General features: G+C 56.5%; 55 protein-coding genes and 1 pseudogene (1 of these 56 running past the window's edge). 23 read left to right on the top strand and 33 right to left on the bottom strand.

Features of this window, described 5'->3' with window-relative positions:
• From QVF59_RS10800 to metX, 3 genes are all read right to left on the bottom strand, one after another.
• Positions 1–344: the 5' end (the start) of an AmpG family muropeptide MFS transporter gene (locus QVF59_RS10800; protein WP_287879707.1), read on the bottom strand. The gene continues 937 nt to the left of window position 1, outside the view; only the first 344 of its 1,281 coding nucleotides appear in the window; its start codon is at positions 342–344; its stop codon lies off the left edge, out of view.
• A gap of 68 nt (positions 345–412) precedes the next feature.
• On the bottom strand, positions 413–1,015 hold the full coding sequence (metW, locus tag QVF59_RS10795) for a methionine biosynthesis protein MetW (RefSeq protein ID WP_287879705.1): 603 nt from the start codon (positions 1,013–1,015) through the stop codon (positions 413–415).
• On the bottom strand, positions 1,012–2,154 hold the full coding sequence (gene metX, locus QVF59_RS10790; protein ID WP_287879702.1) for a homoserine O-succinyltransferase MetX: 1,143 nt from the start codon (positions 2,152–2,154) through the stop codon (positions 1,012–1,014). Before metX ends, metW begins: the two co-directional genes overlap by 4 nt.
• Positions 2,155–2,337: 183 nt before the next feature.
• Between metX and QVF59_RS10785 the strand changes: the two genes are divergently transcribed.
• The 4 genes from QVF59_RS10785 (at position 2,338) to msrQ (ending at position 5,212) form a co-directional block, all read left to right on the top strand.
• Complete coding sequence (locus QVF59_RS10785; RefSeq protein WP_089083601.1) at positions 2,338–2,520, top strand: protein MIGRI; 183 nt, start codon at positions 2,338–2,340, stop codon at positions 2,518–2,520.
• Between the two features lie 87 nt (positions 2,521–2,607).
• Positions 2,608–3,534 carry a tRNA modification radical SAM protein MnmL/YtqA gene (gene mnmL, locus QVF59_RS10780; protein ID WP_287879697.1) on the top strand — a complete coding sequence of 309 codons (927 nt, stop codon included), beginning with the start codon at positions 2,608–2,610 and terminating at the stop codon, positions 3,532–3,534.
• Between the two features lie 141 nt (positions 3,535–3,675).
• Positions 3,676–4,584 carry a protein-methionine-sulfoxide reductase catalytic subunit MsrP gene (gene msrP, locus QVF59_RS10775; protein ID WP_287879695.1) on the top strand — a complete coding sequence of 303 codons (909 nt, stop codon included), beginning with the start codon at positions 3,676–3,678 and terminating at the stop codon, positions 4,582–4,584.
• Between the two features lies 1 nt (position 4,585).
• Complete coding sequence (gene msrQ, locus QVF59_RS10770; RefSeq protein WP_287879692.1) at positions 4,586–5,212, top strand: protein-methionine-sulfoxide reductase heme-binding subunit MsrQ; 627 nt, start codon at positions 4,586–4,588, stop codon at positions 5,210–5,212.
• On the opposite strand, the gene pcaF is transcribed toward msrQ, so the two are convergent.
• The 6 genes from pcaF to QVF59_RS10740 form a co-directional block, all read right to left on the bottom strand.
• Positions 5,205–6,413 (bottom strand): 3-oxoadipyl-CoA thiolase, encoded by a 1,209-nt coding sequence (gene pcaF, locus QVF59_RS10765; RefSeq protein ID WP_287879689.1) that lies wholly within the window; start codon positions 6,411–6,413, stop codon positions 5,205–5,207. The two genes, msrQ and pcaF, sit on opposite strands and share 8 nt — an antisense overlap.
• A complete protein-coding gene (locus QVF59_RS10760) occupies positions 6,413–7,945 on the bottom strand; it encodes a 3-hydroxyacyl-CoA dehydrogenase (RefSeq protein ID WP_287879687.1) in 1,533 nt (510 codons plus the stop codon). Before QVF59_RS10760 ends, pcaF begins: the two co-directional genes overlap by 1 nt.
• A gap of 35 nt (positions 7,946–7,980) precedes the next feature.
• On the bottom strand, positions 7,981–8,769 hold the full coding sequence (locus QVF59_RS10755) for an enoyl-CoA hydratase-related protein (protein WP_287879685.1): 789 nt from the start codon (positions 8,767–8,769) through the stop codon (positions 7,981–7,983).
• Positions 8,770–8,796: 27 nt separating this feature from the next.
• Positions 8,797–10,146: an MFS transporter gene (locus QVF59_RS10750; RefSeq protein WP_287879683.1), complete on the bottom strand. Its 1,350-nt coding sequence runs from the start codon at positions 10,144–10,146 to the stop codon at positions 8,797–8,799.
• Between the two features lie 79 nt (positions 10,147–10,225).
• Entirely contained in the window at positions 10,226–11,419 is a 1,194-nt protein-coding gene (locus QVF59_RS10745; RefSeq protein ID WP_287879681.1) for a CaiB/BaiF CoA transferase family protein, read from the bottom strand.
• Positions 11,416–13,158 (bottom strand): acyl-CoA dehydrogenase family protein, encoded by a 1,743-nt coding sequence (locus QVF59_RS10740; RefSeq protein WP_287879747.1) that lies wholly within the window; start codon positions 13,156–13,158, stop codon positions 11,416–11,418. Before QVF59_RS10740 ends, QVF59_RS10745 begins: the two co-directional genes overlap by 4 nt.
• Positions 13,159–13,316: 158 nt before the next feature.
• On the opposite strand from QVF59_RS10740, the gene QVF59_RS10735 reads away from it, so the two are divergent.
• Both QVF59_RS10735 and ybaK read left to right on the top strand, forming a co-directional pair.
• Entirely contained in the window at positions 13,317–14,210 is an 894-nt protein-coding gene (locus tag QVF59_RS10735) for a LysR family transcriptional regulator (protein ID WP_287879680.1), read from the top strand.
• Positions 14,211–14,328: 118 nt separating this feature from the next.
• Positions 14,329–14,811, top strand: coding sequence for a Cys-tRNA(Pro) deacylase (gene ybaK, locus QVF59_RS10730; protein ID WP_287879678.1), 483 nt, complete (start codon positions 14,329–14,331; stop codon positions 14,809–14,811).
• 264 nt (positions 14,812–15,075) lie between these two features.
• On the opposite strand, the gene QVF59_RS10725 is transcribed toward ybaK, so the two are convergent.
• From QVF59_RS10725 to QVF59_RS10705, 5 genes are all read right to left on the bottom strand, one after another.
• Entirely contained in the window at positions 15,076–16,530 is a 1,455-nt protein-coding gene (locus tag QVF59_RS10725) for a 4Fe-4S binding protein (RefSeq protein WP_287879677.1), read from the bottom strand.
• The gene (locus QVF59_RS10720) at positions 16,527–17,345 is read right to left on the bottom strand and encodes an FTR1 family iron permease (protein WP_159874734.1); all 819 of its coding nucleotides are present in this window, start codon (positions 17,343–17,345) and stop codon (positions 16,527–16,529) included. The genes QVF59_RS10725 and QVF59_RS10720 overlap by 4 nt, the downstream gene beginning before the upstream one ends.
• Before the next feature lie 26 nt (positions 17,346–17,371).
• Entirely contained in the window at positions 17,372–17,695 is a 324-nt protein-coding gene (locus QVF59_RS10715; RefSeq protein ID WP_159874733.1) for a cupredoxin domain-containing protein, read from the bottom strand.
• A 121-nt stretch (positions 17,696–17,816) separates the two neighbouring features.
• Complete coding sequence (locus tag QVF59_RS10710; protein ID WP_159874732.1) at positions 17,817–18,362, bottom strand: iron transporter; 546 nt, start codon at positions 18,360–18,362, stop codon at positions 17,817–17,819.
• Between the two features lie 223 nt (positions 18,363–18,585).
• Positions 18,586–19,791 (bottom strand): multidrug effflux MFS transporter, encoded by a 1,206-nt coding sequence (locus QVF59_RS10705; protein ID WP_287879671.1) that lies wholly within the window; start codon positions 19,789–19,791, stop codon positions 18,586–18,588.
• Positions 19,792–20,068: 277 nt separating this feature from the next.
• On the opposite strand from QVF59_RS10705, the gene arsC reads away from it, so the two are divergent.
• The 5 genes from arsC (at position 20,069) to QVF59_RS10680 (ending at position 25,391) form a co-directional block, all read left to right on the top strand.
• Positions 20,069–20,419: an arsenate reductase (glutaredoxin) gene (gene arsC / locus QVF59_RS10700; protein WP_159874730.1), complete on the top strand. Its 351-nt coding sequence runs from the start codon at positions 20,069–20,071 to the stop codon at positions 20,417–20,419.
• 198 nt (positions 20,420–20,617) lie between these two features.
• Positions 20,618–21,112: a MarR family transcriptional regulator gene (locus QVF59_RS10695; RefSeq protein ID WP_159874729.1), complete on the top strand. Its 495-nt coding sequence runs from the start codon at positions 20,618–20,620 to the stop codon at positions 21,110–21,112.
• 97 nt (positions 21,113–21,209) lie between these two features.
• On the top strand, positions 21,210–22,637 hold the full coding sequence (locus QVF59_RS10690) for an efflux transporter outer membrane subunit (RefSeq protein ID WP_287879666.1): 1,428 nt from the start codon (positions 21,210–21,212) through the stop codon (positions 22,635–22,637).
• Between the two features lie 11 nt (positions 22,638–22,648).
• Complete coding sequence (locus QVF59_RS10685) at positions 22,649–23,794, top strand: HlyD family secretion protein (RefSeq protein ID WP_287879664.1); 1,146 nt, start codon at positions 22,649–22,651, stop codon at positions 23,792–23,794.
• A gap of 61 nt (positions 23,795–23,855) precedes the next feature.
• Positions 23,856–25,391 carry a DHA2 family efflux MFS transporter permease subunit gene (locus QVF59_RS10680; protein ID WP_287879662.1) on the top strand — a complete coding sequence of 512 codons (1,536 nt, stop codon included), beginning with the start codon at positions 23,856–23,858 and terminating at the stop codon, positions 25,389–25,391.
• 208 nt (positions 25,392–25,599) lie between these two features.
• Here QVF59_RS10680 and gcvA read toward each other — a convergent pair whose 3' ends face one another.
• Positions 25,600–26,538 (bottom strand): transcriptional regulator GcvA, encoded by a 939-nt coding sequence (gcvA, locus tag QVF59_RS10675; protein ID WP_287879660.1) that lies wholly within the window; start codon positions 26,536–26,538, stop codon positions 25,600–25,602.
• Positions 26,539–26,862: 324 nt separating this feature from the next.
• Between gcvA and QVF59_RS10670 the strand changes: the two genes are divergently transcribed.
• The 8 genes from QVF59_RS10670 to dgoD all read left to right on the top strand — a co-directional run bounded on the left by QVF59_RS10670 (position 26,863) and on the right by dgoD (position 35,127).
• Positions 26,863–27,867, top strand: coding sequence for a 2-dehydro-3-deoxygalactonokinase (locus QVF59_RS10670; protein WP_287879658.1), 1,005 nt, complete (start codon positions 26,863–26,865; stop codon positions 27,865–27,867).
• Positions 27,839–28,921, top strand: coding sequence for an arabinose ABC transporter substrate-binding protein (locus QVF59_RS10665; RefSeq protein ID WP_287879655.1), 1,083 nt, complete (start codon positions 27,839–27,841; stop codon positions 28,919–28,921). Before QVF59_RS10670 ends, QVF59_RS10665 begins: the two co-directional genes overlap by 29 nt.
• A gap of 30 nt (positions 28,922–28,951) precedes the next feature.
• Entirely contained in the window at positions 28,952–30,445 is a 1,494-nt protein-coding gene (araG, locus tag QVF59_RS10660) for an L-arabinose ABC transporter ATP-binding protein AraG (protein ID WP_287879653.1), read from the top strand.
• A 41-nt stretch (positions 30,446–30,486) separates the two neighbouring features.
• Entirely contained in the window at positions 30,487–31,491 is a 1,005-nt protein-coding gene (araH, locus tag QVF59_RS10655; RefSeq protein ID WP_287879651.1) for an L-arabinose ABC transporter permease AraH, read from the top strand.
• A 10-nt stretch (positions 31,492–31,501) separates the two neighbouring features.
• Positions 31,502–32,407: an SMP-30/gluconolactonase/LRE family protein gene (locus tag QVF59_RS10650; RefSeq protein ID WP_287879649.1), complete on the top strand. Its 906-nt coding sequence runs from the start codon at positions 31,502–31,504 to the stop codon at positions 32,405–32,407.
• Between the two features lie 135 nt (positions 32,408–32,542).
• On the top strand, positions 32,543–33,346 hold the full coding sequence (locus QVF59_RS10645; RefSeq protein ID WP_287879647.1) for an SDR family oxidoreductase: 804 nt from the start codon (positions 32,543–32,545) through the stop codon (positions 33,344–33,346).
• 3 nt (positions 33,347–33,349) lie between these two features.
• Positions 33,350–33,982: a 2-dehydro-3-deoxy-6-phosphogalactonate aldolase gene (locus tag QVF59_RS10640; RefSeq protein ID WP_287879644.1), complete on the top strand. Its 633-nt coding sequence runs from the start codon at positions 33,350–33,352 to the stop codon at positions 33,980–33,982.
• On the top strand, positions 33,979–35,127 hold the full coding sequence (gene dgoD, locus QVF59_RS10635) for a galactonate dehydratase (RefSeq protein WP_287879642.1): 1,149 nt from the start codon (positions 33,979–33,981) through the stop codon (positions 35,125–35,127). Before QVF59_RS10640 ends, dgoD begins: the two co-directional genes overlap by 4 nt.
• Before the next feature lie 32 nt (positions 35,128–35,159).
• Here dgoD and QVF59_RS10630 read toward each other — a convergent pair whose 3' ends face one another.
• The 15 genes and pseudogenes from QVF59_RS10630 to polA all read right to left on the bottom strand — a co-directional run bounded on the left by QVF59_RS10630 (position 35,160) and on the right by polA (position 51,326).
• On the bottom strand, positions 35,160–36,050 hold the full coding sequence (locus tag QVF59_RS10630) for an aldose 1-epimerase (RefSeq protein WP_287879640.1): 891 nt from the start codon (positions 36,048–36,050) through the stop codon (positions 35,160–35,162).
• A 3-nt stretch (positions 36,051–36,053) separates the two neighbouring features.
• Positions 36,054–37,118, bottom strand: coding sequence for a zinc-dependent alcohol dehydrogenase family protein (locus QVF59_RS10625; protein ID WP_287879637.1), 1,065 nt, complete (start codon positions 37,116–37,118; stop codon positions 36,054–36,056).
• A gap of 47 nt (positions 37,119–37,165) precedes the next feature.
• A complete protein-coding gene (locus QVF59_RS10620) occupies positions 37,166–38,158 on the bottom strand; it encodes an ABC transporter permease (RefSeq protein ID WP_287879635.1) in 993 nt (330 codons plus the stop codon).
• A 3-nt stretch (positions 38,159–38,161) separates the two neighbouring features.
• Positions 38,162–39,673, bottom strand: a complete 1,512-nt coding sequence (locus tag QVF59_RS10615; protein WP_287879633.1) for a sugar ABC transporter ATP-binding protein — start codon at positions 39,671–39,673, stop codon at positions 38,162–38,164.
• A gap of 39 nt (positions 39,674–39,712) precedes the next feature.
• Complete coding sequence (locus QVF59_RS10610) at positions 39,713–40,693, bottom strand: substrate-binding domain-containing protein (RefSeq protein ID WP_287879630.1); 981 nt, start codon at positions 40,691–40,693, stop codon at positions 39,713–39,715.
• 241 nt (positions 40,694–40,934) lie between these two features.
• Positions 40,935–41,345 carry a type IV pilin protein gene (locus tag QVF59_RS10605; RefSeq protein WP_287879627.1) on the bottom strand — a complete coding sequence of 137 codons (411 nt, stop codon included), beginning with the start codon at positions 41,343–41,345 and terminating at the stop codon, positions 40,935–40,937.
• Between the two features lie 11 nt (positions 41,346–41,356).
• On the bottom strand, positions 41,357–42,046 hold the full coding sequence (locus tag QVF59_RS10600) for a pilus assembly PilX family protein (RefSeq protein ID WP_287879624.1): 690 nt from the start codon (positions 42,044–42,046) through the stop codon (positions 41,357–41,359).
• Positions 42,040–42,819, bottom strand: a complete 780-nt coding sequence (locus QVF59_RS10595) for a PilW family protein (RefSeq protein ID WP_287879622.1) — start codon at positions 42,817–42,819, stop codon at positions 42,040–42,042. The genes QVF59_RS10600 and QVF59_RS10595 overlap by 7 nt, the downstream gene beginning before the upstream one ends.
• 5 nt (positions 42,820–42,824) lie before the next feature.
• On the bottom strand, positions 42,825–43,244 hold the full coding sequence (locus tag QVF59_RS10590) for a type IV pilus modification PilV family protein (protein WP_287879620.1): 420 nt from the start codon (positions 43,242–43,244) through the stop codon (positions 42,825–42,827).
• Positions 43,237–43,800, bottom strand: a complete 564-nt coding sequence (locus QVF59_RS10585; protein WP_159874722.1) for a GspH/FimT family pseudopilin — start codon at positions 43,798–43,800, stop codon at positions 43,237–43,239. Before QVF59_RS10585 ends, QVF59_RS10590 begins: the two co-directional genes overlap by 8 nt.
• Before the next feature lie 185 nt (positions 43,801–43,985).
• A pseudogene (locus QVF59_RS10580) lies at positions 43,986–44,177 on the bottom strand (DNA polymerase); the annotation flags it as partial.
• 271 nt (positions 44,178–44,448) lie between these two features.
• Positions 44,449–45,807 carry a saccharopine dehydrogenase NADP-binding domain-containing protein gene (locus QVF59_RS10575; RefSeq protein WP_287879615.1) on the bottom strand — a complete coding sequence of 453 codons (1,359 nt, stop codon included), beginning with the start codon at positions 45,805–45,807 and terminating at the stop codon, positions 44,449–44,451.
• Between the two features lie 91 nt (positions 45,808–45,898).
• On the bottom strand, positions 45,899–46,819 hold the full coding sequence (locus QVF59_RS10570) for a DMT family transporter (protein WP_287879613.1): 921 nt from the start codon (positions 46,817–46,819) through the stop codon (positions 45,899–45,901).
• A gap of 74 nt (positions 46,820–46,893) precedes the next feature.
• Complete coding sequence (locus tag QVF59_RS10565) at positions 46,894–48,006, bottom strand: aromatic ring-hydroxylating oxygenase subunit alpha (protein ID WP_287879611.1); 1,113 nt, start codon at positions 48,004–48,006, stop codon at positions 46,894–46,896.
• A gap of 524 nt (positions 48,007–48,530) precedes the next feature.
• The gene (gene polA / locus QVF59_RS10560) at positions 48,531–51,326 is read right to left on the bottom strand and encodes a DNA polymerase I (protein WP_287879609.1); all 2,796 of its coding nucleotides are present in this window, start codon (positions 51,324–51,326) and stop codon (positions 48,531–48,533) included.
• Between the two features lie 17 nt (positions 51,327–51,343).
• On the opposite strand from polA, the gene QVF59_RS10555 reads away from it, so the two are divergent.
• The 3 genes from QVF59_RS10555 to thrB are packed head-to-tail and all read left to right on the top strand — an operon-like array spanning position 51,344 to position 53,365.
• The gene (locus QVF59_RS10555) at positions 51,344–52,072 is read left to right on the top strand and encodes an LOG family protein (protein ID WP_089083683.1); all 729 of its coding nucleotides are present in this window, start codon (positions 51,344–51,346) and stop codon (positions 52,070–52,072) included.
• Between the two features lie 21 nt (positions 52,073–52,093).
• Entirely contained in the window at positions 52,094–52,417 is a 324-nt protein-coding gene (locus QVF59_RS10550) for a DUF2782 domain-containing protein (protein ID WP_159874720.1), read from the top strand.
• A 9-nt stretch (positions 52,418–52,426) separates the two neighbouring features.
• Positions 52,427–53,365 carry a homoserine kinase gene (gene thrB / locus QVF59_RS10545; protein ID WP_159874719.1) on the top strand — a complete coding sequence of 313 codons (939 nt, stop codon included), beginning with the start codon at positions 52,427–52,429 and terminating at the stop codon, positions 53,363–53,365.
• Between the two features lie 51 nt (positions 53,366–53,416).
• Here thrB and QVF59_RS10540 read toward each other — a convergent pair whose 3' ends face one another.
• Positions 53,417–54,283: a LysR family transcriptional regulator gene (locus QVF59_RS10540; RefSeq protein WP_287879605.1), complete on the bottom strand. Its 867-nt coding sequence runs from the start codon at positions 54,281–54,283 to the stop codon at positions 53,417–53,419.
• Between the two features lie 161 nt (positions 54,284–54,444).
• Here QVF59_RS10540 and QVF59_RS10535 point away from each other — a divergent pair, with 161 nt between their 5' ends.
• Positions 54,445–55,476: a YeiH family protein gene (locus tag QVF59_RS10535; RefSeq protein ID WP_287879603.1), complete on the top strand. Its 1,032-nt coding sequence runs from the start codon at positions 54,445–54,447 to the stop codon at positions 55,474–55,476.
• A 68-nt stretch (positions 55,477–55,544) separates the two neighbouring features.
• On the opposite strand, the gene QVF59_RS10530 is transcribed toward QVF59_RS10535, so the two are convergent.
• Both QVF59_RS10530 and QVF59_RS10525 read right to left on the bottom strand, forming a co-directional pair.
• On the bottom strand, positions 55,545–55,733 hold the full coding sequence (locus QVF59_RS10530; RefSeq protein ID WP_159874716.1) for a YbdD/YjiX family protein: 189 nt from the start codon (positions 55,731–55,733) through the stop codon (positions 55,545–55,547).
• Positions 55,726–57,671, bottom strand: a 1,946-nt coding sequence (locus tag QVF59_RS10525) for a carbon starvation CstA family protein (RefSeq protein ID WP_287879599.1), incomplete at its 5' end; no start/stop codon positions are given. The genes QVF59_RS10525 and QVF59_RS10530, both read right to left, overlap by 8 nt.

Here is a 57,671-nt window from a genome sequence, read left to right as displayed (position 1 = left end):
GCGGCAATCTGCTGTAATTGCAGCTGTGGATTGAACAGACCGAACAGGGCCATGCTGATGAGCAAGGCCAGCTGGCTGAGCAGCATCCAGCCACGGCGCCGCCCCAACAATGGCGGGACAAAGCGGTCCAGCAGCGGCGACCACAGGAATTTCCAGGTATAGGGCAGGCCGATCAGGGCAAACAGGCCGATGGCCTTGAGATTCACTCCTTCGCTGCGCAGCCAGGCCGGCAGCAGATTGATCAGCATATACAGCGGCAGACCGGAGCTGAAGCCGGTGGCAATGCAGATCAGCATGCGGCGCGACCAGATGGCCTCGCGCCAATGTACGGAAGAATGCGTCATGTATCCTTGCGGCATGGGCCGCCAATGCAAAAAGGCGGCCAGCAGCCGCCTTTGTTAGTCATCAATCATCAGCCCGCTTGCCGGGCAACCCGGTAGAACGCCAGGCTGCCGCGCAGATTGGGCAGGAAGTGAATGCGCTTGGCTTCGTTCATCACCACCCGCTCCAGCACGCGGATGCCGTTTTTGGCGCACAGCGCTTCGAAATCCCCCAGCATGCACCAATGGATGTTCGGCGTGTTGTACCACTGGTAAGGGATGGTCTCCGACACCGGCATATGACCTTGCAGGATCTGCCAGCGGTTTTCCCAGTAGCCGAAATTGGGGAAGGTGACGATGGCCTCGCGGCCCACGCGCAGCATTTCCACCAGAATCTGCTCGGTATTGTGCATGGCCTGAATGGTTTGCGACAACACCACATGGTCAAAACGCTGGTCTTCAAACTCGGCCAGACCGGTTTCCAGGTTGCCCTGGATGGCGTTGACGCCGGCTTGCACGCAGCGCACCACATTGTTGACGTCAAAATCCACGCCATAGCCGCGCACGGCTTTATGGCGGTTCAGCCAGGACAGCAAGGCACCGTCGCCGCAGCCCAGGTCCAGCACGCGGCTGGAAGGGGCTACCCAGTCGGCAATCAGTTGCAGGTCGGCCCGCAAGGTATTGGCAGCGCTCATGCGTTCACCTCCTCGGCCACACGGTTCAGATAGGCACGCATCAGGTTGACATAGGGCGCATCCAGCATCAGGAAGGCATCATGGCCGTGTACCGATTCGATTTCGCCGTACACCACTTCCTTGTCCGCCGCCACCAGCGCCTTGACGATTTCGCGCGAGCGCTCCGGCGAAAAACGCCAGTCCGAGGTAAAGCTGGCCACCATGAAACGGGCGCTGGCTTTGCGCAGCGCCGCCACCAGGTCGTCGTTCAGGTCCTTGGCCGGGTCGAAATAATCCAGTGCCTTGGTCATCAGCAAATAGGTGTTGGCGTCGAAGTAATCAGAGAACTTGTCGCCCTGATAACGCAGGTAGGATTCGATTTCGAATTCCACCTCGTAACCAAACTGGTAATCGCCGCTTTTGAGCATGCGGCCGAATTTCTCGCCCATGCCGTCATCGGACAGATAGGTGATATGGCCCAGCATGCGCGCCAGACGCAGGCCGCGCCGCGGAATGGCATCGTGGGCGTAGAAATCGCCGCCATGGAAATCGGGATCGGTAAGGATGGCCTGACGGGCGACATCATTAAAAGCGATGTTCTGTGCCGACAGCTTGGGTGCAGAGGCAATCACCAGCGCATGCGCCACCCGCTCCGGGTAGTCGATGCTCCATTGCAGGGCCTGCATGCCGCCCAGGCTGCCGCCGATGATGGCGGCCCAGCGGTCTATGCCCAGCCGGTCGGCCAGCCGTGCTTGCGAACGCACCCAGTCCGGCACCGTCACCACCGGGAAAGTCGACCCCCAGGGCTGGCCGGTGGCCGGATTGATGGCAGACGGCCCGGTGCTACCGTGGCAGCCACCCAGATTGTTCAGCCCCACCACGAAAAAGCGGTCGGTATCGATGGGTTTGCCCGGACCCACCATATTGTCCCACCAGCCTGCCGCCTTGTCCTCCGGCGTATAGCGGCCTGCCACATGATGATGGCCGGACAGCGCATGGCAGATCAGGATGGCATTGCTGCGCGCGGCATTGAGCGTGCCATAGGTTTCAAAACACAGCTGGTAGGCAGGCAGTACGGCACCGCTGGCCAGATGCAGCGGCGTGTCGAACTCCGCTGTCTGCGCCTGCACGATGCCGACAGACCTTGTCAGATCGGACATAACAAAAAAGGCCTCTAATGATTATTGCCCCGCCGGCGGCCTTGCCGGCCATTCTCGATGCGGAGCCTCCTGTAGGCTACGGCTGCTATCATCGCCTGTCTGGCCGATTATATCCATAGCCTTGCTTGCTACCATGCGGTATGCACCGCATAATCGGCCCGGTTTTCCTGCCTGATTCACACCATGATCGGTCGTCTGTTCCGCCTGCTACTGCTGTTTGCCGTACTGTATGCCATCGCCCGCTGGCTGCTGGACCGGCGTCAGCGCGCCAGCCTGCGCGAATTCGTCAGCACGCTGGCTACTGCCCTGCTGGCTGCTTCCGCCATCTTCGTGCTGCTGTACTGGCTGGGCTTTCACCAGTTGTAAGGGCAAGCCTTGATATGGCACAGAGCCATACAGCTGCAAACTGCCTAAGCTGTGGGCTTTTCTGCCTGCACTCTGCCGTTTAGCACCATGGACCTTACCGCTCACCTGCATACCTTCGGGCACTACCTCAAACGCCGTCATGGCCAGCCGGTACACAAGCTGTCACTGGCGGGTGACTTCACCTGCCCCAACCGCGACGGCACGCTGGGCCGGGGCGGCTGCACCTTCTGCAATGTCAAAAGCTTTGGCCGCGATGCCGCCGAACTGTCCATTACCGGTCAGATTGCCCGCGAAAAGGGCAAGACCGACCGCGCCCGCCGTTATCTGGCCTATTTTCAGGCCTACACCAGCACCTATGCCGAAGTCAGCCGCCTGCGAGAGCTATATGACGAGGCCACGGCCAGTGCCGATGTGGTGGGCCTGTGCGTGGGCACCCGGCCGGACTGCGTGCCGGACAGCGCACTGGAACTGCTCGCGTCCTACCAGGCCACTGGCAAGGAAGTGTGGCTGGAGCTGGGCTTGCAGACCGCACACGACCACACCCAGCGCCGCATCCTGCGCGGCCACACCCTGGCCGATTACCGCGATGCAGTACGCCGCGCCCAGCAGCATGGGCTCAAGGTCTGCACCCACCTGATTGTCGGCCTGCCCGGTGAAGACGCTGCCGATGTGCATGCCACGCTGGAAACCGTGCTGGAAATCGGTGTACAGGGCCTGAAGCTGCACCCGCTGATGATAGTGCGCGGCAGCCGCATGGCCGCCCAGCATCAGCGCGGCGAGGTATCTGCCATGGCACTGGACGACTACGCCAGCCTGGCCGCTGCGCTGATTCGCCATACTCCGCCAGAGGTGGTGTTCCACCGCATTTCCGCCACCGCGCAGGCCCCTACCCTGATTGCGCCAGACTGGTGCGGCCCGCGCTGGACTGCCCTGCAAGCGATTGGCCAGTTGCTGGCACGCGATGGTGGCCAGGGCAGCGCGCTGGGGCGTAGCTGGTCGGCACAAGCCGCCTGACAGCGGGATCATCCCGTCACCGGGTGGCTGCTTAACACAAATTAGTCATTGGCTATCGAACCAGCCAGAACAATCGCAAAGATTGCATGTCAGATTCTCCCTGTTGCTGCGACAAAGAAGCACAGCACTGGAGAAACCATCATGCTCATCAAACGCCCTGCCGACATCCAGCCTTCGGAAATCACCCCCGAAGGCGTCTATTTCAACCGCCGCCAGTTCATGCTGGGTAGTGCCGGCCTACTGCTGTCCGGTGAAACCCTGGCTGCGCTGGCCGGCAAGAAAAGCCCGCTGTCAGTCAGCGACAAGCCCAACAGCCTGAAAGAAATCAGCACTTACAATAACTACTACGAGTTCGGCACCGACAAAAGCGAACCGGCCATGTACGCCGGCAGCCTGAAAACCCGGCCGTGGAATGTGGTGGTGGATGGTGAAGTGGGCAAGCCGCGCAGCTTTGGCATCGAAGAACTGCTGAAACAGCCGCTGGAAGAACGTATTTACCGCCTGCGCTGCGTGGAAGGCTGGAGCATGGTGATTCCGTGGATAGGCTTTCCGCTCGCCAGCCTGCTCAAACAAGTAGCCCCCAACTCGCGCGCCAAATACGTGGCCTTCGAAACCCTGCAACGCCCGGCAGAAATGCCCGGCCAGCGCAGCCGAGTGCTGGACTGGCCTTACCGCGAGGGGCTACGCATGGACGAAGCCATGCACCCGCTCACCCTTCTGGCCGTTGGCCTGTACAACGATGTGCTGCCCAACCAGAACGGCGCGCCGATCCGGCTGGTGGTGCCGTGGAAATACGGCTTCAAGAGCATCAAGTCCATCGTGCGCATCCATCTGCAAGAGCAAATGCCCGCCACCAGCTGGAATATGGCCAATGCCCACGAGTACGGCTTTTATTCCAATGTGAACCCGGAAGTGGACCACCCGCGCTGGAGCCAGGCCAGCGAGCGGCGCATCGGCGAATTCCTCAAGCGCAAGACGCTGATGTTCAACGGCTATGGCGATCAGGTGGCCGGCCTGTACCGTGGCATGGACCTGCGCAAGAACTTCTGACATGACTACCCTGCGCATGAAAAACCCTGCAGCCACCCGTCAGCCTGCCCGCTTCAACTGGCTGAAGATTGCGGTCTTTGTGCTCTGCCTGCTGCCACTGGCCCGCGCGGCGTGGACTGTGCTGTCCGGCGCTGCCGTCAACCCGGTGGAGTTCATCACCCGCTCCACCGGTACCTGGACGCTGAGCTTCCTGCTGATCACCCTGACCATCAGCCCCTTGCGGCAGATTTCCGGCTGGAGCTGGCCGCTGCGTCTGCGCCGCATGCTGGGCCTGTATGCCTTCTTTTACGGCAGCCTGCACTTAACCACCTATGTGTGGCTGGACCAGTTTTTTGACTGGCCGGGCATGCTGCACGACATCGCCAAACGTCCCTTCATCACTGTGGGCTTTGCCGCCATGCTGCTGATGACGCCGCTGGCCATCACCTCCACCCAGGGCTGGATGAAACGGCTGAAACGCAACTGGGGCAAGCTGCACCAGCTGGTTTACCCGGTGGCGCTGCTGGGCGTGCTGCACTACTGGTGGCTGGTGAAAAAAGACCTCACCCAGCCCATGCTGTACGCCAGCGTACTGGCGGTACTGCTGGGCTGGCGGCTGGTACGGCGACTACGGCAGCGGTCTAGCTGACCCGCTCCAGCACCACGGCAATACCCTGCCCCACGCCGATGCACATGCTGCACAAGGCATAACGGCCCTGACGGCGTTGCAGCTCGTAACTGGCGGTGGCCAACAAGCGTGCGCCGCTCATGCCCAGCGGATGGCCCATGGCAATCGCCCCGCCATTGGGGTTGATGTAATCGGCATCCTCCGGCAGGCCCAGCTCGCGCAGCACCGCCAGTGACTGGGCGGCAAAGGCTTCGTTGATTTCAATCACCTCCATTTGCTCCAGCCGCAGCCCCAGCCGCTGCAACAGCTTGCGGCTGGCTGGTACCGGGCCGATGCCCATCAGCCGTGGTTCCACCCCGGCGCAGGCCATGCCCAGCACGCGGGTCAGGGGGCGCAGGCCGTGCTGCTGCACCGCACGCGCCGAGGCCAGCAGCAGCGCGCAAGCGCCATCATTCACCCCGGAGGCATTGCCTGCCGTCACCGACAGTTCCTTGCCATTGATGCCGGACAGCTTGGCCAGGCCTTCCAGTGTCACCTCCGGGCGCGGGTGCTCGTCGCAATCAAACACCCGCTCTGGCTGGCGCGGACGCGACAGCGTCACCGGGATGATTTCCGCAGCAAAGCGTCCTTGCTGCTGTGCGGCCTGCCAGCGTTGCTGCGACTGCAAGGCAAAGCGGTCCTGATCGGCACGACTGATGCCAAAGGCGGCGGCTACATTGTCGGCGGTTTGCGGCATGGAGTCGGTGCCAAACTGCTGTGCCATCACGGGGTTGATAAAGCGCCAACCGATGGTGGTGTCAAACAGCGCCTGCGTGCGCTCAAACGCCTGAGCCGCCTTGCCCAGCACCATGGGCGCACGCGACATGCTCTCCACCCCGCCGGCCAGCAGCAAATCGGCCTCGCCCAGCGCGATGCAGCGCGCGGCGCTGCCCACGGCATCCATGCCGGAACCGCACAGGCGGTTCAGCGTCACCCCGGCAGCCGTCATCGGCAGACCGGCCAGCAGGCCCGCCATGCGCGCCACATTGCGGTTGTCCTCGCCGGCCTGATTGGCGCAACCCAGCCAGATATCATCCAGCACGCCCCAATCCAGCTCCGGATGGCGCGCGTGCAAGGCGCGCAAGGGCATGGCCGCCAGATCATCACAACGGATGGTGGACAGGCTGCCGCCATAGCGGCCAATCGGAGTACGCACGGCATCACAAATATAAGTATCTTGCATTACAGCACCTCGGCAGGGAATGACAGGGAAGAAAAGGCCTGTTGCTGCAGCCAGCCGGCAACACGGTAGTGGCCATCGCCGTGGTAATCCGCCAGATGGCGCAGCACCTGGGCCAGCCAGCCATAGCCCAGCCGTTGGCCCCAGGCCAACGGGCCTTGTGGATAATTCAGGCCCAGGCACATGGCGCTATCGATATCCTCCGCGCTGGCCAGGCCTTGCTGCAGTACCTCTGCCGCCTCGTTGACCAGCATGGCCACGGTGCGCAGTAGCGGCAGCCCGGCAGCATCCGGCAGATGGCACAGGCGGATGCCCGCCGCGTTCAGCAGTTGTTCCAGCGCCTGCCGCTCCGTCAGCGACAGGCCGGGGCTGGACTGGGCGGCCAGCAGGCTGACGTGCTGAAAATCAAAAGCCTGATCCAGCAGCAGGCAGGGCTGCTGCTCCGCCTGTTCGCGCCGCGCCGCCGGGCGGCCATCGCTCAAGTAGACATGCGCGTTGCCGGTGCGGAACAGCCAGTCCGCCGCCGCGTGTTGCGTCGCCAGTTGCACTCCGGCCTGCTGCAGCCGCTGCGCCAGCACGACAGCCACCGGCTGCGCCGGATTGAAGGTGATCTGGCTGCAGTCCGGCTGGACGACGGGCAAGCTGTCCGGCTCTGCTGTCTGATCCAGCGGGTAGGTGTAATAACCGCGACCGCTTTTGCGGCCCAGCCAGCCGGCCGCCACCATTTCCTGCTGAATCCACAGCGGGGTGTAGCGCGGGTCGTAACACATGGCCTGCCAGATGGAACGATGCACCGCCAGATTCACATCCAGGCCGATCAGGTCCATCAAGGCAAACGGCCCCATGCGAAAGCCACCGCTGTGCTGCAGCAGGCGGTCCAGCGTGGCGCAATCGGTCAGCCCCTCTTGCAGGCAACGCAAGCTTTCCAGATAAAACGGTCTGGCAATGCGGTTGACGATGAAACCGGGGCTGGAGCGCACCAGCACCGTCTCCTTGCCCCAGGCGCGGGCGGTGGCGCGCACTTGCTCCAATAGCGCGGCATCGGTGGCCAGGCCGTGGACAATTTCCACCAGCCGCATGGCCGGAGCCGGGTTGAAGAAGTGCATGCCCACCAGCCGCTGCGGTGCAGCCATGGCGGCGGCAATGGCGCTGATGGACAGCGAGGAGGTGTTGCTGGCCAGCAGGCAGTCCGCCGCCACGATTTGCTCCAACTGACAGAACAGCGCCTGCTTGGCGGCCAGGTCCTCGACAATGGCTTCAATCACCAAACCGGCCTCGGCCAGTTGCTGCAGTTGTTCGGCGCGGGACAGCCGCGCGCACAACTGCGCCACCTCTTCAGCAGATAACTTGCCTTTGTCAGCCTGGCGCTGCCACTGCTGCTGGATGGTTGCCACCGCCTGGGCGCTGGCACTGCCATTGGCATCATATAAACAGACCCGGTGGCCAGCGGCAGCGGCCACCATGGCGATGCCACGGCCCATCACACCACTGCCGATGATCGCCACCGGGCGGGATAGGGAAAGAGGGTGTTGCATGGCTTCTCTCTGTGCAAAATGGGGATGAAGACGGACTAGCAGCCACGCCACTGTGGCGAACGTTTTTCCAGAAAGGCGCGGATGCCCTCCTGCCGGTCTTGGCTGGCCGACAGCGTGACAAAATGGGCACGCTCCTGTGCCAACCCGGCGGACAGGCCGGTTTCCTGGGCCGCCAGCAGCGCCGCCTTGGCCAGGCGCAAGGCCAGCGGGGCTTGCCGCGCAATACGCGCAGCCAGTGCTTGCGCCTTGGGCAGGCAATCGGCATCCGGCCATACCTCGGCCACCAGCCCGGCCTGCCTGGCTTCTTCGGCCCCGATAAAGTCGCCACTGAGCACCATTTTCATCGCCAGCGACTTGCCTACCGCACGCAGCAGGTGCTGGGTGCCACCGGCCCCCGGCATGATGCCCAGCTTGATTTCCGGCTGGCCGAAACAGGCTGATTCCCCGGCAATGATGATGTCGGCGTGCATGGCCAGTTCGCAGCCGCCGCCCAAGGCGTAGCCACACACGGCAGCCAGCAGCGGCTTGGGAAAGCGGGCAATGGCGGCAAACAGCGCCGGGCGTTCATCGCACAGCATGGCGGGCAGCTTCTTGTCCGCCATCTCGGCCAGATCGGCCCCGGCGGCAAACACCTTGTCACCACCGCTCAACACCACCACCGCCACGGCCTCGTCCTGTTCGGCCCGCGCCAGCACCGCCACCAAGGTCTGCAGCAAGGCCGTGGACAGCGCATTACGCAGCGCAGGACGGTGCAGGGTGAGAGTCAACACCCCCTCCACCGGACCGGCACACTGCAATAAATCGGGAATATCGGCATATGGCATGCTTGTTTCTCCAGCAGAAGCGATTGATCAATGCGCGGGGGTGGTCACAGAAGTGGCAGCCGGGGTAGTTTGCTCACTGGACGCCGAAGCATCCGACGCTGGAATGCGTTTGAGCAGCCACAGGGTGCTGAACAGCGACACCAGTGCATAACAGCCAGAAATGGCCGCCACCCAGCTAATGCCGCCAGTGACATTGAGCAGCCATTGCGCCAACACCGGAGTGCCACCGCCAATCAGCAGGGAACACAGCTGGTAGGAAAAGGACATGCCGGTGTAACGCAACTGCACCGGAAAAGCCTGGGCCAGCAGACCGCCAATGGCACCGTAAAACATGGAATGCGGAATGGTAGCCAAGCACATGGCCGTGATGGCCAGCCAGTAGCTGCCGGTGGAGATGGCCCAGAACATCAGCGGCATCAGCAGGAATTCCGGCAGCAAGATCCACAAAATGGCCTTGACCTTGTCGATGCGCGATACCAGCACCGCACCAAACGGCTGCACCACAAACTGCACCACCAAGGCCCACAGGATGATCTGCAAAAAGGTTTCCCGGCCATAACCCAGCTCGCTGGTGGCCCAGGACAGGGCGAAGGTGGTTTTCAGATAAGTCACGTGGATGACGGTAGGCACCAGCATGGTCATCCATACCAGCATGCCGTGCTGACGCAGCACACTCAGCAGCGGTAGCCGCTCTACCTTTTTCTCCGCCATCACCTGCTGCATGGCCTTGGATTCGGTCAACTGCAGGCGGATAAACAGCCCCACCAGCACCAGCAGCGCCGACAGCAGGAAGGGAATGCGCCAGCCCCACTGTACAAACTCCGGCATGGGCATGCGGCTGAGCAGGAAGAACACCAGCGTGGCCAGCAGATTACCCGCCGGTGAGCCTTGCTGGGCAAAGGCGGCATACAGGATGCCCTTGTTCTTGGGCGCGTTTTCGCTGGCAATCAGCACTGCCCCACCCCACTCACCGCCGACGGCAATGCCCTGCACGATGCGCAGCAACACCAGGCCGATGGGTGCCAGCACGCCAATGCTCTGGTAGGACGGCAACAGGCCGATGCCCAGGGTGGACAGGCCCATCAGCATCAGGGTAATCACCAGCGTGGTCTTGCGACCGATACGGTCGCCAAAGTGGCCGAAAATGACACCGCCCAGCGGCCTGGCGATAAAACCGGCCCACAGCGTGACAAAGGACAGCAGCGTGGCCACGCCCGGGTCCAGCGTGGCCGGAAAGAACACCTTGCCGAACACCAGCGCGGCGGCAAGACCATAGATATAAAAGTCGTACCACTCGATGGTGGTGCCGACAAAGGCAGCAATGGCGGCACGCATTGGTTTTTTCTTGTCGTCCGCCTGGGTCTGCACGTGTTGCATGGATAGTGTCTCCAGAAAAAGGGCGTGTCTCCCGGCACGGCAGGCAGGCTGTTAGCGGGAGACACCGGGCAGGAATGGCTCAGTCGTGGCTGATCACCACCCCGGCATCCAGCAGGGCTTGTTGCTGTGCGTCCGCATAGCCCAGTTCGCGCAGCACGGCGCGACTGTGCTGGCCCAAGGCCGGAGGCGGCGTGTCATAACGGGCCGGGGTGCGTGACAGCTTGATCGGCGAGGCGGTGCCACGGTACTCCCCCATGTCCACCAGCAACTGGCGGTAGGCGGTATGCGGATGGGCCACCACCTCCTCCACCCCATGTACCGGCGCGCAGGGCACGCCGTCATGCAACAGGCGTGGGGCCAGCTCTTCCGCCCGGTGCTGGCTGAGTGCCGTTTCCAGCGCCCGCTTGAGCTCCGGACGGTGGGCGCAGCGGCTGCGGTTGTCGATGAAGCGCGGGTCGGCAGGCAAGTTGGCGATCTGCAGCATCTGGCACAGCCGGGCAAATTGCCGGTCATTGCCCACCGCCAGGTACAAGGGCACGCTGGCAGTGCGGTAGCTGTCGTAGGGCGCGATATTGGGATGGGCATTGCCACTGCGCGCCGTGGCCTTGCCGGAGCCAAAATAATTGGGCAGATGCGGATGCAGCAGCGACACACCGCAATCGTATAGCGCAATATCCAGCGACTGCCCCAGCCCGCTGCGCTCCCGCTCATACAGCGCCAGCAAGATGCCGGACAAGGCATTCAGCCCGGTCACCATGTCCACCACCGGCAGTCCCACCCGCAATGGCGGCCCGTCCTGCTCGCCGTTGACGCTCATCAGCCCGGTCATCGCCTGGATGGCAGCATCGTAGCCGGGCAAGCCCCCCAACGGCCCTTGCGCGCCAAAACCGGTGACGGCGCAATGAATCAGCCGCGGAAAGCGCGGTGCCAGATCGCGGGCATAATCCATGCCCCAGCGCGCAAGCGTGCCGGGCTTGAAGTTTTCCAACAGCACATCGGCCTGTTCCAGCAATTGCCACACAATGGCGCGACCGGCCTCCTGCGCCAGATCTACACAGATGGCCCGCTTGTTGCGGTTGACCCCCTCGAAATACCAGGCGGTATCGCCCAGGAAGGGCGGCCCCCAGCCACGGGTTTCATCCCCGGAGGGCGGCTCCAGCTTGATGACATCCGCGCCATGGTCGGCCAGCGCCTGGCTGCAATACGGCCCGCCCAAGACCCGGCTCAGGTCCAGCACCCGCACCCCGTGCAAGGCTGCGCTTGCCGGCTTCATGGCTGTGCTCCTGCAGGCAGGCAGGCCATGGCTTCATCCAGGCTGCACGGCTGGACTTCCAGCAGTTTTGCCGCCAGCGCTGGTGCCAGTGCGTCGGCATCCAGCTGCATCGGGTCACGTGGCAACACGCGGTGGCGCAATACCAGATGGGCAATGGCCAGCCGCCGGTAATCCGGGGCCAGACGGGCGCTTTCCCAGGCCATGAACAGGGCGGTCAGCACATGATAGAACTGGCTGCCCACCTGACGGATGGACTGCTCCTCGCCGCGCTCGGCCACCTGCAGCAGATTGTCAGCCGCCTGACGTAATACGCGGCGGAACAACTGATCACTGGCGGCGGGCAGGCCAGCCTCGTCCAGCAGGGCCAGCGCATGGGCCAGCAAGGGCGGCAGCGCCCCGGCGCGCTTGACCGCGCGCAGGATGTCCAGCGCCACAATATTGCTGGTGCCTTCCCAGATGGAGCCCAGGTGGGCATCGCGCACAATGCGGGCATCGCTCCATTCCTCGATGTAACCCAGCCCGCCACGCACTTCCATGGCATCCCCGGTCACCCGGCGCGCATCGCGGCAGGTGCGGAACTTGATCAGCGGCGTCAGCAGCCGTACCGCGCCTTGCGCCGTGGCATCACCGGCATCGGCCCGACCCAGCATTTGCGCGGTATGCATGAACATGGAACGGCCTTGTTCGGTGGGCAGCAACATCTTCAGCAACTGGCGCTGCATCAGCGGCATGTCGATCAGCCGCTTGCCAAAGGCATGGCGATGGCTGGCCACATACAGGGCTTCGGACAAGGCACGGCGCATTAGCCCGGCAGACCTCACCCCGTTGGACAGCCGCGACATATTGATCATGTCGGCCATTTGCTGGAAGCCACGGCCAATCTGGCCAATCAGATAGGCCGTGGCACCTTCCAGCACAATCTCGCCGCTGGCCATGGAGCGGGTACCCATTTTCGGTTTCAGCCGCACGATGCGGTAGGCATTGCGCGTGCCATCAGGCAAATGCTTGGGCAGCAGGAACAGGCCCAAGCCGTGTATCCCCTCGGGAGCCCCTTCCGGGCGTGCCAGCACCATGGCCAGCTCGGCATCCGGATTGGAGCAGAACCATTTGTCGCCATATAGCTGCCACTGTTTACTGCCGTCAGCCGCCTGGCTGCACACCGCACGGGTGGCCACCTGGCCGACATCCGAACCGGCCTGCTGCTCGGTAATGAACATGGCACCCTGATACAGCTGGTCAAAATCCCGCGTGCTGAGGAAAGGCAAATAGCGCGCCACCAGGTCTGGCTCGCCAAACTTGCACAAGGTGCGGGTGAGTGAATCCGTCATGCTGACCGGGCAGCACAGGCCAAATTCCGCCTGCACAAATAGATATGTCAGTGCATATTTCAGCAATGGTGGGTTATTTTTTCCATCATGGCTGAGCGAGGCCAAACCCAATTCTGAATAAGCTACCTCTTCCAGCTTGATATAGGCCGGGTGCTTTTCAATATGATCCACGGGCTCGGCACGACGATTCCGTGGATACAACACCGGGGGATTCCGATCAGCCAGCAATGCCAGCTCATCCAATTCCGCCGTTACCCTGCCACCCAAATCAAACAACTGCTTTTTGATGCCTGAATAATAATCGGCACCAAGATGCAAGGACAGCAAGGCACCTAGATCTTTATCCGATGCAAAGAAATTACAATTTCTGCTATCGGGAATATTATTTCCACCATTACCATCCTGATGCATTGCCATTTGTTTTCTCCTCAAGAATCATCACCCGGATCAAGCAATAGCACTGCTTGATTGATGAAGGAAAACAGGCTATTGGCATGGCAATGCACCGTCCAATACATTTAAATTCTCGAACGATAAATCATCGTTATCGTCATCCACGAAAGAAGGCAATGGAACTCAGACAATTGCGCAATTTCCTTGCAGTTGCTGAAGAACTGCATTTTGGCCGGGCAGCAAAACGGCTGCACATTTCACAGCCGGCCTTGAGTTTTGACATTCGGAAACTGGAAGAACGGATAGGGGTGCAATTATTCTTGCGCAACAGCAAGGAAGTGCGGCTGACCCAATGCGGTGATGCTTTGCTGATCAAATGCAGAAGCCTGCTGGAAAGTGCGGATGAATTGCAGCAGATGCTACGCAGCTATGCACAGGGGAAAAAAGGCTTTATTCGCCTGGGATTCATCAACTCGATGTTGCATCTGGGCTTGCCGCAGGCGGTACAACGCTTTGCCGCACAATATCCTGGGGTGGACATTGCGCTCAAGGAAATGGGTACCCATGAACAGATTCAAGCCATTGAACAACGGCAGATTGATCTGGGCTGCGCCAATGGTGCCCATTTACCCGCATCCATCCAGGCTCAGACCATGCTGGAAGAAGACTTTGTCTGCTGCCTGCCGCTTGAGCACCCCTTGCATGCACAACAATGCATCGCGCTGCCCTCACTGCAACAGCAACCTTTCATCCTGTTTGCGCCGGAAGTCTCTCCACACTTTCACCACCAGATTCTGGCCCAATGCGCCGCGGCGGGGTTTCATCCGCGCATCCTGCATCAGGCACGTACCTGGAAGTCCATCATCACCATGGTGGGGCTAGGATTGGGTGTGGCTCTGCTACCGGCAGGCTTGCAGCACATTGATACCGACCGGGTCTGTTATCGGCCCGTGCCAGACTCCAGGCTGAAAACGCAGATCATGCTGTTATGTCGTCAGGAAGAGCAGGAAAGCTGCGTACAGCTGCTTGGGAAAGAACTGTTGTGCAGCATCCGCCCTGCCACACGCTGATCCTGACCGGCAACTGGTGCAGTCACCTGACGCCGCCGGCATAGCGCCGTACACACGGTTTGCAGTTGGTCGCCACAGCCACTAAAGTAGCCGTTTTGCCGTAAATGGATAGACGGATATGTCCAAGGAAAAAGCGCCGGTTACCCAGGCCATTCGCGTGTTGCGCGAACACAAGGTGGAATACAGCGAGCATCTGTACAAATACGAGGACAAGGGCGGCACCACCGTGTCGGCACGCGAACTGGGCGTGGACGAGCACTGCGTGGTGAAGACCCTGATCATGGAAGACGAGCAGAAGCACCCGCTGATTGTGCTGATGCATGGTGACCGCGAAGTGGGCACCGGCATGCTGGCCAAGCAGATCGGCGCAAAGAAGATCAACCCCTGCGACCCGAAAACCGCCGACAAGCACAGTGGCTACCAGGTGGGCGGCACCAGCCCGTTTGGCACCCGCCACCCGATGCCGGTGTATATGGAAAGCAGCATTGCCGAGCTGCCACGCATTTATATCAATGGCGGCAAGCGCGGTTTTCTGATCGGCATCGACCCGCAGGAAGTCATCCGCGTGTTGCAGCCGGTACTGGTACAGGCGGCGGCCTGATGCCAGACGCAAAACAGGGCGGTCACGCCGCCCTGTTTTGGCTGCAAACAAAGTTATTTGGCGCGGTTGCATTGGACCCGGCAAAGCCGGGCCTTCCGACAAACTGCTTTATTCCGCAGCCTTCCATCTATTCCCAATCCCCCCGCCCTTGCCCTGCAAGGGAGCCTCGCTTTTCTTTCAGGAAGCGAGAGGGGTTTGTCAATAATCAACAAGCCGCTCACAGCGGCCTGTTGATTATTCGGGTGAATATTCGGGATTAGCGGTTTACCACCACCAGAACATAAAGCCCCAAGCGGCATCCACCAGCGCCATGCCTGCCAGCAGGCAAGCCAGCGCCGGCAAGGTACGCCAGCCGGCCTGCCATTGCCGCACGATGCCCGCCGCCAGCCACAACGACCAGACATTGGCCAGCAGCAGCAGGCCCAAGCGCAAATCATTGGCCCAGCCGGTGGCAATGCCCTCGGCCTTGAGCAGGGTCACCGTCAGTGCCGACAGCCCCAGAAATACGCCGATGCCGGCCAGCGGAATCAGGCTTTGTGCCAGATGATGCAGGCGCTGGCTGCGCCACGCGCCGGCCAGGCGCACCGCACAGGACAGCGCCAGCAGCAGACCGCTGCCGATCACCAGCGCCGTACCCAGCATGTAGGCGATGATGGCCATGCCATCCAGCCAGGAAAACACGTCGTTGTGATCCGGGTAATGGGTAAGCAGCCACCACGGCGCATTGGTATCCAGCGGCCACATGATGTCGTGGTCCACCAGCCATTCGGCGGCCGCCTGCTTCAGGTCGACAAACCAGGGGCTGGCCGTCCAGTGGAAACCGCCCATGGCAATACCCAGCAGACCATAGACAATCAGCAGCGTCTGCCACACCGTGGCTTCCTTGGCCGCCACCTTCACCACCTCTTCCGCCGGCGAACGCAGGCTGAGGCTGATGGCATCACGGTGACCACTGCAGCGGCCGCACATATGGCAGCCACTGCCGCCCTGCATATGGCGTAGTGGCTGCAAGGGTGCGCAGTCCACTGCCTGAATGCGGATGACGCCGGACTGGCGGGCGGACTCCTGCCAGCGCTGTTCATCCACCTTGTAATGCATGGGAGCCAGCTTGGACAACAGCGAGAACACGCCGTTGACCGGGCACAGATGGCGGCACCAGGCGCGCTTGCCGCGGGTATATACCAGGCCGATGGCAATGGCGGCCACGGTGGAGCCGCCCAGCACCAGCAGCGCCGCCTTGGGGTATTGGTAAACACTCACCAGCTGGCCGTACAGGGTGGTGAGGGCAAAAGCGACAAAGGGCCAGCCATCCCAGCGCATCCAGCGCGGAATCGGTCGGCCCAGTCCTTTCTTGGCTGCCCATTCGCTCAGCGCGCCTTCCGGGCAGAGCACCCCGCACCACAGCCGGCCGAACAGCACCATGGACAGCAGCACGAAGGGCCACCAGATGCCCCAGAACACGAACTGGGCAAAGATGGTGAGGTTGTTGACGATGCGGGCGCTGTCACCCGGCAATGGCAGCCAGGCCGGAATCAACAGCAGCGCCGCATACACCAGCACCACCAGCCATTGCAGCAGGCGCAGGGTGCCGGCATGGTCGCGCAGCCAGTTGCCTACCACGGCCAGGCGGCCATTGCCGGCTGGCGCATGGCCACCGCAACCGCCAGCCAGCGGGCGCACCAGCTCGGGCCGGCGACGGTGATCAGCAAGCGGTTTCATACGGCCTGACGGCGCTTGCGCCAGAAAAACAGGCCAAACACGCCAGCCCAGAACGACAGATAGGCCAGCAGGCTCATCAGTGCCGGGTGGGCACGGTAGCCGGTGAGCGAAGCCACTACCCCACCGGCGGGTGTAGCGTCATCCAGCAAAGCTGAGCTGTCCCACAAGGGGTCGATCAGCGCGGGCAGGATTTCCATGGAAATCAGCTTTTCCACCGCAGCCAGGAACAAGGACGCACCCAGCAGCAGCAGCATGATTTCGGTCACGCGGAAGAACAAGCGCCAGGACAGCACCTTGCCACCCAGTTGCAATATATAGAAGGTAAGGAAAGCCAGCCCCAGGCCCATCAGCGCCGCGCCGCTCATATTGAGCAGGGTCTGGCCGTCGGCACTGCCCAGCATGCCGTACAGAAACACTACCGTCTCGCTGCCTTCGCGCGCCACCGCAATCGCCACCAGCGTGGTAACGCCCCACCAGTTGGCACTGCTGGCATTATCGGCCAGGCCGGATTCCAGCTCTTTTTTCAGGGTGCGGCCATGTTCGCGCATCCACAGCACCATCTGCACGATCAGGCCGGAGGCCATGAACTCCATCACGGTCTGGAACACATCCTGCGAGCCGGCCATCAGGGTACTGGCGGAAAACAGCGCCACCGCCAGCAATACCGCCAGTGCAATACCCAGTGCCACGCCACCCCACAAATAGGGTTTACCGGCACGGCCTTGCGGGTTCTGGTTCATCCAGGCATTAAGAATGCCCACCACCAGCAAGGCTTCCACGCTTTCGCGCCAGACAATGAACAATACCTGACCCATTTTTACCTTCTTCCTGCGCGTGTCACTTACTTGGCAACAATCACGCCCTGTGCGGTTGCCATGTGGAAATCATCGAAAAACTTGTACTCGCCCGCCACCAGCGGCAGGATCACCACCGAGGAAGTCACCCCCGGTGCCAATACCTTTTCCTTGCGCAGCTGGGTGCTTTCAAACTCGGCCGGCGTCTTGCCGGTATTGCTCACTTCCAGGCGGAACTTGGTATTTACCGGCACCTGCAGGCGGGCCGGCTTAAGTACGCCGTCCTTCATTTCCAGCTTGTAGGTGGGCATGTCGTCAGCCAGCGCCGACATCGACAGCAGTGCTGCCGCCAGAAACATCGCAACTTTCATCTGCAACCCCTGAATGGAAAACAGCGCTGGCTCAAATCGGGCAGCGCTGTTTCTCATGATACTCCAACGGGAATGGTTTGCGTTTAGATTCGCATTACACTTTGCCGTCGGGCGCTGCGACTTAGTAGCCGCCCTTCTTGCCAATGCCGGCGTAGGTGAACTCGTAGTTCACTTCGAAGGACTTGTACCACGGGCCAACGCCGGTTTCCTTATCCACATGGCGGCCAAAGTGGGCGTGCGGGTTTTCCGACGGCGGCAGAATGGTCAGCTTCAGCTTGTACTTGCCCGGGCCTTGCAGCTTCACGTTATCGCCGTAGTGCGGGCCATCGTTGGCCACCATCGGCATCATGTCGCCCTTGATGCTGCCCTTGCCACCCACCTTGGTCAGTTCGTACTTGACCATCAGGTAGGGCATCCAGGCACCTTCTTCAAAACCATTGGGGTTGTTCTTCAGCGCATGGATGTCGGCTTCCAGATGCACGTCGGACTCTTCCGCCTTGCGCATCATGCCTTCCGGCTCCATCTTGGTCGGCTGCAGGTAAACCGCGCCAATTTCCATGCCATTCTTGATGGCCGGCTTGCCAATCGGATATTCCTTGGCCGCCGCAACGGCGCTCAGGGTCAAGGCGGCGGAAGCCAGCAAAACGGTGCTGATGGTGGAGCGCATGAGTTACCCTTTATGCAAAGCAGCGGGCAGCGGGAGTCGCTACGGATAGCTGCAGGAGAATGATAATTTTTCGCATTTTATATGCGAATCATTCTCTTTCGCAATCCACTCACCGGCACTATCTGGGAAAATTATTGATAAATTCCGGAAAAACCCTACTCAGTATGCAGAATTTACAACAGGGTCGCTCCGGAACGAAGGTGACATGAGGCCGGCGGCAGCCTCAGGCAGGCAGACGCGCCAGCCGCCGGCGATAGGCCGTGCGAAAGCAAAAACCCAGCACTAGAAACACTGCCATGCAACAGGCCAGGCTGAGCGTACTGCCCCAGACCAGTGGCGCAATCACCCCGGCCACAATACTGCCCAGCATGGTCTGCAAAAATCCCTGCAAGGACGACACCGTACCGCGCAGGGCGGGAAACTGGTCCATCAGATTGAGAGTAATGGAGGGTGCGGCCAGCGACATGCCGGTGGTGTACAAGGCCAGCGGCAGCACCGCCCACGGCATGGCAGCCTCCGCCACCCCCAGGTTGTAGGCCAGGTTGGCCCCCGCGGCGGCAAACATCAGCACGTAACCCAGCGTGACAATCTCGCGCGCGCTGCGCCGTCCGGCCATCTTGCCCGACAGATAAGCCCCGAACATGATGCCGGACACCGCCGGACCAAACATCCACAGAAACTGGTCAGCACGCAAATGCAGATGCTGCATCAGGAATACCGGTGCCGAGGGGATATACAGGAAGAAACCGGCAAAATTGCAGGACACCGCTGCCGCCAGCAGCTGGAAATCGCGCTTGCCCAGTACTTCCAGATAATTCTGCAGCAGCGAGCGCCAGGCCAAGGGCGTACGCAGATGAGCATGATGAGTTTCATCCAGTGCAAACCAGCTCATCACAAACAGCAGCAAGCCCACCAGCGCCATGAAAACAAAAATGGAATGCCAGCCGAAGGCACCAAACAGCCAGCCGCCCACTACCGGGGCAATCGCTGGCGACAGCGAAAACAACATGGTCACCTGCGACATCAGCCGCTGTGCCTCCGCCCCGTCCAGCTTGTCGCGGATGATGGCCCGGCCCACCACCAGCCCGGCACCGCCGCACAAACCCTGTAGCCCACGGAACAACAGCAGCCAGCCCAGCGACGGTGCCAGCGCACAGCCCAACGAAGCCAGGCTGAACAGCAAAGTGGTGACCAGCACCACCGGTCGGCGACCGATAGCATCAGAAATCGAACCATGCCACAACATCATCACCGCATAGCACAACAGGTATACCGTCAGCGCCTGCTGCATCTGCAAGGGAGAGGCAGACAGCGTATGGCCAATGGCCTGCATGGCCGGCAGAAAGGTATCGATCGAGAAGGGGCCCAGCGTGGACAGGGCCGCCAGCAACAGGGCCAGACCGAAGTGGCTGCGTGCAGAATGCGACATGAGAATCCGATCAAGGGCGGTGGGGGCGGCACATGTTACCGTTCCGTCGCCGCAAAAGCCAAACCCTTGGCGCATGCCGCGGTCTGAGCGAGAATGCGCGCCGCAGAAATGCTGCAGGCCAGCATGGCATTGCAGCTACACAAAGAAAAAGTTTTCTGTCTAAGATGGAAGTCACTGTCCTGCCCGGCTGACTGCTGGCACACCCGTTGTGCCCACCCGGAGGGCAGGCGCGGCAGACCCTCTTCCCGCCCCACCAAAACCACAAGGGAGACCCTCCATGATCCGTCTATACCATAACCCGCGCTGTTCCAAATCGCGCGAAGCACTGGCCTTGCTGCAAGAAGCCGGTGCCGAGGTCGAGGTGATCGAATACCTGAAACATCCGCCCACCGCCGCCGAACTGGACCACATCCTGACCCTGCTGCAACTGGAGCCGCGTGATCTGCTGCGTACCAAGGAAGAGGAATATGAAACCCTCTGCCTGGACGACATCACGCTGGAGCGCGATTCGCTGATCGAAACCATGGTGGACAATCCCATGCTGATCGAGCGCCCGATTGCCGTCAGCGAGGACAAGGCCGTACTGGGCCGCCCGCCAGAGAAGGTACTGGCGCTGCTGCAACACTGAAGTCACAGCCAGCGGTACCGCCATCATCAACCGGTAGCACATGCACCCACATCCCCTACTCAACGCCAGGCCAAGCCTGGCGTTTGCTTTGGCTCCACAGCCACCCTGTCGTGAACACGCGACAATCCGATCATCCAGAAATTACTTTCATGCAAATAATCACTTGAAAAATAGTAACGCACGTTACTAAAATGACGCATGAACAAATCATTCCATCATCTGGAACAGGCAATCGATCGCATCGAAAGCCGCTTCCCCGGCGTACCGCGCCAGGAAGTCATCCTCACCCGGCTGTACTACCACATCCTGCCGCGCCTGACCTGTCATCTGAATGAAGACATGAAGGAGTACGGCTTGAACGAGTCGTTGTGGATGTCGCTGCTGGCCATGTATGCCTGCCCGCAGCAAACCCTGTTTCCGTCAGACATCAGCGACACGCTGGACTCCTCGCGCACCAATGCCACACGGATTGTCGACGAACTGGTACGCAATGGCTGGGCCACGCGCATTCCCTGCGCCGAAGACCGACGCAAGATCCGCCTGGAGCTGACCGATGCCGGACTGGCGCTGGTGGAAAAACTGCTGCCGGTATCCCGTGCCAGTCACCGTGCGCTGTGGCAGGACTTTGATGCCGAGGAAATGCAGCTGATGGAAAAGATGATGCGCAAGCTGCTGGCAAAACTGGGCGGCTAGACCCGGAGCAGGCCTGACAAGGCCGTGCACCGCCAGATAATAACGTAAGTGACTATCACACGATCAACCATCACGATGGAATCCGGAGACCCACAAGGTGAATAAACCCAATTGGCAGCAGACAGCTGGCGTGCTGATGTTGACCGCCATGCTGGGTGGTTGCGCCAGTTTCGGTGACGAAACCGCGCCCGCCAAACCGCTGACGGCAAACCAGCTGCAACTGGATAGCCATGCAGCCGCCCAGGTACGTCAGGGCTGGTGGCAGCAACTGGCAGACCCGGCGCTGGACCAGCTGATCAGTACCGCCCTGCAACAATCTCCCAGCCTGAAACTGGCCGATGCCCGCCTGCGTGAAGCACGCAGCGCCATCGGCATGACCGAAAGCAAGGACGGCCTGCAAGTACAAGCCAATGCCGGCGTAGACCGCGAGCGCTACTCGCTGTACGGCCTGCTGCCCTCGCCCATCGGCGGTAATTATTATGATGTCTACACCCTGTCGCTGAGCGCCAGTTGGGAAATCGACTTCTGGGGCAAGAACCGCGCGGCGGTGAAGGCGGCCATCGGCAACCAGCAGGCCATCGCGCTGGAAGGCCAGCAGGCTAGGCTGGTGATCACCCAGGCAGTGATTGCCCAGTACACCGGTCTGCAACGCATCCTGGCCCAGGCCCAGTTGCTAAAAGCGCGCCAGCAACTGGCCCAGAGTCAGCTGGCGCTGACCCAGGCCCGCGTCAATGCCGGCCTGCTGCCGGGAGACAGCCTGCGTCAGGCAGAAATCCGCCTGAAACAGCTCAGCCAGCAAGACAGCGTGCTGGCCGATCAAGCCGACCATGCCCGCCACGCGCTGGCCGCACTCACCGGCCAGCCACCGCACGCGCTGGACAGCCTGAAACCGGCGGCACTCAAGCCCGCCCCGGCCATGCCGGACGCAGCCCTGACGCTGGATATCCTGGGCCAGCGCCCGGACATCACCGCCCAGCGCGCCCGCGTGGAAGCGATGAATGAGTCGGTCAAGGCCGCCCGTGCCGAGTTCTACCCCAATGTGTCGCTGACCGCCTTTGCCGGCCAGTCCGCACTGGAAACATCGGACCTGTTCAAGGCCGGTTCCAAGGTAGTCGGCATCGCACCGGCCATCCACCTGCCGATCTTCACCTCCGGCGCACTGCAGGCCAATCTGGCTTCCACCCGCGCACGCTATGACATGGCGGTGGAAAACTACAACCAAACCGTGCTGGATGCCCTGCGCGATGCCGCCGACAGCCTGTCCACCTGGCAAAAAACCGCCGGCCAGCTGTCTGACGCCCACCAGGCCACACAGTTGAGCCGCAAGGCATCCGACAGCACCGTGCTGCGTTTCAAGGCCGGGCTGGTCGACAAGCTGGCGGTACTACAGGCACAGGATGCCGACCTGAACCAGCAATCTGGCAAGATTGACGCCACCGCCGCCAACCGCATGGCCTGGGCCACGCTGAATACCGCACTGGGCGGGGGTTTCGCCACCAGTGAAACCACCCAACAAGCCCGTTAAGGACACCCATCATGGATAAGCAGATCGAGACGGCAAAAAGCCGCAAACGCAATCTTTTTGTCGCCACTGGCATCATTGCCGCCCTGGCCATCGGCTACGGTGTTTACTGGGGTCTGGTGCTCAGCCATCAGGAAAGCACTGACGACGCCTATGTGGCCGGCCACATGGTACAGCTCACCCCGGAAGTTGCCGGTACGGTGGTAAAAATCAGTGCCGAGGACACCGACCGTGTCAACAGCGGCCAAACCGTGGTGGCGTTTGACAACAGCGATGCCAAGCTGGCGTTTGAACGCGCCCGCAATGAATTCGTGCAAACCGTGCGCGAAACCCGCCAGCTGATGACCAGCACCCAGCAACTGGCTGCCCAGGCAGCACAGCGCGAGGCCGAGCTGGGTAAAGCCCAGTCCGACCTTAAGCGCCGCGAAACCCTGGCCGGCACCGACGCCATGTCGGCCGAGGAACTGGGCCACGCCCGCGATGCGGTGAAAACCGCCCAGGCAGCACTGGATGCCGCCCGCGAACAGGCCAAGGCCACCAATGCACTGGTCGGCAAGGATGTGCTGGCCAAGCAGCCTAATGTGCAACGTGCCGCCAGCAAGCTGAAGGAAGCCTGGCTGGCGCTGCAGCGCACCGAGGTAAAGGCACCGGTATCCGGCTATGTGGCCCGCCGCAATGTGCAGGTAGGCCAGCGCGTGGCCACCGGCACCCCGCTGATGGTGGTGGTTCCGCTGGACAGCGTATGGGTGGATGCCAACTTCAAGGAAGTACAGCTGGCCAAGATCCGCATCGGCCAGGACGTGGAACTGACCGCCGACGTGTACGGCAGCAAGGTCAGCTACCACGGCAAGGTGCAAGGCCTGTCGGCTGGTACTGGCAGTGCCTTCTCGCTGCTGCCGGCACAGAACGCCACCGGCAACTGGATCAAGGTAGTGCAGCGGGTGCCGGTACGCATCCAGCTGGACCCGAAGCAGCTGCAGGATCACCCGCTGCGCGTCGGCCTGTCGGTGGATGCGGTGGTGGACACCAGCAAGCAGGACGGTCCTACCCTGGCCCAGAGTGCGCGTAACAACCCGGTGCAGGAAACCCGTGCGCTGACACCGGATCTGAAACAGGCGGACGATCTGGTCGCCAGCCTGCTGGCAGCCAACGCCCAGTAATCCCGGCAACACGCGGCCCTGCCACTGCCGGGGCCGCGGATACCGCAGCAAGGATCTCTTCATGCAACATCCACCACTGACCGGCTCGCGCCTGGTGTGGATCACGCTGGCGCTGTCGATGTCGGTGTTCATGCAGGTACTGGACACCACCATTGCCAACGTTGCGCTACCCACCATTTCCGGCAACCTTGGGGCAGCCACCAGCCAGGGCACCTGGGTGATTACCTCGTTTGGCGTGGCCAATGCCATCGCCGTACCGCTCACCGGCTGGCTGGCCAAGCAGATTGGCGAAGTAAAGCTGTTCACCATTTCCACCCTGCTATTCGTGCTGACATCCTGGATGTGCGGCATGGCCAACAGCCTGGAAATGCTGATCCTGTTCCGCGTGCTGCAAGGCGCGGTGGCCGGGCCGATGATTCCGCTGTCACAAAGCCTGCTGATGTCTTGCTACCCGCCAGCCAAGAAGGGCCTGGCGCTGGCGCTATGGGCGATGACGGTGATTGTGGCACCGGTGTTCGGCCCGATCCTCGGCGGCGTCATTAGTGACAACTGGCACTGGGGCTGGATCTTCTTCATCAACGTCCCGGTGGGACTGGGCGCAGCCTTCATCAGCTGGAAAATCCTCAAGGAGCGCGAGACCGACATCATCGATCTGCCCATCGACAAGCTGGGCCTGGCCCTGCTGGTGGTGGGCGTGGGCGCGCTGCAAATGATGCTGGACCGCGGCAAGGAACTGGACTGGTTCAACTCCACCGAAATCGTGGTGCTGGCCATTGTCTCGGCCGTTTCGCTGATTTATCTGGTGATCTGGGAGCTGGGTGAACAGCACCCCATTGTCGACCTCACCCTGTTTGCCAAACGCAATTTCACCGTGGGCACCGTGGCCATCAGCCTGGGCTTCATGCTGTATTTCGGCGCGGTGGTGCTGCTGCCCTTGATGCTGCAAACCCAGATGGGCTACACCGCCACCTGGGCCGGCCTTGCCGCTGCGCCCATCGGCATCCTGCCGGTTTTCCTGTCGCCCATCATCGGCAAGAATGCACACCGGCTGGACATGCGCTGGCTGGTCACCATCAGCTTCAGCGTGTATGCGCTGTGCTTCTTCTGGCGCAGCACCTTCAACGTGGAGATGAACTTTGCCTATGTGGTGTGGCCGCAGTTCATCCAGGGTATTGGCGTGGCCTGCTTCTTCATGCCACTGACCACCATCACCCTGTCCGGGCTGCGCCCGAACCAGATTGCCAGCGCCTCCAGCCTGTCCAACTTCCTGCGCATTCTGGCCGGCAGTATCGGCACCTCCATCACCACCACGCTGTGGGACCGGCGCGAAGCCCTGCACCATGCCCAGCTCACCCAGCACGTGACGCTGTACGATCAGGCCAGCCTGATGTGGTTCCGTCTGCTGGAGAGCACCGGCATGTCCACCAGCCAGCAACAGGCTTACACTGCCCTGCAGATTACCCGCCAGGGTTCGCTGATCGGCGTGAATGAGGTGTTCTGGCTGTTCGGCATCATGTTTGTCGCCCTGATTGCCCTGGTGTGGTTTGCCCGGCCACCGTTTACCTCCAGCGGTGCCGCCGACAGCGGCGCGCATTAAGCCTGACTGCAACAAGCAAGCCCGCGCAAGCGGGCTTTGTTTATCACGCCAACCCCATCTTCCATGGTCCCCTTCCCCTTCCCCTTCCCCTTCCCCTTCCCCTTCCCCTTCCCCTGCCACTGACACTGACACTGACACTGACACTGACAACAGCTTGTTGCGGCTTTGCTCCCTTGCTCCACCTTGCTACTGTCTGCGCCGGAAAGCGTTACGAATGGGGTAGTACAGGATTTTGTCCGCCCGCCGACACAGTGCTGCCATACAGGGGAAGTCTTATTTCATCCAACAACCATGTTCGAAATAATTCAAACGCAAGCTCCCCTTGCGACTGCTGTGGATAAAGCAAGTAATAAGACATACGCAGAGATACCGGGGTATCCAGCATGCGTACCAGCCTGCCGGCTGCCATATCATGATCTACCAATATGCTTTGCCCCAGCACCAAACCCTGACCTGCCATTGCCGCCTGCAATGCCATATATGCTTCACTGAATACCGGCCCGGCCTCTGGCTCCAGATGCATAATGCCGGCCTCGCCAAACCATTGGCGCCAGGTGGGGTAATGCGCGGACGGCGGCGCGCTACGCACATGCAATAGCGTTTTGCATAGGAAATCCGGTGCCTGCTGCAATTCCACTGGCATGCTTGCACTGCAAACCGGAAAAAAATCAGTCTCGGTCAACCATTCAATCTGTAAGTTCTGCCCAGAGGCAGGGCTATCATCAATACACACATCATATTGCTGGTGGTTTTGCCCCCCCAAGGTGGCCAGCTCAACATTGACCTGCGGATACTGTTTGAGAAAGCGGTAAAGCCGTGGAATCAGCCATTTGGAGCCAAAAGAAGGAGACACGCCAATGCGCAATGTATTGGCCTCCTTGCTAAATAGTCGATCCGTCGCTTTACTCAAAGAGCGCAGCGACTCTCGGATTCTAGGCAAATAATCCTGTCCATCTTCCGTCAAACTCAACTGATTATTCTGACGGTGAAACAATTTCTTCCCCAAAAATTCCTCAAGCAGCTTGATCTGCAAGCTGACCGCCGCATTAGTCACACACAATTCATCAGCCGCACGGCTGAAACTCAGATGACGACCCGCCGCCTCAAAGACGCGAACGGCATTCAACGGAGGAAGGCGTTGTTTCATGGTCTTTCACTAAAAAAAAGTTAACGGGCAGTAAAAATTTCTCGTTTGCGTGATCTGTCTCGATGCCGTTTCATAATCAACACCACACATCACTATACAAACGACGATAAAAATGAATGCCCGCTATCTTTGCATTTCTCTGATGGCCTAGGCACCTGACCACACAGTCACCTCGCCACACAGGATAGAGTCGCTTAACAACACCATGCAGTTGTCCATACCATCCAAGGACAAGCCGGATAAAACACTACGACACGTTAATACAGGCGATGGAAAGTAATAAATAAGCCATGACACAGTAACGCCTTTGAGGGTAGGCAAGGAATGAACATCATCACCTTAGATACTGGCACCACAAATACCAGGATAACTGTCTGGAAAAATACAACTCCGGTCTATCAGTCTTCTCAAGCGGTCGGAGTAAGAAATACCGCCATTTCTGGCAATAAATCCGCCTTGGAAAATAGCGTAAAAAACACTATTGCCGAAGTACTGCAAAAATCTGGACTCTATCTTGCGCAAATTGACCGCATAATCGCATCGGGCATGATTACCTCCAATGTCGGCCTTATTGAGCTAGGCCACTTAATGGCACCTGCCGGCCTGCCCGAACTGGCCAAGGGCATGGTAGAAGTCACACTGCCAAATGTATGTGCCAAACCGATATGGTTTATTCCTGGCATACGCAATCAGATAACCAATATTGGGCTACACAATATAGAAGCCATGGATATGATGCGCGGCGAAGAAGTGGAAGTCATGGGGCTGCTCAAACGCTTGGTACTGAATACAGCGACAGTGATTGCATTACCGGGCTCACACTCCAAGTTTGTTCATCTTGATGCCCAGCAACGTATAACCGGCTGCGTCACCACATTAGCCGGGGAGTTATTACAGGTTGTTACCCAGCACACTATTCTGGCCGAAGCATTAGATGCTGACTTCGCGGATGAATTAGATATTGAAATGCTGCTGGCCGGGGCGGCTAGTGCCAAGAATCTGGGATTGGGGCGAGCCTGCTTCATGGTACGCACGCTCAGTCAGTTTACTGTTTATCAACGTAATGCACGGGCCAATTTTCTACTGGGTGCCATTTTGGGTGCAGATTTGCTCACGCTGAGAAACAGCACCGCCATGCGCATGAATCCCAGTACACAGTTTGTCATTACGGGCAAACCCATGCTGCGCGAAGCACTGGCGGCACTGGTTTCAAACGATGACTTTTTCTCAGGCAAGGTCAGCATTGTCAATCAAATGCAACAGGAAAATCTGGCCGGTTATGGTGCCATGGCAATTGCCCATGCGCGTGGTTTGCTCAACAAGCAATAAACAGCAGCATCTTATTCGCGTGCGGACAGCATCAGCTGTGCGCTTTATCAAGGAGGGGAATATGAACAAATGCAGCCACCTCAGAAAAGCCTTCCTGGCACTGGCGCTGTGCGCCAGCAGTATAGCAACAAGCAATGCTGCCACCTTAGTGAAAATTGGCTTTCTGGTTAAACAGCCAGAAGAATCATGGTTTCAGGATGAATGGAAGTTTGCCGATATTGCGGCCAAGCAAAAAGGATTCAAGCTAATAAAAATCGGCGTCCCCAGCGGGAGTGATGTATTAACTGCCATTGACAATCTGGGCTCACAACAGGCGCAAGGCTTCATTATTTGCGCACCCGATGTCAAATTGGGTCCAGCCATTATTGCCAAAGCCAAACAGAATGGCTTGAAATTAATGACCGTTGATGACCGTCTGGTAGATGGTAGCGGAAAAGAAATCTCATCCATTCCACACATGGGTATATCAGCCAGCAAGATAGGTGAGCAAGTCGGTGAAGCCATCAAACAGGAAATGAAAAAACGCGGCTGGAAACTGGGCGAAGTCGGTGCCATCCGCATTGCCTATGACCAATTACCGACTGCCCGGGAGCGTACCAATGGCGCAATGAAAGTACTGCTGCAGGCCGGTTTGCCACAGAAAAACATTCTCAATAGCCCGCAGACTAAAACAGACACAGAAGCTGCCTTTAACGCGGCAAATATTACCATCACCAAAAATCCGCAATTTAAAAACTGGATTGCCTTTGGGCTGAACGACGAAGCAGTGCTGGGTGCCGTGCGCGCGGCAGAAGGCAGAGGCATCAAGCCCACCAATATGATTGGCGTAGGAATTGGCGGGAGCCAATCGGCACTTAACGAATTTGCCAAACCAAACATCACTGGATTTTTTGGCAGTGTGCTCATCAGTCCAAAACACCATGGATATGAAACTGCAATCAATATGTATGAATGGATCAGCCATAACAAGCCGCCAGCTATGTTGACACTGACCAGTGGCGCATTGATGACGCGTGAAAACCAAAAGACGCTACGCCGGGACATGGGCTTTTAATATTGCGAGCCATCATCAGGAGACTGGCTTATGTCTGCATTCCTTGAATTTCGCCATATCAGTAAAGCCTTCCCTGGGGTACAGGCGCTGTCTGATGTGTCACTCAGCATTGCATCAGGGCGAATACATGGTTTGATGGGGGAAAATGGCGCGGGAAAATCAACACTATTAAAAATACTGAGTGGTGACTATCGACCAGATCATGGACAGATTGTCATTCAGGGACAAACCACCGTATTTACCTCTACCAGGGCAGCAATCAATGCCGGCATTGCCGTGATTCACCAGGAGCTGCAAGGCGTCCCGGAGCTTAGCATCATGGATAATCTCATGCTGGGGCATTTACCACATCGTGGTGGTTTTATCCAGCACCATGCAGCCATGGCATGGACTAGCAGCCAGCTTGAACACATGGGGATTGACCTTGACCTGCGTAGCAAATTGAAAACCTTGTCTATTGGTCAACGACAACTGGTGGAAATCTGCAAAGCCGTATTACGTAATGCACAAGTGATTGCACTGGATGAACCGAGCAGCTCCTTATCCAGCCGTGAAACAGAGATGTTATTTGATCTGGTGAAGGCACTACGCAAACAAGGCAAGGCGCTGATTTATATTTCGCACCGCATGGATGAAATTTTTCATTTATGTGATTGTTGCACGGTGTTTCGCGATGGACATAAGGTGGCCTATTTTCCGGAGATGGCCGGGCTAACGCGGGATGAATTGATCAGTTGCATGGTGGGACGACAAGTACAGGATATCTTTGGCTACCGCCCGCGCAAGCCTGGGGCGGTACGTTTGCACATAGACCATCTGCACGGCGCAGGCTTGGCCGAGCCAGTGAGTTTATCCATTCGACAAGGAGAAATCGTCGGCCTGTTTGGCTTGGTGGGTGCCGGTCGTTCCGAATTGGCCCGCCTGATTTTTGGCATAACGCCAAAAAGAAGCGGCAATATCCTGATTGATGGGAAAACAGCGCAAATCAACAGTATTGCCGATGCCATCCGGTATGGCATCGTGCTCTGTCCGGAAGATCGTAAACAAGACGGGATTATCGGCTGTCGCTCGGTTGCGGAGAACATCAATATCAGCCACCGTCGCAGCGGCTTGGGCTTGCTTCAGCCAGTGCATGCGCGTCGTGAGGCTGCGCTTGCCGACAACTATATTACGCGCCTGCATATTAAAACGCCCAGCCGGGAACAGCCAATTCGGCTGCTGTCCGGAGGGAATCAACAAAAAACCATTCTGGCCCGCTGGTTGGCCATGGATAGTTTGCACGTCTTAATTGTCGACGAGCCAACACGCGGCATTGATGTTGGTGCCAGAAGCGAGATTTACCAATTACTTTATGAGTTAGCCGAACAGGGCTTGGCCATCTTGATGATTTCCAGTGATCTGCCGGAAATATTGGGTGTGACTGATCGCATCCTGGTGATGAGTGCCGGCCGCCTTGTGGGTGAATTGCCGCGCGAACAGGCGAATGAGCAAGCCGTTCTGACCTTGGCCATGCCTGCCAGATAAAACAGCCTTAGATGTGCGATTCGCAGAAAAAGGAGTGTTTCATGACCCCGTTGCAACCTGCATCAGAAAACCATGCCAGCATGCCGCCTCCTACCCGGCCAGGCAGGATGGACAAATTGCAGTGGCTGGAGGATTTCAGCCTGCCGCTGATCTTTGCCCTTTTATTCATCCTGCTGTCGTTGTCGGTAGATTATTTTTTTTCATGGCAAAACATGATGGGATTAGCACTGTCCGTGTCGCAAATCGGCATGGTGGCGTGCAGCATGATGTTTTGTCTGGCCTCGCGTGATTTTGATCTTTCCGTCGGTTCCATTGTCGCCTTTGCCGGCGTACTGTGTGCCACCGTCATCAATGCCAGCGGCAGTATTGCGCTTGGCATTGCCGCCAGTTTGTGCGCCGGTGCGCTGATTGGCGGCATGAATGGTGTGGTGATCGCCAAGCTGAGAGTGAATGCCTTGATTACTACCCTGGCCAGCATGGAAATTGTCCGCGGTTTGGCTTTTATCACCTCGGACGGACAGGCTGTCGGCGTTGCCGATATGGCATTTTTTGAACTTGGTAATGCCATCTGGCTGGGTGTGCCGCTACCGGTATGGATAGCCATACTGTGTTTCATCCTGTTTGCCGTGCTGCTTAATAAAACTGTTTATGGACGCAATACCTTGGCCATTGGCGGTAATCCGGAAGCGGCAAGGCTGGCCGGGGTCCAGGTCAATGCCACACGCATTACCATCTTTTTGATTCAGGGCGTGATTGCGGCTTTAGCCGGCATCATTCTGGCTGCGCGCATTACCAGCGGTCAGCCCAATGCCGCTCAGGGCTTTGAATTGAATGTAATTTCTGCCTGTGTGCTGGGTGGGGTATCGCTGATGGGTGGGCGTGCCACGGTCAGTGGTGTGCTGGTGGGGGTACTGATTATGGGTACGGTACAAAATGCAATGAATCTGCTGAATATCGATACTTTTTATCAATATTTGGTTCGTGGTGGCATTTTGTTGACGGCAGTGTTAGCGGATCAATTAAAACACCGCGATGGCGATCGCTAAGGGGAAGCAAATGGCAGATATACATTTATTGTCCCCTACGCGCTGCACCTTGGGCGAAGGCATTCTCTGGGATGAACAGCAGGAGAAATTATGGTGGGTTGATATCCAGCAATGCATGCTGTGGAACCATCATCCAGCAAGCCAGCAAGAGCAGCACTGGGTTTTGCCGCAGCGCGTCTGTTCATTTGCCATGACCGCCATCCCTGGCGTGTTCATCCTCGGCCTGGCCAAACAACTGGTGCGTTTTGATAGCCGCAACGGCGCGCTCACATTGCTGGCAGAGGTAGAAGCGGGGCTGCACTCCACACGCATTAATGATGGCCGAGTCGACCGCGCCGGCAATTTTGTGTTCGGCACCATGAACGAGCACGGCCCGGAAGCCATTGGCCATTTTTACCGCTTCACGACCAGCGGCCAACTACAACGCTTGGCACTCCCAGCGGTCACCGTGGCCAACAGTATTGCCTTCAGCCCGGATGGCAAAACCATGTACTGCTGTGACACGCCGACGCGCCGCATTCTGATGTGTGACTACGACGCAGACAGTGGTGCAGTTGACCGGCTGCGCCTGTTTGCCCAACTTGATCACACCCAGACGTCCGGCTATCCGGATGGCTCCTGCGTGGATGCGGCCGGCTGCTTGTGGAATGCCGAGTGGGGCGGACGCTGCATCACCTGCTACACCCCGGATGGACAGCTGCGGCAACGCGTGTTGCTGCCGGTTACACAAGCCACCTGCCTGACTTTTGCCGGCCCGGATCTGGATACCCTCTACGTGAGCAGCGCGTATATCGGCCTGCCTGAGCAGCAGCGGGCTAACGATGCCAATGCCGGCGCGGTTTTGCAGCTCACGCTCCCCGGCCTGCGCGGCTTGCGCGAAACACGCTACGGAGCGGCTGGCGCAAGCACTTGCTAACAGTCGCCAGCGCAATCCTTTCCCTTAAAGCGGCTAACAAAATCGCCTGGCGTCCCTGACGCAAGGTGGCGCACCCCAGCAGCAGGTTTTTTGTTAACCGCCCTTAAGGCCAGCCATGATCCACAGCGAGCTCATATGCACTCCACCCATTCCCCACACACCTTTCCACCTCGCTTAGCCGGCAAGGTGGCCCTGATCACCGGTGCCGCCCATGGTATTGGCGCGGCTTGCGCCAAGCTGTTCGCGCTGCATGGTGCCCGTGTAATTGTGAATGTCCGTAGTTGTAACGACGCCGCCAGGGCATTTGCCGCCTCGCTAGGCCAGCCAGAAGATATCCAGCTGATTCAGGCAGATGTACGCAGCCAGGAGCAGGTTGATGCCATGGTCAGCGCGGCCATTGCGCGTTTTGGCACCATTGATGTGCTGGTCAACAATGCAGGCATTAATGTGTTCTCCGACCCGCTTGCTTTAAGTCCGGAAGACTGGAGACGTTGTTTTGCCGTTGACCTGGAAGGTGCCTGGCACTGCGCACGTGCCGTATTGCCGCACATGCTGGCCGGCAGGGCGGGCAGCATCATCAATATTGCCTCGGTACATGGCCACAAAATCATTCCCGGCAGCTTTCCCTATCCAGTCGCCAAGCACGGCTTGATTGGGCTCACCCGTGCGCTGGGCATTGAATATGCGGCACACGGCATCCGGGTCAACTCCATCTCACCGGGGTTAATCCTCACCGCCATTGCCGAGGCCAGCTTTGCTGCAGCAGCAGACCCGCAAGCCGAACGCCAACGCCAAGCAGAATTACTGCCATGCAAACGTATCGGAGAGCCGGACGAAGTGGCTTATACCGCACTGTTTCTCGCCAGCGATGAAGCCCGTTTCATCAATGCCACCGACATTCTGATTGATGGTGGACGCTCGCAACTTTATCACGAGTAAATCATGACCTGGACCCAGCTCCCCCCCCTAGTGGCGATCCTGCGCGGCATACGGCCAGAAGAAGTCTTGCAGCATTGTGAAGTGCTGATCGACGCCGGTTTCCGCGCCATTGAGATTCCCTTGAACTCGCCCCAAGCCTTATCCAGTGTGCAAGCAAGCATGCAAGCCTTTGGCAAGGACATCTGGATTGGTGCTGGCACCGTGCTGCATTGCGCACAAGTGGCGCAATTAGCCGCCTGCGCTGCACGCTTTATCGTGACCCCGAATACCGACCCCGACATTATTGCCGCAGCCAGCACGCACGGGCTGTATAGCTGCATCGGCTGCATGAGCGCATCGGAAGCCTTGAGCGCGCTGAAAGCCGGTGCCAATGCCTTGAAACTCTTCCCTGCAGGCCCGCTGGGGCCAAAATATATTTCGGCGCTCAAGGCCGTACTGCCGTCAAACATCCCGCTTTATGCAGTGGGCGGCATCACCCCACAAAATATCGCTGCTTACCTTGCTGCCGGATGCATCGGTGCTGGCCTGGGTAGTGATTTGTATCAAGCAGGCCAATCACCCGAACAAACTTGGCAACGTGCCCAGGCCTTTGTTGCCGCCTATCAGGCCGCATTACCCGCAGAGACGAGCCGATGAAAATCACCCGCATGCAGTGTTATCACGTGGCACCACGCTGGATGTTTCTGAAAATAGAAACGGATGCAGGCATCACGGGTTGGGGAGAGCCCGTACTCGAAGGCCGGGCACATACCGTGGAAACCGCCGTACGTGAATTATCCGAATATCTGATTGGCAAAGATCCAAGCCAGATCAATGATTTATGGCAAACCATGTACCGGGGCGGCTTCTACCGTGGCGGCCCCATCTTGATGAGTGCATTGTCCGGTATTGACCAAGCCTTGTGGGACATCAAAGGGAAATCGCTGGGAGCGCCGGTTGCCACGCTATTAGGGGGCCAGGTACGCGAGCGCATGCGCAGCTATCGCTGGGTAGGCGGAGATCGCCCGAGCGAGGTCATCGAGGGCATGCAAACCTTGCTGGCCCAGGGCATTAATTATTTCAAACTGAATGGCTGCGACCAGATGGCCATGATTGCCAGCTCACGCGCGATCGATGATGCCGTGGCGCGGGTTGCAGAAATTCGGGAAACCTTTGGTAATACTGTGGAATTTGGCCTGGATTTTCATGGCCGTGTTTCCATGCCCATGGCCAAGGTGCTCATTCATGAATTAGAGCCCTATCGCCCATTATTCATTGAAGAACCGGTATTGCCAGAGCAGGCCAACGCATATGCCCGGCTGGCCACACAAACACATATACCGCTGGCGGCAGGCGAGCGCCTGTTTTCACGCTTCGATTTCAAAAGCGTGCTGGAAGCGGGAGGCTTGGCAATCATTCAGCCAGATTTGTCCCATGCCGGGGGAATTAGTGAATGCTTCAAGATAGCCGCCATGGCCGAGGCCTATGATGTTGCCTTTGCACCGCATTGCCCGCTCGGCCCCATCGCCTTAGCTGCTTGTCTACAAATTGATTTTTGCTGTTGGAATGCCACATTACAAGAACACAGCATGGGCATGCATTACAACCAGCAAGCCGACTTATTAGACTACGTGCATAATAAAGCCGACTTTATGGTTGAGCAGGGCTTTTTCAAAGCCCCGCACTTGCCAGGTTTGGGTGTACAGATTGATGAGGAAATGGTGCTGGCGCGCAGCCAACAGAGCCAGCCATGGCGCAATCCACTATGGCGACACGAAGATGGCAGTCTGGCGGAATGGTAATCAACGCCACCACCCAGCTTAGCCTTGCCTGCTCAAGCCTGCTGATCCAGCACGCTCAACAGCATACTCAGCTGCAATGTTTCTCCCGCTGCCAAGATGTTTAGCTTACCCGCGGCAGGACGATGGTGGTCGTCCGGTCCGTGGCTCATCGGCTCAAAACAGAAATAATCTGACTGATATTGCGGATCAAACTGTGTATCAGAAACAAACACGAAATAGCATGGTGCCGCTGGCTCCGTGCTTAGCAATAACTGACAAGCAGCGTCAGGCCATTCAATAGTCGCTTGGCCATTCCAGCCTGAAAATCCATTATTTACCCAATGGCTTGGGATTGGTGCGACCTGGTTAAAATTCAGCTCCGCAGGGCGCTCCGTCCTATACGCCCCGGACAACCATTGTTCCCGTTCCACCCAATACCCATCTGCTGGTGCATAAAGCAGGGTTTTATGATTCATGGGGAAATAAGGGTGCCAGCCCAAACCATAAGGTAGTGGCGTGTAGCCTCGGTGCGTGACTGCCAGCGTCAATCGCAAGCAATTATCATGCAAACTGAATGTTTGTAATACATCATAGCAATAACATTCACCGCGATGCTGGTATGCAAGCTGCAACTCATCGTGAACAACTTGTTGTAATTGCCACTCATTCAACCAGCCATCACCATGCAAATAATGTGGATCCCAATCAGTATTTGGCTGTAAGTGATAAGTTTTACCCTCATGCACAAATTGATTACCACTCACCCGACTCGCAAATGGCACAAAAGGAAAGCAAGAGGAGTGAATAGCCTGACCATTATTTCTCCCAGGCCGCAGCAAGGGAAAATCACCCGCCGTCCTTCGCAAGAAAAAACCTTCAATACATCCACCATGACTTGATACCAGCAGCCGCAGACTGGCGTTTTCCAAGGTATATGTCGTCATGATTTATTCCGGAAAGTTGATAACCACTTTGCCACATTGACCACTGGCCATCAAAGCATAAGCTTCACCAGCCTGTTCCAGCGTGAAACGATGGGAAATTGCCTGGTGGGGATATAATTTCCAATCCGTCAAATCATGCGCGCATTTTTCCATATGGAACAAGCTGCTCACCCAAGAGCCAATAATACGGCGCTGATGATGCATTAAATCTGCACTGACCGAAAATTCAACTTTGCCTGTTTCTCCGATATATACAACCCGCCCCCAATCGGCACTAGCTTGCAAAGCCAGCAAGCGCCCCTGAGGATTCCCGGAACAATCCAGGGCGACATCTACCCCGCCTTTAGTGTGCTCGACAATCACTTGCACCAGGTCTGGCGTAGTCGCGAGATAGCCCACATCCATCACCGCCAACTGGCTGGCCAAGGCAAGCCGCTCCGGCAATAGGTCTACCCCGATCACATGTTTGGCCCCCCGGCCACGGGCCAGCATCATGGCCATCATGCCAACCGGGCCCAAACCCACCACCAGCACCGTATCACTGCCTGACACGTTGGCACGCACAATCCCTTCGTATGCTGTAGCAACACCACAACTGATGAATGCGCCATCCTCATAACGTAGCGCATCAGGCAGTCGGATCAGATCCTTTTCCTCCGCCAATAGATAGTCCGCATGACCACCATCACGCTGCCAGCCATAAGCAGCTTTATCGCTGCCAGTACAGGAAATAGGAAAGCCACGCCTACAGTTCTGGCAAAATCCACAACCGGAAATATGGTAGACCAGTGCTCTATCCCCCTCTTTAAAGTGACGACAACCCGGGCCCAAAGCCACCACTTGACCACAGGGCTCATGACCGTTGATCACACCTTGATATAGCGGCTTACCCGGTGACGCATCACTAGCACGATGCTGGTGATAGATATAGTGCACATCACTACCGCAAATACCGGACGACTTCATGCGTATCAGTACCTGATTGATACCAGGCAGCGGCACAGGTACTTCCTTTAAAACAACACTTGCATTCCCGGGCAGATAAGCAGCCATCATGGTTTTCAACACGTCACAACTCCAATATGAATAATCTGTTTATACGGGATTTGATGAAATTAACGACGTCGGCTATTCTGAAGCAGCTGGATATTAATCAATACGGCCAAAACAATAATCACTCCACGGACCACTTGCTGGAAAAATGAGTCAATACCTAATAAAACCAAACCATTACCAATCAGTGTAATCACCAACACACCTAACAAACTTCCAAATAAAGAGCCCTTGCCGCCGGCCAGAGCCGTCCCGCCAACGACAACGGCTGCGATGACATCAAATTCCATGCCATTTGCAGCGCCCGCATTTCCGGAGCCCAATCTTGCGGTGAGCAATATTCCGGTAACCGCACTCATCAGACCAGACAATGCAAACACCAGAATGCGTACCGATCGCACATTAATGCCACACAGCTGAGCGGCGGTAGCATTACCACCGATGGCATAAATTGAACGTCCAAATGCAGTTTTATGACTTACCAATACAAAGAAAGCAAAAATAGCCAACATGACTGCAGCAGAAATGGGGAAGATACCAATCTCTCCAGCAATCCAGTCGAGAATATTGCTTTCCTCAACGGGAACGGGTAAAGCCTCTGTCATGAATAAACCCAGACCACGCAACACACTCCACAAGCCCAATGTTGCGACAAAGCTGGGAATGCCAAACACACCACGCAGCACACCCGCCACGCTCCCCAAGCTGAAACCTAGTAGCAAGATCAACAGCGAGGCCAGCGCAAGTGAAACTTCCAATTTCAACAAATATGCCAAACAAACGGAACTGAAAGCCACCATTGGTCCCACGCTGACATCAATCTCACCCGCAATAATGACCAGTGTCATTGCCCATGCTGCAATACCAACCATAGCTGCATCACGCAATATATTCATTTGATTTCCCATCGAATTAAATCCGGGTGCATTAAATGAAAATATCAAATACAGCAATGCAATCACCAAAATAAGACCAATTTCATTTATATAACGCCTGATAAGATTACTCACAGCCAAATTACTGCTTACAGCGGATTCAACTGAAGACATAGACATAACTTAATCCTTTCCTTCATGAGGTGAAGACAACATCTCCGCCAATAGCTGCTCTTCATTAATGGGTGAAATAAACTCACTACGAATCACCCCACCTTGCAATAGCAAAATTCGATCACACATCAGGCTCAATTCCTCTACTTCACTGGAAACAACAATAATACTTTTACCTTTCTTAGCCAGGTTTCTTATTATTTGATAAATTTGATTTTTAGCTTCAACATCCACGCCACGCGTAGGCTCATCCAATAGCAATATTTGACTATCGGCATAAATCCAACGACCAATAACAACCTTTTGCTGATTGCCACCAGATAAATTCTGGATAGATTCATGGCTACTCTTAGCTTTGACTGACATCGACTGCATGACGGAAGACACGGCGCTTTTGATCCGTCGCCATTGCAAGACCCCATAACAACTGACCAGATTAAAATTAGTTAAGATAATATTTTCATCTATACCAAGCATGGGTACAATGCCTTCTTCTTTTCTATTCTCCGGCGTATAGCCAATTCCATTCTTTAGCATTTTTTTATACGTCGGCTGCTTATGCTCCATGCCATTCAGTTTAATCGTACCAGCATCAATAGGTCGCAAACCGACAATACTTTGCAGCAATTCACTACGACCAGCCCCAAGCAAGCCGGCTATACCAATTACCTCACCCTGATGCAGGGTAAAATTGATATTCTGCAACAGCGTACCTTGCTGTAAATTTTTCACCTCCAAAACAGGATTTCCACAGAATTCTGAAGAGACTGGCAAAGCAAGTGGATTTTGATGACCCAGCATATAAGCGACGATTTCCGCTGTAGAAGAATTTTTGATATCTACATCACGAATAATTCTTCCATCTCGCATGATGGTGGCAGAATGTGCGAGTCGACGTATTTCTTCCATCCGGTGACTAACATAAATTACAGCAGTACCAAGGGCCGCAATTTTTCTCACGGCATTGATAACCAGTTCCACTTCAGCGCTTGATAAAGAGCTCGTTGGCTCATCTAATATCACCAGCTTTGGTGTACCCTTCATGATTCTGACAATCTCAACCAACTGTTTCTGAGCGATACTCAATGCCGAGACCAGTGCATTAGGGTCTAGCAAGATTCCTAATCCAGCTATGTCTTGCTTTGCCATTTTTATCATGGCAGCATGGCTTACCAGCCCGTACCGTTTTGGCCAAGTACCAAGGTACAAATTTTCTGCAACAGTCAATTCATTAATCAGACTCAGTTCTTGATAGACAACACCAACACCCAACATGGCGGCGTGGCGGGTCAATGTGGCGCTATTTCCTTTTAGTTGTTTTCCTCCCAGGTATACTTGACCACTATCCAGCATTTCGCTGCCCGTCAGCATTTTGATGAGTGTGGATTTCCCAGCGCCATTTTTCCCCAACAAAGCACGAATCTCTCCTTTTTCAATATTAAAATTCATACTATCCAATGCCACAACTCCGGCGTAATGCTTACAACCATTGACTACACTGGCAACTGATGAATTTTTCATGCATTAGGCTCGATTTTCTAATTGAGAAATTTACTTATCTTATGGCAAACCATCTACATGCGTCCGCAACCATTGGCTTGCATCATTACCATTACGGTAGCTATCAATAGGCATTGGAATTATCTTTTCACCGCTTTTCTTCCCATTGATGACAGCTACTGTTTGCATAAACACGGCGCCCCCCATTTTCTTTCCTGAAATGTCAACAATCCCTTTTAAAACTTTATTATCCTGCAATGCCTGAGCAATTTCCGTCGTCATATCCGCACCAAACACAACAACCTTTCCAATCTTTCTCTGATTACGAACAGCCTTGACCGCCCCCAAGGTAGCCCCACCCGACTCACCCATGAAGGCATCAATGTCTTTATTGGCAATAAGAATTCTTTCAGCAACTGAAATTGATTTATCTAACGACGTTCCTTCCTGATTTGCTACCACTTGCGCTTTCGGCAATCTCTTTAGCAGAACACTTTCAAAGCCAAGACGTCTTTTCTTGCACACTTCAAACGCCTCACAATTAATTACACCAATTTTTGGTGCTGAAATTTTATTTGCCACAAAATAGTCCGCAGCAATATTGCCAAGCTGTGTCCCAAAGGCAAATGGATCCCCTACCAAATAGGATGTCACATACTTATCAATATTCTTCTTACTCAAACAGGTGTTATAACAAATAACAGGAATATTCGCCGCAGCAGCGCGGCTTACATTTTTAGCACTACCAGCTTCAGACACTGCAGATAAAATAATGGCATCCACCTTCCTGGCAATTAAGGTATCAATAAACCCACCTTCTTTTGCAATATCCCCTTGGACATTTGTTTCTATTAGCTGGACGTGTACTCCCGAATTTTTTGCAGCATCCTGAATTCCTTTTTTGACGCCTGCGTAGTATCCCTGCGTATCAAGATATACTGCCCCTACTGTCAATTTCTTTTCCGCCATGACTGGCACGCAAAAAAATATTGGCACCAACCACGCAGCCCACGAAAAATATATCTCTCTGAATGAGAACATCGCTTTCTCCTCGGTTTATATTGCCTAAACTTCTACACACGACAGCACAATTTGGCAAACGATATAATTTTGCGGGCCTGTTAAAAATTATTAAATGAAGGCAAGCTGGCAATGTAGCCAATGCGTAGATGTCAATATATTGACGGCATTCTGGAGGGGAATTGATTTGACTACGACATTATTACAGGCATGCACCATGCACTCGCATGAAATAAATAATGTATTGTCTGGCCTGTACGAATTAATCCACCCGGCAGCGTAGTTTCCCTTCGGCATTGTTGGCGCACAGCCTGATATTGCCGTCCTGATCCAGCACCAGCACGTCCTCCCCCAGCCATACATGACCCACTTTGGGTATGGCGCGCAGCTTAAAGCTGTCGTTGCGGGCATTGCCGTCCTGTGCACCAAAAACCAACTGGTAATGTGTGGTTTCGCTGACCGGTAGCACCGGCCAGCTACCAGAGCCCTGGGTGTAGCGCCCATGCTGGCTACGCCATTGCGCCATGAAATGGCTGGCCTGCAGCAAGGCCACGCGGGCTTCGGCCTGACGAACTTTCACCACATGGCCACGCAACGGTGGCACCGCCAGGCCCAGCAGCAATGACAGCAAGGCCAGCGCCGTCAACAGTTCGATCAAACTGAAGCCTCCCATGCGTCCTGGCTTCATTGCAGCACCCGCCATGACAGCCGCTGCAGCCGGCGGCCAGTGCTACCTACAGGCTCCAGCAGCACATGGCTTTGCAGCGTGACCACGCTGCCGGCCTGCTTGCCCCAGCCACGCGCGGTGACGCGGAATAACAGCCCGCGGCCATCAGGGGAGGGATAACGCGGGTCAAGCAACTCGATCAGATAATGCGGATCTGTCCAATACCATGGCCCGGGTGCCACGCCGGGGCAGTAATTGCCACTGGATACCGGCTGCAATGTCACGCGCTGGGCTGCGCCACAGGGATGGAGCAGCTCCACTCCGGTGCTATCTCGCTGATGCCACGGTACAGGATGCGCCTGCCCGGCCAACGCGGCGGACAGACACAAACCCTGCTGCCAGGGCGGAGGATTGCGCGGCTGGCGGCAAGTCAGGGTAAAGGGAGAAGTCGGCCCGCTCAGTTCCACCGCCTGCATTGCGCCCAGTCGTACCAGCTGCGGCAGCCTTGGCAAGGCCGCCTCCCCCGCTTGCAAAGCAGTCTCTGCCAGACGGAAGGCCAGCTGTACATCATCCAGATTGCTGCCTATGCGCTGTTCATCGCGCAACAAGCGGCCAACGCCAAGCGCCACGACGGTCAGCAGCATCAGCCATAACAAGGCAGTCAGCAGTACCACACCACGCTGCTTCAGATGGTTCCGGTTCAGCATGCCGCCCCCATACGGCTGGCCAATTGCATCTGGTATGCGGGCAAGCTGCCACCCTGCATGGTCAGTTGCACTGTCCACCACCAGCGTCGCAGCCCGTTGGCACACTCAGTTGCTGGCCTTGCTTGCAGCGTCAGGCTGGCAAGGTCATCGCTCAGGCGCTGTGGCGGGTCATTATCCTGCTGCCACCACAGGCTGCCGGGTGACTGCCAGTAATAGCGCAGCTGGCGTAAGGGCTGCAGCTCCAGCGACAACAGGTGATGGAATTTCAGGTTTTGCCATACCGGGTGATGTGGCGGCAGCCGCAGCCATACCGTTTCGCCCTCGGTTTCCAGCCAGGCTTGCTCCCCCAGCACCAGCCGGTCGATATGGTGGCAACTGCTGAGCAGCAAAATCTGTCCCGGCTCCCATGGCGGAGGTGCTTGCAGCAGGCGCAACGCCGGCCTGCCCGCCTCGGCAACAACGGGCATGACAGCCACTCCCGCGTCGGCATAGCGCAGCGCCAGGCTGCCATTCTCTGGCAATGGCATGGCAGGCTCCTGCCCGGCAGGCCACAGGGCCGGACCGGCACAGCCAAAACTCCCTGCCATGCGGATGTCCCGCCCCAGTTGCTGCAAGACAAAGCGGGCTTCCTGCTGGGCATCCAGTTGGATCAGCGCAAAGCGCTGGCTATGCAAGCTGGCTTGCAGCACCGGCAACAGCAAGGCGCATAACAGCAGGCCCAGCGTCATGCTCAGCAGCAGTTCCAGCAAGGAAAATCCGCGCATGACGCTCATATGGGCTAATCCACGGGCAACTGCCAGCTCGGCCCGGAGGCAAGGGTCAGATGCAACCACAACTGTGCAGGAGCAGCACAGTCAGCCGCCGCAACCGTGGCGGGAAGCCCTCCGGGCTCACGGCAAGTCAGGGCGAGCAAGGGCGATTGATCCGGCCACAAGGTTTGAACCGTCTGCTGCAAGGCCTCAGTGGTGACGGCCTCCAATGGCCCTGCCTTGCCATTCCGGACGGTTTCCAGCTGTCGTGCCTCGGCCAGATTGCTTGCAGCCAGCAGCAGACGGCTGGCTGCATCGCTGCCCCGCACCTGCTGCAGGCTGTTGGCCACCATGGCGGACAGCGGCAGCAAGGCAAAGGACAGGATGAACAAGGTCAGCAGCACTTCCAGCAAGCTGAAGCCATCAAGCTTTCCGTGCAGTTCAGGCACAGCAACCCTCCTGACGACACCATTGCGCCCGTCCGCCTGCCAGCAGTTGCAAGCGGTGGCACTGCCCCTGGCTGCTGCGCAATTCGAAATACGGCAGTTGGCCAGCCATCAACCTGCCGGCAGGCGAGAATGCAAAGACATGCTGGCTGGCACGTACCTGAATGGTGCTGGCGGAAAACAGCGCGTGGTGTAGCCGCTCGCCGCTGTCGTAGCGGCCATGGGCCTGTTCCGGGCTATCGGCAAACACCAGCACGCCCTCGCTCCAGTCCTGCCAGCTTGTCTTGCGTTCCGGCTGGCAGCCCTGAATATCCAGATTGACCTTGCTGTTAAGCGCGCACACCCATACCGGGCGATTGGCACGAATGGCCTCGCTACGGGCCAGCATCAGGCTGGCATGCAGTAACTGGCTGCGGGCCTGCAGTTGCAGACGGGCCATCACGCCTTGCATTGCCGGCAGTCCCTGGGTCAGCAGAATCATGCTGACCACCATCACCACCAATATTTCAAACAGGGTAAAACCAGCATGCGGGCAATCACGCGACCTGGCTTGCAACATGGAGCCACCTCCGAACATTGACTGGAGCAACAGCACATGGTCGCCAGGATTGCCACGGCAGGCTGCCAGCAGGCTCTGGTATTACATTTGAATAGCCTGACCATGCCCATGGCATTGCCATAAAAAGGCAAAGAAAAAGCCACCGGCATGGGTGGCTTTGGCTGAAGGATTGAAGATGATGAAGCTTAGTGCGCGGCTTCCCAGCTATTGCCGGCACCCACTTCCGCCAGCAGCGGCACCTTGAGTTGCGCCACGCCGGCCATGATTTGCGGCAGCTGCTGTTTCACCAGTTCCAGCTCGGTATCCGGCACTTCCAGCACCAGTTCATCGTGTACCTGCATGATCAGCAGGCTGGCAAGATTTTCCCGCTCCAGCCAATCTTGCAATTAGTTATTAATCCGCAGCAATTTACCGTACGACAACACCTTTGTAGATCAAGTTTCTACGCAAAATTTCGGTACGGAATTTTGCTGCTGGAGTAATAGTGTGTGATATGGACAATAACAGAGTAAAAGTTCTGAACCGAGTTCAGTGTATTCTGGATTTAATACGGGATGATATTAATTTCCGCAAAGCCCTGATAGGTTAGGTCTTTGCGGAAATTCCTATGCTCAAAAAATGCCAAATAGCAAGTCATTTTTCTGCACACTAAATGGTAACAATAAAATCCTCAAACTGTAATTCACTGGAAACCTTACCTGGATGCCAAGTTAAATACTGCTTAGCAATTGGCGCCCAATATGGTTCGACAACATTATAAATAAACTCGTAATCTAAATCTTCTGACTCAATAATACCTAGATTTGGATTCTCTTTCATCCACTCCATTGCAGCGATGATACTTGATACCACTTGCAAACTAGTTGCATTATTAAGTTTGGCTGTTTTTCTCGCTTTATCGATCGATAAATTTGATCCAATCCATAAAGATGAATAACTACCGCTAATTAAGAACACACCTAATTCATCCATCCCACTAGCTATATCATCTCGCATTATTCGCATTGACTTAATATTGTTGATTCCTTCGAATTTATTTAGCAATTCTATTGACGAAATGGCATCACCACATGGATGGTATGCATAGTATGAGGTTGGTCTATAAATAACATTATTTTCTTCATCCTTCAATGTGAGGTAATCTGCAATTGATATTGCTTCATGATGGGTCACTAGGTACCCATCAAAATTAAGAGAGTTAGGACTCCAAGATCGAACTTTTAGCGAAAGACTTGGCTTATCTATCCAAATCGCAGCTTTTGATCCATTTGTATTTCTTACCCCGCGGTCTGGAATTCTTTTTTCATGACTTCCCCAGCCCAGTTCTGCGGGTTGTAATAGTTCAGTTACAAAGCCATCAACCGACCATGTATTTACAAACTCTCCGCATTGACGTTGGGAACTAGACATCTGAGTGTCATGTTCTGATATTTGAATGACTTTAATGTCAAGCTCTTTGGCAAGGGAGGCCCACTCATTAGCGGTTGAAGGTTTTGTTCTTTTTAGGCCTACAGCATCCGCCATTTCAATTAAGCCTTTTTTCATTAACACGGAGACGAAACCAGGATTTGCTCCGTGAGCAATCAGTGAGGTAGTCTTTCCTTTTGTTTTGCTTTTTATGGCAAGTACTTGTTCACGTAGTTCGTAATTTGTTGTTTCAATTCCAAATTCGGCATGAGCATACTTCCATGGCTCAATACATGTATCTAAGTAAAAAACATTATGCTCTTGTGCCAATTTGATAAGATCCATACTTGAAACAGCCGTGGCCAAATTGAGAAGATAGCCTGCACTCTTTAGTAAAGGTGTTAGTATACTGCAATAATTATTAATATTGACATGTTCCCTGATGAGTGTCGTGGAGAATTCTTTGCTAATTTTTGCATAATTCTCTGTTGGATTACTTTCAATAATTATTATCTCTCCACTGGGAAAGTGTTGCTGGAGCAGAGGTAAAATTGCTTGCCCGATGCTGCCAAAACCAATAATTACAATGTTATTTTTCAATTTAAATTCCAGTATTAACTATTAAAATGACATATTTTATTTTGATGCCACAATTAAAATAAACTGCGATATTATTTTTAAGATGACTCTATCATTTACTCTCCCTATTTATTAATGTTACGGTTAATATAACTAGCATTGCTCCAGCTACTTGAACGTATGACATTCTTTCTCCGAGAACTAGAAATGCACATGCAATTCCGAAAACTGGTGTCAAGTTTAAAAATGTACCAGCTGAGTTTGCACTAAGAAACTGAAGTGCGTAAATGTATAGAGTAAATCCGAGTGCAAACTGTACCAATCCTGAAATAACAATGATTAACCACGTGGTTAAGTTCACGGGAATGACCATTCCTCTTGAAATTGAATTCCATGCAAATAAAACAGTAATACAGGCTAGAAAAAGACCTGCTGTATGTTGAATGGCTACAATGTATATTGGGTTGGCTGTATTTGCTAGCCTAGAAGACAGGACTACATAAAGTGCCGCCATTGCTGTACCTACAAAAATTAAAAACATACCAATCAAACTGTTGCTTTCATCTTCTCCATATTCAAAAATACCAAGTGATAGCAGAAGACCAACAAAACAAATGAGAGAAAGAATAATAAATTTTTTACTTGGAAATGATTTGTATAGTATTGCTCCAATCGCAACTATTAGAATCGCTTCTAAAGACTGAATGAGTGTCGCTCCAATAGCTTCGGTCTTAGCTAATCCAATCAGACCAAGTAGATAGGCAAGCCATGGCTCAAGGACTCCAAGTGAAGCAATTTTCCATGTATTTTTAATAGGGATTGGAAACAGATTTTTATATAAAATTATTGACCACAGCACTAAAACACTGACTAACAATTGTATTCCAAGCAGTAAAATCGGATTAATAGTTTCAATGACAAATTTCGACATAACTGTCGCACTGCCCCAACAAAGTGCTGCCATTGTGGCGGAAATTATTCCGCGTGCATTATTCGATATTAGTATGCCATCCTTAGTCTTTGGGGCAGACATGATAATCTTTCATTTTATGTTTTGTTGTAAGAAAATCCTGCACTCGCTGCTTACGAGTACAGGATTGTGAATCACTATTTTTTTGAATTTGATTTGTATATTTCGGTAATTAGATTATTGAAGTGCACTAGTGGTTTCTCTGTATTTTCTCCTGAATTTTCATCAATAAGATAAATATTTTTACTCAGCCCCCCTGACCTTAACCCCTTGTGAACTGACTCTACTAATGCATTATCTTCCAGTTCAAGCACACCGGTTTCCCATGACATGATTGCCTCTTCTTCCTTTCCAATATTTCTATCAATGAAGAAGTAGTCGCAAAATGAAACACAGCTTTCCGGTCCCGTAGGTAGAATATAAAACAATAGTAGATTATCTACTCCTGGAAATACATTCCATGTCATGTTTGGCCATAACCACCAACCAGAAAATCCTTTTTGTTTTGCCGTTTTTGAATCAAAGTGGTAGGCAATATTATCAGGCTTGCCGGCAGATGACTTTGTTTCAATATCATATGTAAAATATTTCAGGTTGAAATCTTTGAGGTTAAATAAATCAGCAAGGGCAGGATGTGTTGGTGCACAGTGATAGCACTCTAGGTAATTTTCAATCATTAATTTCCAATTTCCATTTATGGTATAGCTGTATCTCCGTGCAAACTTTAGTTGCGATATATTTGGTATGCATTCTTTAAGGCGGTTGAAGGTACTACCGAAATACTCCCTAAGTGGAGGACCCTCATGAGTAAATCTGATGTAAATAAACCCCATTATTGAGTCAACTTCAACTGAAGTAAGCTGATGTCTTTCTTCTGGTATAGATGTTAAATCAGGCACTCCGCGTGCACTTTTAATAAACCCGCAGGTATCATATGCCCATACGTGATACGGGCATACAAATTTTGATATATTACCGCTGCCCTCTTCAACTAATCTGTGCCCTCTGTGCGTGCAAACATTGTAAAAGCATCTTACAACCTCGTCTTTTCCCCTGATAAGAACAAGTGGTTTGTCTCCAATAGTAATTGTTGCGTAACTTCCTTGGTTCGGTAGTTGTGATTCATGAATGGCATATATCCAACTTTTGTAGAATATACTATCCATTTCAATCTTATTCCATTCGTGTTTGTAATAAGTTTCAGCGTCCAATCCTTCTGCAAAATTTATTTCAGCCGTTGTCATTTTCATCCTTCAATCCAAATTAAGATAATTACAAATAAATGATGAGAATTTTCATAAAACTTGCCATACCCACCTTGCGTGAGATCGCTTTTGCATAGTTAAACTAGAAAACAACCACGTCAAGACTGAAGTAATGTATTTCTTTTAATGCGAATTAAATACGTGCACGATCAGAATTATCTTTTATGATTTTATTAAAAATTTACTTAGTAGAAGAATTTTCTGTACTGCCATGAGATGGCATTACAGAGTCCTTTGTTTTTTGTTTAAAAATCTCTTTGTCTTCTTGCTTTGTCACCTTTGCAAGAGTCCGTTACTTCTTCACACGTCGCCAGCGGCGGCGATAGGACGCTTATATGCCATGGCGGTAGCATCAGCACATGGTCGCGGGGATTGCTGCGGCAGGCTGCCAGCAGGCTCTGGTATTACATTTGAATAGTCTGGCCATGCCCCTGGCTTTGCTATGACAAGGGCAAAGAAAAAGCCACCGGCATGGGTGGCTTTGACTGAGGGATTAAAGATGGAGAAGTTTAGTGGGCGGCTTCCCAGCTGTTGCCGGCGCCCACTTCCGCCAGCAGCGGCACCTTGAGTTCCGCCACACCTGCCATGATTTGCGGCAGCTGCTGTTTCACCAGTTCCAGCTCGGTATCCGGCACTTCCAGCACCAGTTCATCGTGTACCTGCATGATCAGCAGGCTGGACAGCTTTTGTGCATCCAGCCAGTGCTGCACGGCAATCATCGCCAGCTTGATCAGGTCGGCAGCGGTGCCTTGCATCGGCGCATTGATGGCGGCACGTTCAGCGCCGGCGCGACGGGCCGGGTTGGCCAGCTTGATTTCCGGCAGATACAGGCGACGGCCGAATACGGTTTCCACATAGCCTTGTTCGCGCGCGGTTTCGCGGGTGCGCTGCATGTAATCGGCCACGCCGGGATAGCGCATGAAGTAGCGGTCGATGTATTGCTGGGCGGCGCTGCGTTCGATATCCAGCTGGGCGGCCAGGCCGAAGGCGCTCATTCCGTAGATCAGGCCGAAGTTGATGGCCTTGGCCGCACGGCGCTGGTCGCTGCTCACCTGTTCCAGCGTCACGCCGAATACCTCGGCGGCGGTGGCCTTGTGAATGTCCTCGCCACTGGCAAAGGCGGCCAGCATGCCTTCGTCGTCGGACAAATGCGCCATGATGCGCAGCTCGATCTGCGAATAGTCGGCACTGACAATGCTGTGGCCCGGCTTGGCGATGAAGGCCTCACGTACGCGGCGGCCTTCGGCGGTACGCACCGGGATGTTCTGCAGATTAGGGTCGGAACTGGCCAAGCGCCCGGTAATGGCCACTGCCTGCGAATAATTGGTATGCACCCGGCCGGTATCCGGGTTGATCAGCGTGGGCAGCTTGTCGGTGTAGGTGGACTTGAGCTTGGTCAGGCTGCGGTATTGCAGGATGCATTTGGGCAGCGGGTAATCCAGCGCCAGCGCTTCCAGTACCGATTCGTCGGTGGAGAAACCACCGGACGGCGTTTTCTTGATGCCCTTGGTGGGAATGCCCAGCTTGCCGAACAGGATTTCCTGCAGCTGCTTGGGCGAATTCAGATTGAAGGGCTGGCCGGCCAGTTCATAGGCCTGGCTTTCCAGTTGCAGCATCTGCGTGCCCAGCTGATGGCTCTGCGCCGCCAGTTGTTCGCGGTCGATCAGCACGCCGTTGCGCTCCATGCGGAACAGCACTTCGGCCACCGGCAGTTCGATGTCGCGGTAGATTTCGCCCAGGCGGCCGGTCAGCTGCGGGGCAAAGTGCTGGTTCAGCCGCAGCGTGATGTCGGCATCTTCCGCCGCGTAATTGGCGGCAATCTCGATATCCACCTCGCCAAAGCCGATCTGCTTGGCCCCTTTGCCGCAGATGTCTTCGTAGCTGACCGTGGTTTCACCCAGATGGCGCGCCGCCAGGTCGTCCATATTGTGGCGCTGGTGACTTTCCAGCACATAGGAGGCCAGCATGGAGTCGTCCACCACACCGGCCAGGGTAATGCCGTGGTTGGCAAACACATGGCGGTCGTATTTCAGGTTCTGACCGCATTTGGGCTTGCTGGCGTCTTCCAGCCAGGGCTTGAGCCGGGCCAGGACCTCATCCAGCGCCAGTTGCTGCGGCACACCGGCATAGTGGTGGCCCAGCGGCAGGTAAGCGGCCTCACCGGCTTGCAGGGCAAAGCTGATGCCAACAATGCGGGCCTGCATCTGGTCGAGGCTGGTGGTTTCGGTGTCCAGCGACACCAGCGCACCGCTATTTAGCTTGTCCAGCCAGCCTTGCAGTGCGGCCTCGTCCAGAATGGTGTGGTAATGGCGGCTGATGGCACTGGCAGGCGGGGCGACTGGTGCTGGAGCGGATACTGCATCGGCCATGGCGAACATATCGTCAGTCTGGCCGGTGCCAGCGGCAGGTGCAGCCACGGCGGCCTGGGTGCTGACCGGTGCATCTTCGCCTTCAGTCATTTCACGGTAGAAGGTGCGGAAACCCTGATCCTTGAACAGCTCGGCCAGGCGCGGACGGTCTTTCACCCCGTGCTGCAGGCTGTTGAGGCCGTAGGGCATCTCCTGCTGCAAATCCACATCGCACTTGATGGTGATCAGCTCATGGCCGCGCGGCAGCCAGTCCAGCGCGGCGCGCAGGTTTTCCCCCACCTTGCCGCCCACCTTGTCGGCATTGGCGATGATATTGTCCAGCGTGCCGTATTCTTCCAGCCACTTGACGGCGGTTTTGGGGCCGCACTTGTCCACACCGGGGACGTTGTCCACCTTGTCGCCAATCAGGGTGAGGTAGTCGATGATGCGTTCCGGCGGCACGCCGAACTTCTCTTTCACCCCGGCCTGGTCCAGGTTTTCATTGGTCATGGTGTTTACCAGCGACACCATCGGCGTCACCAACTGGGCCATGTCCTTGTCGCCGGTGGAGATGATGACCTTGAAGCCGGCGGCCTCGCCCATCTGGGCCAGTGTGCCGATGACATCATCGGCTTCCACACCGTCCACCATCAGCATTGGCCAGCCCGAAGCTTGCACCACCTCGTGCACCGGCTTAATCTGTGCGGCCAGCTCTTCCGGCATGGAAGGCCGGTTGGCCTTGTATTCCGGATACAGCTCATCGCGGAAAGTCTTGCCTTTAGCGTCGAAAACGCAGGCGCTATAATCGAACTGCACCTCTTTCTCCAGCCGGCGCAGCATGTTGACCATGCCGTAAACCGCCCCGGTGGGCCGGCCATCCGGAGAACGCAAATCGGGCATCGCGTGGAAGGCGCGATACAGGTAGGAAGAGCCGTCGATCAATAACAATGTTTTCATAGAAAAAGGGGCGAATGATGAGCTTGTCCGATAAATTGCCGCAGACCAGTGATCGATACGACATGATGCAGCGCTTCCGCTCGCGCGAGGCGTGGCACGTGATGAAGATCATGTCGGAGTTTGTCGACTCGGCCGAAGAACTGCAAGGTATCACGCCGGCAGTCAGCATCTTCGGCAGCGCCCGCACTCCGCGCGACCATCGCTATTATAAGCTTACCGAGGAAGTAGCCCGGCTTCTTTCTGATTCCGGCTTCTCGGTGATTTCCGGTGGCGGCCCCGGCATCATGGAAGCGGCCAACAAGGGCGCTTTTTATGGCAAAAGCCCGTCGGTGGCACTCAATATCGTGCTGCCGCACGAACAGAAGCCCAACGAATACCAGGACCTGTCCATCAAGTTCAACCACTTCTTCAGCCGCAAGGTGATGTTCGTCAAGCACGCCATTGCCTATGTGGTGATGCCGGGCGGTTTTGGCACGCTGGACGAGATGTTCGAGGCGCTGACGCTGATCCAGACCGGCAAGTCGCGGCCCATCCCCATCATCCTGTGCTGTAGCGAATTCTGGAGCGGTCTGATCGACTGGGTGAAAAATCATCTGGTAAAAGAAGGTATGATCAACCCTGACGACGTCAACCTGATCCAGCTGATCGACGAACCCGGCCAGATCGTGGAAACCATCTTCAAGCACTACGAGACCCGCGGCTTCGAGGCCCTGCCGGAAGAACGCGAAAAACTGCTCAATCTATAACTTCACCAAGGACCCATCCTCATGCGCCGCTTCCTTGCCCTGCTCGCCTTGCTGCCGCTGTCGGCAGCCTGGGCCGAAACACCGCCGGCTCCTGCCACGGTACCGCCCCCGCCCACCATTTCGCAGGACGCCGCCGGCACGGCAGAGCCGGAAGTGCGCATCATCCAGCGCGGTGATGACAAGATCGAGGAATACCGCCTCAACGGCCAGCTCTACATGGTAAAGGTCACCCCTAACGTGGGTTTCCCGTATTACCTGATGGATGAAGAGGGCAATGGCAGCATGAAGCAGGTAGACCCCAATCGCCGCATCATCATCCCGCAATGGGTTCTCAAGCGCTTCTGAGGAACAGGCATGTCGGTTTACACCACCGTCAGCGATGACATGATGCAAAGCTGGCTGAGCCGCTATGCGCTCGGCCAGTTGGTCGAACTCAAGGGCATTGCCGCTGGCGTCACCAACACCAATTACTTTGTCACCACCACGCATGGTCGTTACGTTCTCACCATCTTTGAAACCCTGCAGCTGGAAGAACTACCCTACTACCTGACACTGATGAGCCATCTGGCGCGTCATGGCGTGGCCTGCCCGGCACCGGTGGCAGACAACACCGACCAGTTTGCCTCACTGCTGGCCGGTAAGCCGGCCTGTCTGGTTAGCTGCCTGTCCGGGGCCGACATCAGCCAGCCGTCCGCCATCCAGTGCCATGCGGTGGGCGAAATGCTGGCACAGATGCATGTGGCCAGTGCCACCTTCCCGCGCAAGATGCGCAATCCGCGCGGCCCGCGCTGGTGGAGCAATACCGCCACTGCCATGTACCCTTTCATGGAGGAGGCAGATGCCGCCAGCCTGCGTCAGGAAATCCAGTTTCAGGACCAGCACCGCTTTGATCACCTGCCCAGCGGGGTGATCCACGCCGACCTGTTCAAGGACAATGTGCTGATGGACGGCGACAAAATCGCCGGCTTCATCGACTTTTACTACGCCTGCAACGACATCCTGTTGTACGACGTGGCCATTGCCTTCAATGACTGGACCAGACTGGAAGACGGCAGCATAGATCCTGATCTGGCAGCCGCCTTCCTGGCCGGCTACCAGTCGGTACGGGTGCTGACTGCTGAAGAGAAGAAAGCCTGGCCGGTGATGCTGCGTGCTGCGGCCCTGCGCTTCTGGACTTCGCGCCTGCTGGACCTGTACCAGCCAATGGACGGCGAGCTGACCTATACCAAGGATCCCAAGGTGTTCCAGCGTCTGGTGGAAGCTCACCGCCAGCGCAGCGATTTCTGGCTGTAAGCCGGTACTGCCATTCCCGTGACAGGCTGCCGTGTGCAGCCTGTTTGTGTTTCAGCCCTGATTGAACAGCAACATGCTACGCGTCTGTCCTTTGTCTTTGTGAGTGATGCGGAACAAGGTGCGGTGCAGGGTGGGCAGTGCTGCCAGCACGGCGACAATCTGCCCGCTGTCCAGTAGCTCCTGCACCACGTGCAAGGACAGGCAGCTCACTCCCAGCCCGGCGGCGACTGCACGCTTGATGGCTTCCGAGTGGCCCATTTCCATCACCTCGCCAAAGCTGCCCAGATGCGGCAGCAGCAGGCGCTCCACCTCCTCCCGCGTGCCGGAACCGCTTTCGCGCAGCACCCATTGGGCCTGTGCCAGCCGGGACAGGCTGACCGCACCTTGCGCCAGCGGGTGGCTGGCGGCGGCAAACACCAGCAGGGTATCGTCACGCCAAGGTTCCACCAGCAAATCCGGGTGATGGCAGGGGCCTTCGATAAAGCCCATGTCCACCTTGAAACCGGCCACCGCATCGACAATGTCGGCGGTATTGGCCACCATCAGCTCTACCTGAGCCTGCGGCTGTGCCTGGCGGAAGCGGGCAATCTGCTCCGGCAGCAGGTAGTTACCGATGGTGGTACTGGCCCCCAGTCGCAGATGCAGAGCTGTCTGGTCGTCAAACAGCCGCTGCATGTCCTGCGCCGCATCCAGCATGGCCCGGGCACGCGGCAGCAACAGCCGGCCATGTTCGTTCAGCACCAGCCGCCGGCCCACCCGATCGAACAGGCTGGCATCCAGCCCACTCTCCAGTGCGGCCAAGGCCTGGCTGGCGGCCGACTGCGTCATGGACAGGCTATCAGCCGCTGCCGTCACCGTACCGGACTCGGTAATGGCCGCAAAAACTTCCAGTTCACGCAGGCTAAGGCGTAATGCCATGTTCACATACCTTCCTTATCCACCTTCTATGGCGAATGTGTTTTACTGCAATATATTAATTATTTTAATTGTTTATAGAAATTTTATCCGTTTTTCAACTTTATTGATGACGCGTATGGTGCAGATAACGGGGCAGAAACCCGCTTCACCGGTACATCATCATGCCTTCCATCTCACAAAAACTACCCGGCCTGCTACTAGTCCTGCTGCTGGCCTTGCTGGCCCAGTTTGCCGCCGGCCTGCCACTATTCAGCCAGCTGGGGCTGTCCGCCCTCACTCTGGCCATTGTCGGCGGCATGCTGCTGGGAAATACCATCTACCCCTTGCTGGCACAGCGCAGCCATGTCGGGGTGAATTTTGCCAAAGGCAGCATCCTGCGGCTGGGCATCATCCTGTTCGGCTTCAAGCTGACATTCCAGGACATTGCCGCCGTCGGCATCAGCGGCATCCTGATCGATGCCTGCGTGCTGAGCTCCACTTTTGCCCTGGCTTACTGGCTGGGCCGGCGCAAGCTGGGGCTGGATGAACAGAGCGTCATCCTGATTGGTGCCGGCAGCTCGATTTGCGGTGCGGCCGCCATTCTGGCCACCGAGCCGGTGGTGAAGGCCCATGCCGAAAAAGTAGCGGTGGCGGTGGCCACCGTGGTGGTATTCGGCACGCTGGCGATGTTTCTCTATCCGCTGCTGTTTTCGCTGACGCAGGCTTTGGGCGTGTCCGAGTTTGCCTACGGTGTTTTTACCGGCTCCACCGTGCATGAGGTTGCCCAGGCCGTGGCGGCAGGGCGGGCGGTGAGCGAGCAGGCGGCCAATAGCGCGGTGATTACCAAGATGATCCGGGTGATGATGCTGGCCCCGTTTCTGCTGTTGCTGTCGGCCTGGCTGGGCCGCCGCCAGCAGTCCGGCAGCGGTGAGACCCGCCGCATCACCATTCCGTGGTTTGCCTTGGGCTTTCTCGCCATGGCGGGTTTCAACTCGCTGCACTGGCTGCCGCAGGCCTGGGTCGCCCAGTTGATTGCGCTGGATAATCTGCTGCTGGCCATGGCGATGGGTGCACTGGGCCTCACCACCCACTTTTCCGCCATCCGCCGCGCCGGAACCAAGCCGATGCTGCTGGCCAGCGCGCTGTTTGGCTGGTTGCTGGTAGGTGGCACGCTGATCAACAGCGGCATCACCTATTTGCTGCACCAGCTCTGAACGCCGTTTGCCAGCAGGCAAAAGAAAACCGCCCGGAGCCGGGCGGTTTTTCTATGGCAGACTGGAAATCAGCATGGGCACTTTTTCATCGACTTGCCACCGTAACGTTCGGACTGGCAATGGGCGAAAAAGGCCTCGCGGCTCATCACCGGCGCGTTGGGGCTGCAACGGCGGCGACTGGCGACATACTTGTCGTAGTCTTTCACCCCCACCATCAGCCGTGCCGCTTCAGTCAATTGCCGCAGCAACTCAGACATTGGCTTCTCCTTCACGATAGGCAGCCGGTACTTCCCTGGTGGTGACCCACTTCACGGCCAGCGCCTTGCGGATGACATTGACGGAGAACACCAGCATGGCCACCACCACGGCAATGAACATGGCAGTCAGCGTGGCATCCACATAATCATTGAAGATGATCTGGTGCATCTGTGCCAGATTTTTTGCCGGGGCCAGCGACTCGCCCTTGGCGGCAGCTGCGGAGAACTTGTCGGCATGCGCCAGGAAGCTGATCTTGGGACTGGCATGGAACAGCTTCTGCCAGCCGGCCACCAGGGTGACAATCAGCAGCCAGAAGGTAGGCAAGGCAGTCACCCACACATAGCGCAGTTTCTGCATCTTGATCAGCACCACGGTAGCCAGGATCAGCGCAATGCCGGCCAGCATCTGGTTGGCAATGCCGAACAGCGGCCACAAGGTGTTAATGCCACCCAGCGGATCCACCACGCCCTGGTACAGGAAGTAACCCCAGCCAGCCACGGCCAGGCCGGTGGCCACCAGATTGGCTGCCCAGGATTCGGTATTGGCCATGGGTTTGATGAAGATGCCCAGCAAGTCCTGAATCATGAAGCGCAGCACGCGGGTGCCGGCGTCGATGGTGGTGAGAATGAACAGCGCTTCAAACAGGATGGCAAAGTGATACCAGAAGGCCATCATGGTTTTGCCGCCGATCACGCCGGACAGGATGTGTGCCATGCCCACTGCCAGCGTCGGTGCACCACCAGCCCGCGACAGGATGGTGGTTTCACCCACATCCTTGGCCATTTGCGTCAGCACATCCGGGGTGATGACAAAGCCCCAGCTGGAAATCACCTGCGCCGCGTCTACCGCAGTCTTGCCGATGACGGCAGCCGGGCTGTTCATGGCAAAGTACACGCCCGGATCCAGCACGCAGGCGGCAATCAGCGCCATGATGGCGACAAAGCTTTCCATCAGCATGGCACCGTAGCCGATGGCACGGGCGTGGGTTTCGTTCTCGATCAGCTTGGGCGTGGTACCGGAGGCCACCAGTGCGTGGAAACCGGATACCGAACCGCAGGCAATGGTGATGAACAGGAAGGGGAACAGATTGCCGGCAAATACCGGACCGCTGCCATCAATGAACTTGGTCAGCGCCGGCATGTGCAGGTTTGGTGCCACCACCAGGATGCCGATGGCCAGACCGACGATGGTGCCGATCTTGAGGAAGGTGGACAGGTAGTCCCGGGGGGCCAGCAGCAGCCACACCGGCAGCACCGAGGCGATGGCACCGTAGGCGATCAGCATCCAGACGATCTGCACGCCATGGAAGGTGAATACCGGGGCCCACTCGGGGCTGGCGGCGATCTGCCCGCCGAGCCAGATGGAGCCCAGCAGCAGCACGATGCCGACCACCGAGATTTCGCCGATGCGGCCCGGGCGGATGTAGCGCATGTACACGCCCATGAACAGCGCGATCGGGATGGTCGCCAGCACGGTGAACATGCCCCACGGGCTTTCGGCCAGGGCCTTCACCACGATCAGCGCGAGCACCGCGAGGATGATGATCATGATCAGGAACGCGCCGAACAGCGCAATGGTGCCAGGCACCTGGCCCATTTCCTCGCGGACCAGCTCGCCCAGGGAGCGGCCATTGCGGCGCGTGGAGATGAACAGAACCAGGAAGTCCTGCACCGCACCGGCCAGCACCACACCGGCAATCAGCCAGAGCGTGCCGGGCAGGTAACCCATCTGCGCGGCGAGTACCGGACCGACCAGGGGGCCGGCGCCAGCGATGGCGGCGAAGTGGTGACCGAAGAGGATGTGCTTGTTGGTCGGCACATAGTCCAGACCATCGTTGTTGAGGACCGCGGGCGTGGCCCGGGTCGGGTCCAGTTGCATCACCTTGGTGGCAATGAACAGGCTGTAATACCGGTAAGCGACGAGATAGAGGGCAACGG

This window comes from Aquitalea sp. (assembly GCF_030150775.1).
Classification (GTDB): Bacteria; Pseudomonadota; Gammaproteobacteria; order Burkholderiales; family Chromobacteriaceae; genus Aquitalea; species Aquitalea denitrificans.
Note: the sequence above shows the minus strand (reverse complement) of the source record. Positions and strands in the feature narration are given on the sequence as shown.

Coding starts and splice junctions, on each gene's coding strand:
- ybaK (WP_287879678.1), top strand. CDS start 14,329: ATGTCCAAGGAAAAAGCGCCGGTTACCCAGGCCATTCGCGTGTTGCGC.
- QVF59_RS10605 (WP_287879627.1), bottom strand. CDS start 41,345: ATGGGAGGCTTCAGTTTGATCGAACTGTTGACGGCGCTGGCCTTGCTG.
- QVF59_RS10615 (WP_287879633.1), bottom strand. CDS start 39,673: ATGAAAAATTCATCAGTTGCCAGTGTAGTCAATGGTTGTAAGCATTAC.
- QVF59_RS10600 (WP_287879624.1), bottom strand. CDS start 42,046: ATGCTGAACCGGAACCATCTGAAGCAGCGTGGTGTGGTACTGCTGACT.
- metX (WP_287879702.1), bottom strand. CDS start 2,154: ATGTCCGATCTGACAAGGTCTGTCGGCATCGTGCAGGCGCAGACAGCG.
- QVF59_RS10540 (WP_287879605.1), bottom strand. CDS start 54,283: ATGGCATTACGCCTTAGCCTGCGTGAACTGGAAGTTTTTGCGGCCATT.
- QVF59_RS10610 (WP_287879630.1), bottom strand. CDS start 40,693: ATGTTCTCATTCAGAGAGATATATTTTTCGTGGGCTGCGTGGTTGGTG.
- araH (WP_287879651.1), top strand. CDS start 30,487: ATGACCCCGTTGCAACCTGCATCAGAAAACCATGCCAGCATGCCGCCT.
- QVF59_RS10685 (WP_287879664.1), top strand. CDS start 22,649: ATGGATAAGCAGATCGAGACGGCAAAAAGCCGCAAACGCAATCTTTTT.
- QVF59_RS10755 (WP_287879685.1), bottom strand. CDS start 8,769: ATGCCATATGCCGATATTCCCGATTTATTGCAGTGTGCCGGTCCGGTG.
- QVF59_RS10720 (WP_159874734.1), bottom strand. CDS start 17,345: ATGGGTCAGGTATTGTTCATTGTCTGGCGCGAAAGCGTGGAAGCCTTG.
- metW (WP_287879705.1), bottom strand. CDS start 1,015: ATGAGCGCTGCCAATACCTTGCGGGCCGACCTGCAACTGATTGCCGAC.
- QVF59_RS10550 (WP_159874720.1), top strand. CDS start 52,094: ATGCGCCGCTTCCTTGCCCTGCTCGCCTTGCTGCCGCTGTCGGCAGCC.
- QVF59_RS10570 (WP_287879613.1), bottom strand. CDS start 46,819: ATGTCTGCCCCAAAGACTAAGGATGGCATACTAATATCGAATAATGCA.
- QVF59_RS10705 (WP_287879671.1), bottom strand. CDS start 19,791: ATGTCGCATTCTGCACGCAGCCACTTCGGTCTGGCCCTGTTGCTGGCG.
- msrQ (WP_287879692.1), top strand. CDS start 4,586: ATGACTACCCTGCGCATGAAAAACCCTGCAGCCACCCGTCAGCCTGCC.
- QVF59_RS10735 (WP_287879680.1), top strand. CDS start 13,317: ATGGAACTCAGACAATTGCGCAATTTCCTTGCAGTTGCTGAAGAACTG.
- msrP (WP_287879695.1), top strand. CDS start 3,676: ATGCTCATCAAACGCCCTGCCGACATCCAGCCTTCGGAAATCACCCCC.
- thrB (WP_159874719.1), top strand. CDS start 52,427: ATGTCGGTTTACACCACCGTCAGCGATGACATGATGCAAAGCTGGCTG.
- QVF59_RS10785 (WP_089083601.1), top strand. CDS start 2,338: ATGATCGGTCGTCTGTTCCGCCTGCTACTGCTGTTTGCCGTACTGTAT.
- QVF59_RS10585 (WP_159874722.1), bottom strand. CDS start 43,800: ATGTTGCAAGCCAGGTCGCGTGATTGCCCGCATGCTGGTTTTACCCTG.
- gcvA (WP_287879660.1), bottom strand. CDS start 26,538: ATGAAACAACGCCTTCCTCCGTTGAATGCCGTTCGCGTCTTTGAGGCG.
- QVF59_RS10710 (WP_159874732.1), bottom strand. CDS start 18,362: ATGCGCTCCACCATCAGCACCGTTTTGCTGGCTTCCGCCGCCTTGACC.
- QVF59_RS10725 (WP_287879677.1), bottom strand. CDS start 16,530: ATGAAACCGCTTGCTGATCACCGTCGCCGGCCCGAGCTGGTGCGCCCG.
- mnmL (WP_287879697.1), top strand. CDS start 2,608: ATGGACCTTACCGCTCACCTGCATACCTTCGGGCACTACCTCAAACGC.
- QVF59_RS10535 (WP_287879603.1), top strand. CDS start 54,445: ATGCCTTCCATCTCACAAAAACTACCCGGCCTGCTACTAGTCCTGCTG.
- araG (WP_287879653.1), top strand. CDS start 28,952: ATGTCTGCATTCCTTGAATTTCGCCATATCAGTAAAGCCTTCCCTGGG.
- QVF59_RS10680 (WP_287879662.1), top strand. CDS start 23,856: ATGCAACATCCACCACTGACCGGCTCGCGCCTGGTGTGGATCACGCTG.
- QVF59_RS10620 (WP_287879635.1), bottom strand. CDS start 38,158: ATGTCTATGTCTTCAGTTGAATCCGCTGTAAGCAGTAATTTGGCTGTG.
- polA (WP_287879609.1), bottom strand. CDS start 51,326: ATGAAAACATTGTTATTGATCGACGGCTCTTCCTACCTGTATCGCGCC.
- QVF59_RS10650 (WP_287879649.1), top strand. CDS start 31,502: ATGGCAGATATACATTTATTGTCCCCTACGCGCTGCACCTTGGGCGAA.
- QVF59_RS10760 (WP_287879687.1), bottom strand. CDS start 7,945: ATGCAACACCCTCTTTCCCTATCCCGCCCGGTGGCGATCATCGGCAGT.
- QVF59_RS10555 (WP_089083683.1), top strand. CDS start 51,344: ATGAGCTTGTCCGATAAATTGCCGCAGACCAGTGATCGATACGACATG.
- pcaF (WP_287879689.1), bottom strand. CDS start 6,413: ATGCAAGATACTTATATTTGTGATGCCGTGCGTACTCCGATTGGCCGC.
- QVF59_RS10695 (WP_159874729.1), top strand. CDS start 20,618: ATGAACAAATCATTCCATCATCTGGAACAGGCAATCGATCGCATCGAA.
- arsC (WP_159874730.1), top strand. CDS start 20,069: ATGATCCGTCTATACCATAACCCGCGCTGTTCCAAATCGCGCGAAGCA.
- QVF59_RS10750 (WP_287879683.1), bottom strand. CDS start 10,146: ATGCAACACGTGCAGACCCAGGCGGACGACAAGAAAAAACCAATGCGT.
- QVF59_RS10670 (WP_287879658.1), top strand. CDS start 26,863: ATGAACATCATCACCTTAGATACTGGCACCACAAATACCAGGATAACT.
- QVF59_RS10565 (WP_287879611.1), bottom strand. CDS start 48,006: ATGAAAATGACAACGGCTGAAATAAATTTTGCAGAAGGATTGGACGCT.
- QVF59_RS10745 (WP_287879681.1), bottom strand. CDS start 11,419: ATGAAGCCGGCAAGCGCAGCCTTGCACGGGGTGCGGGTGCTGGACCTG.
- QVF59_RS10740 (WP_287879747.1), bottom strand. CDS start 13,158: ATGCATCAGGATGGTAATGGTGGAAATAATATTCCCGATAGCAGAAAT.
- QVF59_RS10630 (WP_287879640.1), bottom strand. CDS start 36,050: ATGACGACATATACCTTGGAAAACGCCAGTCTGCGGCTGCTGGTATCA.
- dgoD (WP_287879642.1), top strand. CDS start 33,979: ATGAAAATCACCCGCATGCAGTGTTATCACGTGGCACCACGCTGGATG.
- QVF59_RS10665 (WP_287879655.1), top strand. CDS start 27,839: ATGCGCGTGGTTTGCTCAACAAGCAATAAACAGCAGCATCTTATTCGC.
- QVF59_RS10530 (WP_159874716.1), bottom strand. CDS start 55,733: ATGTCTGAGTTGCTGCGGCAATTGACTGAAGCGGCACGGCTGATGGTG.
- QVF59_RS10715 (WP_159874733.1), bottom strand. CDS start 17,695: ATGAAAGTTGCGATGTTTCTGGCGGCAGCACTGCTGTCGATGTCGGCG.
- QVF59_RS10645 (WP_287879647.1), top strand. CDS start 32,543: ATGCACTCCACCCATTCCCCACACACCTTTCCACCTCGCTTAGCCGGC.
- QVF59_RS10595 (WP_287879622.1), bottom strand. CDS start 42,819: ATGAGCGTCATGCGCGGATTTTCCTTGCTGGAACTGCTGCTGAGCATG.
- QVF59_RS10640 (WP_287879644.1), top strand. CDS start 33,350: ATGACCTGGACCCAGCTCCCCCCCCTAGTGGCGATCCTGCGCGGCATA.